The sequence below is a fragment of the Ardenticatenales bacterium genome (genome assembly GCA_020634515.1).
In the GTDB taxonomy this organism is placed as follows: Bacteria; Chloroflexota; Anaerolineae; order Promineifilales; family Promineifilaceae; genus JAGVTM01.
In genome coordinates, this window is sequence record JACKBL010000013.1 from 1 (window position 1) to 57,671 (window position 57,671).

The 57,671-nt window shown below is 60.3% G+C and carries 33 protein-coding genes (1 of these 33 running past the window's edge); 9 read left to right on the forward strand and 24 right to left on the reverse strand.

The genetic code is table 11. The features are described 5' to 3' along the window. Window positions 1-84: 84 nt before the first annotated feature. The 13 genes from H6650_22415 to H6650_22475 form a co-directional block, all read right to left on the reverse strand. The gene (locus H6650_22415; protein MCB8954767.1) at window positions 85-1,086 is read right to left on the reverse strand and encodes a sulfotransferase; all 1,002 of its coding nucleotides are present in this window, start codon (window positions 1,084-1,086) and stop codon (window positions 85-87) included. A gap of 100 nt (window positions 1,087-1,186) precedes the next feature. Beyond that, the gene (locus H6650_22420; protein ID MCB8954768.1) at window positions 1,187-2,329 is read right to left on the reverse strand and encodes a hypothetical protein; all 1,143 of its coding nucleotides are present in this window, start codon (window positions 2,327-2,329) and stop codon (window positions 1,187-1,189) included. A 98-nt stretch (window positions 2,330-2,427) separates the two neighbouring features. Next, a complete protein-coding gene (locus H6650_22425) occupies window positions 2,428-3,723 on the reverse strand; it encodes a glycosyltransferase (protein MCB8954769.1) in 1,296 nt (431 codons plus the stop codon). A gap of 16 nt (window positions 3,724-3,739) precedes the next feature. Next, window positions 3,740-5,836 (reverse strand): hypothetical protein, encoded by a 2,097-nt coding sequence (locus H6650_22430; protein MCB8954770.1) that lies wholly within the window; start codon window positions 5,834-5,836, stop codon window positions 3,740-3,742. A gap of 934 nt (window positions 5,837-6,770) precedes the next feature. Further along, window positions 6,771-8,420, reverse strand: coding sequence for a tryptophan 7-halogenase (locus H6650_22435; GenBank protein MCB8954771.1), 1,650 nt, complete (start codon window positions 8,418-8,420; stop codon window positions 6,771-6,773). A 586-nt stretch (window positions 8,421-9,006) separates the two neighbouring features. After that, entirely contained in the window at window positions 9,007-10,659 is a 1,653-nt protein-coding gene (locus H6650_22440; protein ID MCB8954772.1) for a tryptophan 7-halogenase, read from the reverse strand. Window positions 10,660-10,961: 302 nt separating this feature from the next. Next, the gene (locus tag H6650_22445; GenBank protein MCB8954773.1) at window positions 10,962-11,816 is read right to left on the reverse strand and encodes an SDR family oxidoreductase; all 855 of its coding nucleotides are present in this window, start codon (window positions 11,814-11,816) and stop codon (window positions 10,962-10,964) included. Window positions 11,817-11,909: 93 nt separating this feature from the next. Next, entirely contained in the window at window positions 11,910-12,758 is an 849-nt protein-coding gene (locus H6650_22450) for an alpha/beta hydrolase (GenBank protein MCB8954774.1), read from the reverse strand. A gap of 146 nt (window positions 12,759-12,904) precedes the next feature. Then, window positions 12,905-14,512 carry an alkaline phosphatase family protein gene (locus H6650_22455; GenBank protein ID MCB8954775.1) on the reverse strand — a complete coding sequence of 536 codons (1,608 nt, stop codon included), beginning with the start codon at window positions 14,510-14,512 and terminating at the stop codon, window positions 12,905-12,907. Window positions 14,513-14,526: 14 nt separating this feature from the next. Beyond that, a complete protein-coding gene (locus H6650_22460) occupies window positions 14,527-14,814 on the reverse strand; it encodes a hypothetical protein (GenBank protein MCB8954776.1) in 288 nt (95 codons plus the stop codon). A 240-nt stretch (window positions 14,815-15,054) separates the two neighbouring features. Next, window positions 15,055-20,601: a polyketide synthase dehydratase domain-containing protein gene (locus H6650_22465; protein MCB8954777.1), complete on the reverse strand. Its 5,547-nt coding sequence runs from the start codon at window positions 20,599-20,601 to the stop codon at window positions 15,055-15,057. A gap of 524 nt (window positions 20,602-21,125) precedes the next feature. Next, window positions 21,126-29,009, reverse strand: a complete 7,884-nt coding sequence (locus tag H6650_22470) for an SDR family NAD(P)-dependent oxidoreductase (protein ID MCB8954778.1) — start codon at window positions 29,007-29,009, stop codon at window positions 21,126-21,128. Window positions 29,010-29,292: 283 nt separating this feature from the next. Beyond that, on the reverse strand, window positions 29,293-31,074 hold the full coding sequence (locus H6650_22475) for a S8 family serine peptidase (protein ID MCB8954779.1): 1,782 nt from the start codon (window positions 31,072-31,074) through the stop codon (window positions 29,293-29,295). A gap of 724 nt (window positions 31,075-31,798) precedes the next feature. Between H6650_22475 and H6650_22480 the strand changes: the two genes are divergently transcribed. From H6650_22480 to H6650_22495, 4 genes are all read left to right on the forward strand, one after another. Continuing rightward, on the forward strand, window positions 31,799-32,647 hold the full coding sequence (locus tag H6650_22480; GenBank protein ID MCB8954780.1) for a ribokinase: 849 nt from the start codon (window positions 31,799-31,801) through the stop codon (window positions 32,645-32,647). 199 nt (window positions 32,648-32,846) lie between these two features. Then, entirely contained in the window at window positions 32,847-33,632 is a 786-nt protein-coding gene (locus H6650_22485; protein MCB8954781.1) for a ParA family protein, read from the forward strand. Window positions 33,633-33,655: 23 nt separating this feature from the next. Next, window positions 33,656-34,525 (forward strand): ParB/RepB/Spo0J family partition protein, encoded by an 870-nt coding sequence (locus H6650_22490; GenBank protein ID MCB8954782.1) that lies wholly within the window; start codon window positions 33,656-33,658, stop codon window positions 34,523-34,525. A gap of 311 nt (window positions 34,526-34,836) precedes the next feature. Continuing rightward, window positions 34,837-36,441 carry an amidohydrolase gene (locus H6650_22495; GenBank protein MCB8954783.1) on the forward strand — a complete coding sequence of 535 codons (1,605 nt, stop codon included), beginning with the start codon at window positions 34,837-34,839 and terminating at the stop codon, window positions 36,439-36,441. A gap of 56 nt (window positions 36,442-36,497) precedes the next feature. On the opposite strand, the gene H6650_22500 is transcribed toward H6650_22495, so the two are convergent. Next, window positions 36,498-37,649 (reverse strand): carboxylate-amine ligase, encoded by a 1,152-nt coding sequence (locus H6650_22500; protein MCB8954784.1) that lies wholly within the window; start codon window positions 37,647-37,649, stop codon window positions 36,498-36,500. Window positions 37,650-38,747: 1,098 nt separating this feature from the next. On the opposite strand from H6650_22500, the gene H6650_22505 reads away from it, so the two are divergent. Next, the gene (locus tag H6650_22505) at window positions 38,748-40,703 is read left to right on the forward strand and encodes an alkaline phosphatase family protein (GenBank protein MCB8954785.1); all 1,956 of its coding nucleotides are present in this window, start codon (window positions 38,748-38,750) and stop codon (window positions 40,701-40,703) included. Between the two features lie 118 nt (window positions 40,704-40,821). Next, window positions 40,822-43,509 carry a hypothetical protein gene (locus tag H6650_22510; protein MCB8954786.1) on the forward strand — a complete coding sequence of 896 codons (2,688 nt, stop codon included), beginning with the start codon at window positions 40,822-40,824 and terminating at the stop codon, window positions 43,507-43,509. Between the two features lie 238 nt (window positions 43,510-43,747). Here the strand turns inward: H6650_22510 and H6650_22515 are convergent, their stop codons facing one another. The 8 genes from H6650_22515 to H6650_22550 all read right to left on the reverse strand — a co-directional run bounded on the left by H6650_22515 (window position 43,748) and on the right by H6650_22550 (window position 52,219). Beyond that, window positions 43,748-44,200 (reverse strand): hypothetical protein, encoded by a 453-nt coding sequence (locus H6650_22515; protein ID MCB8954787.1) that lies wholly within the window; start codon window positions 44,198-44,200, stop codon window positions 43,748-43,750. 146 nt (window positions 44,201-44,346) lie between these two features. After that, a complete protein-coding gene (locus tag H6650_22520; protein MCB8954788.1) occupies window positions 44,347-45,846 on the reverse strand; it encodes a leucyl aminopeptidase in 1,500 nt (499 codons plus the stop codon). A gap of 108 nt (window positions 45,847-45,954) precedes the next feature. Beyond that, window positions 45,955-47,286, reverse strand: a complete 1,332-nt coding sequence (locus H6650_22525) for an alpha-amylase (protein ID MCB8954789.1) — start codon at window positions 47,284-47,286, stop codon at window positions 45,955-45,957. A gap of 61 nt (window positions 47,287-47,347) precedes the next feature. Then, entirely contained in the window at window positions 47,348-48,541 is a 1,194-nt protein-coding gene (gene rocD / locus H6650_22530) for an ornithine--oxo-acid transaminase (GenBank protein MCB8954790.1), read from the reverse strand. Between the two features lie 103 nt (window positions 48,542-48,644). Then, window positions 48,645-49,493, reverse strand: a complete 849-nt coding sequence (locus H6650_22535; protein ID MCB8954791.1) for a substrate-binding domain-containing protein — start codon at window positions 49,491-49,493, stop codon at window positions 48,645-48,647. Continuing rightward, complete coding sequence (locus tag H6650_22540; protein ID MCB8954792.1) at window positions 49,481-50,293, reverse strand: undecaprenyl-diphosphate phosphatase; 813 nt, start codon at window positions 50,291-50,293, stop codon at window positions 49,481-49,483. Before H6650_22540 ends, H6650_22535 begins: the two co-directional genes overlap by 13 nt. A 283-nt stretch (window positions 50,294-50,576) precedes the next feature. Continuing rightward, a complete protein-coding gene (gene tgt, locus H6650_22545) occupies window positions 50,577-51,698 on the reverse strand; it encodes a tRNA guanosine(34) transglycosylase Tgt (GenBank protein ID MCB8954793.1) in 1,122 nt (373 codons plus the stop codon). Between the two features lie 8 nt (window positions 51,699-51,706). After that, a complete protein-coding gene (locus tag H6650_22550; GenBank protein ID MCB8954794.1) occupies window positions 51,707-52,219 on the reverse strand; it encodes an SET domain-containing protein-lysine N-methyltransferase in 513 nt (170 codons plus the stop codon). 378 nt (window positions 52,220-52,597) lie between these two features. On the opposite strand from H6650_22550, the gene H6650_22555 reads away from it, so the two are divergent. The 3 genes from H6650_22555 (at window position 52,598) to H6650_22565 (ending at window position 55,433) form a co-directional block, all read left to right on the forward strand. After that, window positions 52,598-53,161, forward strand: coding sequence for a hypothetical protein (locus H6650_22555; protein ID MCB8954795.1), 564 nt, complete (start codon window positions 52,598-52,600; stop codon window positions 53,159-53,161). 159 nt (window positions 53,162-53,320) lie between these two features. Further along, complete coding sequence (locus H6650_22560) at window positions 53,321-54,019, forward strand: response regulator transcription factor (GenBank protein MCB8954796.1); 699 nt, start codon at window positions 53,321-53,323, stop codon at window positions 54,017-54,019. 4 nt (window positions 54,020-54,023) lie between these two features. Further along, a complete protein-coding gene (locus H6650_22565; GenBank protein MCB8954797.1) occupies window positions 54,024-55,433 on the forward strand; it encodes a HAMP domain-containing protein in 1,410 nt (469 codons plus the stop codon). A 29-nt stretch (window positions 55,434-55,462) separates the two neighbouring features. Here the strand turns inward: H6650_22565 and H6650_22570 are convergent, their stop codons facing one another. Beyond that, entirely contained in the window at window positions 55,463-56,074 is a 612-nt protein-coding gene (locus H6650_22570) for a hypothetical protein (protein ID MCB8954798.1), read from the reverse strand. Between the two features lie 173 nt (window positions 56,075-56,247). Next, window positions 56,248-57,671, reverse strand: the final stretch of a protein-coding gene (locus tag H6650_22575; GenBank protein MCB8954799.1) for a DUF11 domain-containing protein. 2,248 nt of this gene lie beyond the right edge of the window; only the last 1,424 of its 3,672 coding nucleotides appear in the window; the start codon falls outside the window, past its right edge; its stop codon occupies window positions 56,248-56,250.

Below are 57,671 nucleotides of genomic sequence, written 5' to 3' on the forward strand. Positions count from 1 at the left end.
GGGGCATTGGGGTAGCCATGAAATCCGTTTGCGGCGCCAGTTTGAAGGAGCGGTAAGGAAACAACTTCGTTGCCTTATTTAATCCTAATAGTCGGCTCCCTCAACCTCGTAACCGAATTTTTCGTAGTACGCGGCGAACTGACGGGCGATCTTGTGCTTTCTCTTTTCGACTTCGGGCAGCAGCGGCGACTGGCGCACGTTGATGAATGTTTCGTAGTCGAGGGCTACTTGTGGCTGTAATTTCAGGAAATCCATGATGCTGCCGATAGTCTGGTTTGGGGTCTGGCACAGGTCTTCGTAGCGGACGCTGATGTAGTCGGAGGGGGGGATTGCCGGCATTTCCCGCAGCAAATACCGAATCGCCCGCCAAACATGCGTCCACGCCAGGCGATACCCCATGTCCAGGTGCGAAGAAAAGACAAAACGGCTCATCGCCAATCGCAGCGGATTGTCCCATGTCGGCGCATACCACTCGGCAATCAGCGCAATATAATCATTCCGCTGCGCGAAAACGGAGCGCATCGCCTTCATCTGCGAATTAATGATGCGAGTAGGGTGGCGGCTAAGAAAAATGAAGCGGGACTGGGGAAAACAGCGTTTGACATAAGCGAAGTTCATGAAGAAATCCCACGGATTCTTCAGGAGCAGGGGCTTGTCGGGATCGGAGATGAACTGCACCTTGCGGCACACTTCCGTAAAAAAGTCCAGGTTGGCCGGCGTAATGTGCGGGCGCTGCCCCGCGCCGTGCAACATAAAACCATATTCTTCCGTCAGATCGGGCGTCACCTGCACGCCGTCGATCTTGCGATCCGTCAGCCCCAGCGTATCAAACCGTTGGCTCAATCGCTGCTTTGCCGCCGCCGTTTGTCCGGCGATGTGGTTCGCCAGCAGCTCATCATACATGATGATGTGATACGTCGTGATGGGGTTGAAGCTCTTGGACAGTTCCAGCAGTTGATACAACAAGGTTGTCCCGGAGCGATGGTCTCCCATGATGAAGATGGGCTGGAAGGCAACGTCATCCAGCCTGTGCAGATAGGCTTGATCGGGTTTGGCGGTTGGGGAAGCGATATTTGTCGTGGTCATATTTGTTGCGCAAAGGTTCAGGGTTTCACGGGTTCAAAACCTTCCTGGAAGCTCAGTTTCAAACCATCTCGCGTCAAGACAGCTTCTGGGAAGGTCGCGTTCAGGGGGCTGTGCCGGGGAAGGTGAGCAGGGCAATGCTGCCGTCGTAGGGGCGGTTGGGTGTGCCCACTTGAATGTAGATGATAGCTTTTGTGCCGTCGGGCGACCAGTCATTGTCTGCGGCCACACTGCGCTGATCGGGGATGTAGTGTGGGTGTCCGGGAAGATTGAAGAACGTGATGCGCGTCTTATTGGCTCCGCTGGCGTTCATCACCCAAAAATCCGTGAACAGGTCGTCGGGTATGTAGGCGTTGCAGTCGCAATCGCGGCTGGACATCCACAGGACGCGCGTGCCATCGGGGGAAAACTGCGCATGTTCGTCCCACTCGTCATAGGAAAGCGTGAGCGGCGCGACCTCACCGGTAGACAGGTTGAGCTTGTAGATGTCCATGAATGATTGTGCCGGATCGTCGGGCATACGGAAGGCGCTGAAGATAAGGTGCTCGTTGTCGGGTGTGAAGCCGTGCGTTTCGTACAGGATTTCGCCCAGCGGCTGGTAGGTGAAGACGGTCCCCAGGATGGTGTTTTCGCCGCCGGGCTGGTGGACGTTCAGATAGAGGACTTTGAGTGCCCAGATGCCGGTGGGGGTGTCGCTGTCGGCGATGCGTTCCGCCCAGGTGAGCATGGCGCCATCGCCGGAAAAATGGGGGTGGAGGACGCCCATGCCTTCGGCGACGTCCGTGAGGCGGGCGAGAATCTGGCCCCAGCGGCTAATGAGGTAAATGTCGTTATTGACCCCCAAACCGGGCGTGGCGTAGTCGGAATTGCCGGCATGTTGCGCTTTTTCCGCCTGCACCGCCAGGAAGTTGCCGTTGGGATACCAGGCGGGATTGCCCACGTGACGACCCGTGAACTGGCTCATGCTACAGGTGAGGCAGACATCGTTGGAGCCGTCGGGATTCATGAAGAAAACGTCGAAATCACCGTCGGCGTCGCGGCGGTCGTAGGCGATGATGTTGAGCGATTTGGACCAATCCACCCGTCCGCCATCCTGGCGCAGCATCGTGATAGTTATGTCGTCGGGGGCGTTCCGCGGAGGCGCGGCCAGTGCCGCCTGGTTGCGGTCCCCGATTGCCACGCCCAACAGTAGCCCGCAGAGCAGGCTAATGGACCAGAATAGCCGTGATGATTTCCGGTGTTCCATATGCAACCCGTTTCCTCCTGTGACAACGGCGAATCGCGTTGAGCGGGTAGTGGTCAGATTGTCGTTTTGGTGCAGGCGACGCGCCACGGGGTCGCCGCTCATTTTCCCGTTTGCGCCAATGCTTCCATAAGCGCCGCCGCCTGTTCGCCGCCACCATAGCGCTGGCAAGCGGCGGCAATACGCTGCGCGTTTTGGCGATAGGTGGGATTGTACAAAACTTCCTCGACGGCCTGCCGCAGTTTCTCCGGCGTCAATTTCCACGGCGACAGGCGAATGCCCGCGCCGGATGCGGCCACGCGCTCCGCGCTCTCCGGTTTATCCCATTCCGTGGGGACCATCACCAGGGGGACGCCCGCTTGCAGCGCGCCCAACGTGGTGCTGGCTCCACCGGCGGCAACCAGCAGGTCTACTTTGGGAATGAACTCGCTATCGGGAACCCAGCTCTTGATGTGGATGTTGGGGGCGACGGGGTGCAGACCGACTTCGGCGGGGTCGCGCCGCCCGCCCGTAGTCATGACGACCTGGATGGGGAGGTCGGCCAGTCCTTTGGCGGCGGCCCGCAAGATGATCGGTTTCTGGTCGCGCAGTGTGCCTTCGGTGATGTAGACGAGGGGTTTGTCCGGGTCGAATTCGTTCATCCAGGCGGACGGGGGGGCGTCGCTGACGCGGTTCCAAACGGTTGGCCCCACGTATTTGACGCTGGCGGGGAGGTCGCCGCGATTGTAGTCGAGTTCGGGAACGGTGGTGGAAATGTAGAGGGGCATTGTGCCGGCATATTCCGCCACCGGCATCGTCAACGGGGGCAACCCATTTTCCACCCGCACCTGGTTCGCGTCACGGCGAATGCCGGCCGTAGACAGCGAGAGAACCCGGGCAATCGCCGACGTTTTTACGCGGTCGAAGAATGTGCGTGGACGGGGGATGCCCAAACCCACCACGGGAACCTCCGGTCCGGGCAGCACCGTGCCCACCGTCCAGGAGTAAATCGCCACGGGGATGTTGTGCTTCTCGTGCGTGATCAGCAATGGTCCCCACATGGTCGTGTCCACCACCAACACGTCAGGCCGCCACTGTTGCACAATGGCCTCCAGGTCGGCTACCTGCCCGCGCAGGGTGCCGATCAGCCAGTGGTGATAGATGAACACCTGCCGCTGGCGGCGCTTGAGCATCGTTGGCTCGCCGAAGAACCCTTCCGCCAGCAGTTTCTCGAAGTAGTTGCCGTCCACTTGTTGGAAGGGGAAGCATTTGAATCCCTGGCTTTCGACGAGGGAGACGGCTTTGCCGCCGGTGTAAAAGGCGACTTCGTGCCCACGCTCGCGCAGGGCGATGGCTGCCGGCATATTTGGGAATACGTGACCATACATAGGCCACACCGCAATTAAAAATCGTGCCATGATCCGCCTGTTTCTCCTATCCCCACAACAAATCGGCGGGAATCTGTTTTTCCTGCGCCAGCAGTGTGCGTCGCACCAGCTTCCGCAGGGCTACCTGCACGTCCCGTATGGCCCAATCCGCTTCCGACTGCGCACGCGCCGCTTCCAATGTCACATACAGGTTCTTCAGCGTGGCGGCTGCCATGGCCAGGTCTCCGCCTTTCGCCGCGGTCTGGGCGTCGTTCAGGGTTTGAAGGGCGCTGTTTTGTTGCGGGAGATGGTGGGCGTGGCGGTTGAGGAGTTGGTGGATGCCGGCATAGGTAGATGCCGGCATAAATGAAGGCGCGGTGACGATATTCGAAGCCGCCGACTTCTGCCCATCCGCATACTCTGCCACCACGTAGTACATGTAATGCCCGCCTGCCGCCGCTTTCCCATCCACGAAATGCGCCTCCGTGGTTGTCCCCACCGCCTCATACCGCTCCGGAACCCAGACTTTATCCGGCAGCGGCGGCAAGTACATCCCGCGATTGGAGCGCAGGAAGTTGCGCACCACTTTCAACAGACTGGACAGCATCTTATTTCGTTCAATGGTGTCGCGCCGGTCGCTGAACGTTGCCCGCCAGACGTGGTACTGCCGCGCTCCCGGAGCCGCCTCCCAGGACAGCAGCACACGATTCCCCGCTGTCTCCCCTTCCAGTTCCTCCGGCGGCGCAACTTCCATTCCTGGTTCGGCGGGTGTGCCGCGCCAGATTTCTAGTCCCGTCCAGTTGTTTGTCGTGCCCACGAACAGGCCATGTGGCGTGTCTACCATCGTGCGCACCCCAAAATTGGAGATGCGACCAAACCCATCGGTGGTGATAGGGGCAAAATGGCAGCCATCTTCCGTCTCGAAGACGTGAACGCCCGAACCGGGTTTGATAATGTCCTCCGCTTGCGGCAACGTGCGCAGCGTCATGCCCATGTTCATTGTCCCCAGATATAGCCGCCCCATGGATTCGCGCATCCACCAGATGTGACCGTTCAGGTAGTTGTTAAAACCGGCGTCATGGCCGCTCAACGGATATTTCCAGCCATCCGGCGTCTGTCGCGGCGTGCCCACAATCAACTCCCAGGAGTCATCCGGGTTAATGCGGATAATCTCCGCCGGGCGGTCCGTGCCTACGTAAAGGCAGTCCTTAAAGACACGCATACTGATGACGTTGGTGCTGGGTTTGGGCAGGTATGCGCCCTTGCTCACCACGGTCGTGTAGCGGTAGGGTGGCTTGCCGCTGGCGTCCGTCTTCACCACGCCGTAGCCACCCTGCTCGTCGCGGATGCCCACGTACAGATACCCGTTGTAGGTGGTCATGTCGAACACTTTCACGTCTTCCGGGAAGGCGTAGGTAAAGCTGTCGTTCCCCGCCTTGGGGTCTTCGGAGACCATGAGGAAGCCGTAGCCCCGCACGGGACCATGCGTGAGGAACAGCTTGTCTTTGTAGACCACCATGGTGCGCAGGGTGTTCTTCGGCAGGTCGCCCATGAACGTGCCCGGGTCCTGTGGCACGCGCGTGAATGTTTCCCCGTCGGTGCTGCGCAGCAGGCCCGGTGGAGGGAAATGATGACCGCCGCGCCCGTAGAGCCAGTACACGAACTTTGGCGTGACGGAGGCCACGTAGAGGGCTTCGCCACCATCCGCTTCCGGAACGGGCAGCATGTAGCGGTAGCCTACTTCGCGGGATACCTGGCGGTTGGGCTTCCCTTTGACGACGGCGTCTTTCTCCGCCTGGAAGACCCGTTCCCACTGGTCTGTTTCCGGCGTCCAACACCAGATTTCCGCCTGAAGTTGTAGGTCCAGGGGGTTAGGGGCGCAATCTACCTCATCGTCGTCGGGTGGATATTTCGCCAGCAGTACCTTGATCACGCCCGGCAGGGCAATGTTCATCGCCGCGCGTTCGCAGCAGAGCCAGGAACGATTTGTTCCCACGTACAATTTGCCCTGCCACCAGACCATTGACCAGGCCCAGGTGTTGTCGCTGTCGCCGAATCCGCGTGGCGCGGCGAGGTTGAAGTTAAGCCGGGGCGCGCGCGTCGGGGTGTAGGACGGCGTGTCCTGGCTAGGAGTCGTATTGGGGGTGAGAGTTTCGCTTAGCATGTTGGGAAATCCATTCTCCTGAGATTCAGTTGTCTCGCATGTCGGTTCGTAGGCCCTTTGCCGGAGGCTGCCTTTCGCTGAACACAGTTCAGAGGAGAGAATACGTGACTATACAGGTCATCCGCCCAGATTGGACCAATTTGCTCTGGCTAAATCCTATTGATGTCTACAAAACTGGTCCAATCTCTCGGAGACGTGAATAGTTACAAGTTGATTATGGTGCTGCCCGCCGCCACGTTGTCGGATGAAAGATGACAAAAGTCTCGACCGGGCGCCTCAACTTCAGAGTTGGCTTAAGACGTCAGCAGCCTGTTTTCGGGACAGTCCGCCAGACTTTTGTGGTCTGGCGGATTCTATCCGTCTGGTTGGCGTGGATGCGTGTCACCGTATCGCGGCGATGTCGGCTGCTAACATGTACCATTTGTAAGACGGCGGAGTAGAGAATGCGCCGGGGCGGTTGATGCACGAGCGACAGCTTGCGCCGCCCCGCTAATTCTATTGCAACATGACTGTGCTGACGAATTATGAAGGATGAATTCCAAAGGACGAATTACGAAGGGCTAATTGCGAGGACGAATCATGAGTACGTCCTTCCTCTTTTTCTGAGATTGGTTTTGCGGGTGGATTGGGCATGGCTGCGCCGACCACTGTCCACTATCTGCTGACCACTGTTTCCGAAGGAGACGGCACGCGCCGCGGCGCGCCACCATGAATGACAGCATCTTCCCGGAAGCTGCCCCCCAGGGCCATCATCCGTGACGAAGCTTCCGGGAAGATTAACTTCGTAGGAGAATGACAGCATCTTCCCGGAAGCTGTTCCCCAGGGCCATCATCCGTGACGAAGCTTCCGGGAAGATTAACTTCGTAGGAGGCAAAAAAAAGAGGTCCACAAACGTGGACCTCTTTTGTGTGTATGGGGGGGCGGGGCGGGTGCTTAGCCAGCCATGGCCAGTTCGGTTTCTTTGTTGTGGCGCGCGCCGCGGACGGCTCCGAGGAGCATTCCTTTCATTTCTGGCGGGGCGGAGGTGAGTGCCCAGACGGTAGATTTGATGATGGAGGAGAAAGTGCCGGCATTTATATACCGCTTAGTAGGATCCGCCAGACCCACCGCCGGCGACGTAAACGACGCATTCTGGATCAAGGACATAATCTGCTTCGTGGCCGCCTTCGTATCCAGCGTGCCCGCTTCCACCTGTTCCATCACCCGCACGCCCTCGTCAAACACCTTCTTAAAGCCCGGATGATTGCTACAGAACAGACCCATGGGCGGTTCCTTCTCCGGCAAGATAGCGTCATCGTGCGTCTTCTCGTAGCGGCGATAGATGCTGGCCAGGCGCAGGTCGCCAATGCCCACGCCCAGTGCCCAGATGCGGAACCACGCATTCCACAACTCATAGTCGCGGAAGGAGACATAGGCCCCCCAAACCAGCAGGTCGTTGTGCTTAATGTTATTCTGTTGCAACTCCTCCAGGTATTGGAACCGCTCGGCGCGGAAGTCATTGTCTTTGACCGCGCCCAGAATCATGGGAATCAGAGCGTTGATCGCCTCCATGGTGTTTGCCAGACCGCGCGAGAAGAGCGCGTCGATGTTGCCCGACGCCTGCGCCAGCAGACACCAGCGGTCGCCAACCGTTTTCTTGGATGTGTACTGGATGCGCCCCGTGGAAATCCAGGGGCGGACGATCTTGGCATCCTTGAACTGCGCGCCCACGCTGGGGAGCTTTTTCATCCACATATCCCACTCTTCTTGCGGGGTCATGTCCGCGGGCTTTGGGTAGAGACGGGAGTCCAATTGCAAGCCAACGCTGACCAGTGGATTGGTGGATTCGGGGTGGTTGTCAAAGGGAATGATCCACATCCAGCCACCATCAAAAATGTGGTGACAGGTGCCGCTATACCATTTTTCCGGTTGACCGTGAATGTTGCCCGATAGTTCGTCAAAATCCTTGACGTCAATCATGTGCGTGAAGATCGCGCGGGAGTGGGTGCGGGCCTGTGGAGGATTGTCGCGCAGATCGAATTTGTCGGAGAGGGGAGAGCGGAAACCCGCCGCATCCACCAGATAGCTGGCGGTAAGCGTCTCACCCTTGTCCGTGGTCAGCGTGACACCGTTACCGTCAATGTCCACGTTGCTGACGCGCGTGTTTTGCATACCCACCGTGCCGTGATGCAGCGCCGCCTGGTAGAGGTAGGCGTCAATGTCCTGGCGGAAGAGGTGCGCCTCATATCCCTCGCGGAAGGGGGGGATGACCAACTGGTTGGCCTCGGCGGGGTTGTGCTGTTGGCCCATGCGATGGTAGATGAAGCCGAAGTTCCGCTTTTCGCCACAGGCGGAGGTGACATACTTGCGGATGTTTTCCCCCGACCCGACGTGTCGCAGTTCTTCGATGTCGTAGTGCTCGGCCATGATTTTCACCAGGCGGAGCGTGTGGCGGACGGTGGATTCGCCTATGACGAAGCGGGGGTGGGTGGCCGCGTCCAGCAGCAGCACGCGCAAACCCTGGTCAGAGAGGACGGTGGCGAGCAAGCTCCCGCCGATACCCGCGCCCATGATAGCCACGTCGAACTGATTGGCTGTGTTCATAGCAGTTTTTTCTCCAATTTGGTAGGTAGGTTAAAGGAAATCGTAACTGCTAACGCTCTCTGGAGATTGGTCCAATCTGGCTTAGCAGTTACATGTGGCTACTGGCGCTGCGTCGCGGCGCAGCACAGTTGTTTCAACTGTCGTGAAGCAGGCATCCCGCTTACTGCGTCTGCCAGCGCGGCGGCTGGTGACGGACGTTTTCGCCACAATGGAATCACAGGGAAAAGTGTGCTGCCCAGACCCGCCAGGTTCGTGCCGCGGTTCGTGATGAGTCGCGGAGTGTGATAAGGCAATAGGAAAATGCCGGCCTGGAAATGATGGTCTGTACGGGCAGCAGCAATACGGCAGCGTGTTTACTACAAATTGATTGTAGCGGCTCCCGTGCCCATCGTCAAGGTATTGTATAAGGAATTGATGGGAATATGATGAATGAACGACTTTTGTATAAAGGTTGGCGGTTCCCCAAAAGAAGAAACGACCAACAACACATGACAATGGTCTTGGCTAGACGGGCGTCAGGCGTTGTTGGTCGTTTTCGGTTGGTGTGGTGGGCGACGTGGGTATGCGTCCACCGGCGAGGGATGAATTAGCTGGACAGGGCGGCGGCGGCGGCTTCTTTGTTGCGGTTGGAGCGGACGACGGCGCCTAGCAGCCAGTCTTTCATTTCTGGCGGAGCGGAGGTGAGTGCCCAGTAAGCGGATTTGACCATGGAGCCGAGCGTGCCGGCATTAATAAACCGCTGCTCCGGATCGCCCAAGCCAATTGCCGGAGACGTGAACGGCGCGCTCTGGATCAATGCCAACACTTCGCGTGTTGCTGTCTTAGTATCCTTGGTGCCGTTTTCCACCTGTTCCATGATGCCCAGACCCTTGTAGAGCAGATTCTGGAAACCGACGTGGTTGCTGTAGAACAGGCCCATCGGCGGCTCTTTTTCCGGCAGCAGGCTGGGATCATGCGTCTTTTCATAGCGGCGCAAGATGCTGGCCATGCGCAGGTCGCCCAGGCCGACGCCCAGCGCCCACATACGGAACCAGGCATTCCACAAATCATAGTCACGCCAGGACACATACGACGCCCACACGAGCAGGTCGCTGTGCTTGACGTTGTTCTCTTGCAACGTATTCAGATATTCAAACCGCTCGGCGCGGTAGTCGCCATCCTTGATGGCCTCCAGCAGCAGCGTTACCAGCGAATTCAGCGCGTCCATCGTGTTCGCCAGGCCACGCGAATAGAGGGCATCGATGAAGCCGGCGGAGTGCGAGAGCAAAGCCCAACGATCCCCCACGGTCGTCTTGGCCGTATACTGGATACGACCCGTCGAGACCCAGGGGCGCACGACCTTCGCATCCGCGAACTGCGCCTTGATGCTGGGGAAGCGGTCCAGCCACATATCCCACTCCTCTTGCGGCGTCATGTTCGTCGGTTTGGGGAAGCGGCGGGAATCGAGCTGCCAGCCGACACTGACCAGCGGATTGGTCGATTCGGGATGGTTGTTGAAGGGAATCACCCACAACCAGCCGCCATCAAAGATGTGGTGGCAGGTGCCGTTGAACCATTTTTCCGGCTGGCCGTGAACGTTGCCGGACACTTCGTCGTAATCCTTGACGTCGATCATGTGCGTGAAGAGACCGCGTGAATGTGTCCTGGCCCGCGGCGGATCATCGCGCAAGTTGAATTTTTGCGCAAGCGGCGAACGGAAGCCGGCGGCATCGACGATGTAGTCCGCCGTGAAGGTGTCACCCTTGTCCGTCTTCACGATGACGCCAGACTCGGTCACGTCTACGTCCGTGACGCGCGTGTTCTGCATACCGACTGTACCGTAGTGCAGCGCGGCCTGATAAAGATAGGCGTCGATGTCCTGGCGGAACAGATGGGCTTCGTACCCTTCGCGGAAGGGGGGAATGACCAACTGATTGGCCTCGCGCGGGTTTTGCGGCTGGTTTTCATGGTGGAAAATGAAACCGAAGTGCCGTTTTTCGCCGCACTGCGAGGTGACGTTCTTGCGAATATCATCGCCCGAACCCACCTTGTGCAATTCTTCGATGCCATATTTTTCAGCCATGATGCGCACCATGCGCAGGGTGTGCCGCACGGTGGATTCGCCGATGACAAAACGGGGATGCGTGGCGGCGTCGATCAAGAGAACGCTGGCCCCTTCATGGGTTAAGATGGTGGCTAACATGCTGCCGGCAATTCCGGCGCCAATAATAGCCACGTTGAACTGATTGGTTTGTTTCATTTCAATCATCTCCTATGTAGAAACTGCCAGTTGCATTCAGATACACGTCTGCCACGTCGTAGTACAGTTGTCTTGACTGCAAGAGCAGGCATCCCGCTTACTACGATGTTGTGCCGGCAGGTGAACCCAACTGCAAGGAATCACGAATGTGAGTTTCAGGACACTTAGTAACCGCCCGAAAACAACTTCACACTTTTTACGGGCGGTTACTGACAAGCTGCCCGCACATTTCCGCTAATTTAATTGCGGGCAGCCACTTAAGTAGATTTTACCGGACCCAGGTAGGGTCCCGTGTTCACGGATCATTCTTGCGTGACTTGTTTGATGGCGCGGCCCAGGATGAGGCGCTCGAACGAGTTGCCCGGCATTAGTTCGCGCAGGCGAACGGCCAGCGTTGCCCGTCTACCAACGATGTAATGCAATTTGGGGTGGGCGGCTGTGAGCGCGTGGTAGGCGGTGAGGGCGACATCAACGTTGGTCGTTGGCGAAGATTCAACCAGTCTGTCGGCCATTTCTTCTTCGCGTTGGAACCAGGTGAAATAAGGACTTTGGGGATCTTGGGCGCGTTTTGCCAGCCCGCGGTGGACGGTCCACCGTTCGTTTTTGACGATGGCGGGGGCGATGGCGCTGACGTGAATGCCCAAAGGCGTGACTTCTTGATAGAGGGATTCCGCGAATCCTTCCAGGGCGAATTTGCTGGAGCAGTAGGCGGTGCGGGCCATGGAGGCGATGCGCCCGCCGATAGAAGTGATGTAAAGGAGGCGACCACGTTTGGCGGCGCGCATGTGCGGCAAGACGGCGCGGGTGACGTTCATGGCCCCGAAGACGTTGATGTCGTAGACGCGGCGGATTTCCTGGTCGTCGCAATCTTCGAAGTAGCCACGGAGGCTGATGCCGGCATTATTGATCGCCCCAAAAATGCCACCAGACTCCGCCAGAATCGTCTCCACCGCCGCCGCGATGCTGTTCGGTTCCGTCACGTCCAGCAGCAAGACGCGCGGCGAAACATGGCGCCGCGCCGCCTGCTCCTCAATGTGCGCCTGCTGTTCCGCAAAAGGGATCGTCGCGTACACGTTGAATCCCTTTTCCGCCAGATACAACGACATTTCCAGGCCCAGACCCGTGCCTGCCCCTGTGACCAAAATGGTATCTTTCATAATTCAATAGCCTATACCTTCCTGGAAGCTCCCAGCTTCCAGGAAGATGGGCTTGTACCTTCCTGGAAGCTCCCAGCTTCCAGGAAGGTGGGCTTAATCTCCAGGTTCCGCCTGCTGCATCACGGTATCTGGCGACTTGAAGAAGGCATCCATCAATTCCACCAGTTTTTCCGGCTCTTCCAGCGGGCCAAAGTGCCCGCCGCCATGCAGGGTGACGGACTGGGCGTGCGGCCACACTTCGCGCAGGTAGTCAAACGTGCCCATAAAGTAAGAGTCGGAGCCGTAGACGAGCAAGGTGGGGTGGCGGAATGAGGAGATGAGGTCGAGCGTCATGCCGGCAATTACCTGATAATCATCTACCAGCGTCGTCTCATTCACCAGCCGCAGCAGCGGCCCGCGCTTGCGTGGCAGCGACTTCGCCGGACCGTAGAACTTCGGTGTATCCAGGCTCAGGTTGAGCAAATACTGGAAGTCGCTGTGCTTCTCTTTGGGCACGTCTACGCCCACTTCCGCCAGACGGCCTACCCAGAAATCCCAGCCCACCCATTCAGACTTCATGCGTTCATGGACGAGCGCCGCCAGTCCCGGCTCAATCAAGACCAGCTTATCCACCCGGTGCGGATACTTGATGGCAAAGTGGAGACAAACATCAGCGCCAAAGCTGTGCCCCACAATGTGCGCCTTTTCAATCCCCAGTTTATCCAGCAAACCTTTCAGGTCTTCCGACAGGTTATTGGTGTCGTAGCCCGTAGGCGTGCGCGTGGTGAAGCCATGACCGCGCATGTCCAGCGTCGTCATTTTGTAGCTGCCGCGCATCAGGGGAACCATGCGCAAATGCCACACGGCCAGGTTTCCCAGCAGGCCGTGTACCATGATCACATCTGGTCCTTCACCAACCTGCCAATAATGTACGTCAATGTCGTTTACCTGTATGTTGGACAAATTAGACCTCCAAAAACATCAGCCGGGCAGCTTTTTGTGGCATTGCTCGTCTGATTGGGTGCTGGCTCTTGCCAGTTTCCCGTGATTGTCTCTTACCGTCACGAACGCGGCTAACAGCCAACGTCGCGTTCAGGCGGTTGAATTGTTCAGTCAATGTAACCAAGTTCCATCAGGCGGGCCAGGATGGCTGCTTCCGCGTCTTCGTCGTACAGTTCGTCGTAGGCATCGTCTTCGGCGGAATCGTCGCGGGCGGCTGTGGGCGCGCCCGTGCGTATGGGGTGGGCTTCCAGGTATTCAGCGGTGTAGATTTCCGCCGGCACGCGCCCTTCCAGGTCACTGGGAACTGCCAGTCCCAGGCTGTACAGCATGATGGGGCTAATGTCCAGGATAGACATTTCCGCGGCGCTATAGCCGGCACGCAAACCCGGACCCTTGCCGATGAAGATGCCGAGGGGGCGATGGGTTCCTTCTGGTTTGGGGCGAGGGCGCAGGGGCGTTTCCGCCGGCAGAATTGACACCAAACCGCCATCTCGCAGCACCAACGTCAGGTCCGGCGCCAGGTCTTGCGCCGTACCGTCGAAAGCCTCATCCTTCGTGTGAATTTCCACGACCACCGGCTCGCCCGTTTTCGGGTCCGTAAATGCCCGCAGTTCCGCCACCAATTTCGCCCGGAATGCTTCGTACTCCGATGCCGGCACGCCCGGCTCGCCCGGATTCTCCGCCTTGACGATGTGGATGCCGTTGCTCGTGGGCGTGGAGGCGTAGGCCAGCGTCTTGCTCCAGTCAAACCAATGAATGTGTCGCGAAAGGTGCCCCATGCCCAGCGTGCCGCCACTGGTGTCAATCGACAGATTATCTACCCAGGTGAGGTAGCCGTGGTCCGAAAGCCACTTGTTGATGTGGAGTACTTCCGTGGTGGCCCCAAAGCCGTGGTCCGAGGCCAGCAGCACGGTCGCTTCCGGCCCTGCCAGGGACACAAGCCGCCCGATGGCCTCATCCAGTTTGCGGAAGTAGTTGAAGCACATATCGCGGATACGGCTCTCTTCTTCCGTGGGGTTTTCCGGCCAATAAGCCGGGTCAATGAATCGCCACAGGAGGTGGCCGATCTTGTCGGGGCCGTCAAAAAGGACGGCGACGAGGTCACTGGGATCGGTCTCCATCAGGTAGCTGGCAACTTTCAACCACTGCTGTTCCCGCCGTGTATGCAGTTCGATCCAGGCGGCGTACTCTTCTTCCGCCGCGCCTTCGGTGGCTTTGGCTTCCAGGGCCATGTCCATGGCCAGCTCACGCACGTTGAAGCCGGGCAGCGCCTTCATCTGGTCATAGAGGTTGCTGGGGTAGCAGCCGAGGCGCAGTTGCCGCCAGGGAATCCAGCCGGCGACGACGTAGCCATTGGTTTCCGGGGCGGGGAACATGAGGGGGAAGTTGAGGACGGTGACGCTCATGTCGTTTTCGTTGACCATGCGCCACACGGTTTTGGTGCGAACGTCTTTGGACGTGGAAAATTCGATCTTCTCGCTGTCGGCGGAGGATTTCTGGAAGAAGTCAAAGATGCCGTGGTGGCCGGGGCGGCGACCCGTCATCAGGGATGTCCAGGCGGGGGGCGTTAATGCCGGCACAATCGTCCGCAATTCCGCCTGTACCCCACCATCGACCAACGCCTTCAGGTTAGGCATCAGCCCCTGAGCCATAAACGGGTCCAGCACCGTAAAAGTCGCCCCGTCCAGCCCAATCAATAAGGTCTTGGAACTCATGCGTTTCTTTACTCCTATGCCGTGCCACTGATGTGTTGGTACGTGAAATCCACCCACTCCGCCACGGACACATCATTGAATTCCCGCTGGCCGATTTCCGCCAGGAAATCCGCATACGGGATGGGATGGTTGTAATGCTCCACAATGGAATTACCAAGGACTACAACGTCTAGCGACTGCAAATTCAAGCCGCGGAATAACAAGGTTTCAGGTGTGACCTCACCCTCGTAATCCCAATCTTCCGCTAGCTGTTCCAAAAGGGTCAATACGTAGGTGAGTACCTCGTCTCGGGAATGAGTCATTATCGTCTACTCTCACTTATCTTGGGTTTGTCGTAACCGCCACGAAGTTCGCCAGACGACGCTGGCAGATCGAAGTAGCCCGGCTTCTCCACGAAGTTGTGATTCCGAGCATTCCAGACAACTTTGGTCGTGTTCTGGCGGTGTTTGCAAAATGATTGGTTGCTTGGAGAAAACGCCTGGACTGGATGGGGCGGCCGGATTTGCCATCCTTATCTCTTAACCAGTTTACACAAGCATACCTCAATTGACGGCGGTGGCAATAATAAAACCTTGGTCCTGGACCGTGACGGTGGTCAGGGTTCGGTCGCGCAATTCCGGGAATTCCTGCCCCATGCGCTCCGAGACGCCCAGTTCAATGATGCCGCTTTGCGCATCCATGCGGCGAGCAATGAAGCTGAGTGGTCCATGAGCCATGCCTTGTCCGATTGCCTTGCCCGCGGCTTCTTTGGCGCACCACAGCCGCAGGTCCCAACGCGCCGCGTCGGGCTGTCCCAGCTCTGCCAGGAGGGCCTGTTCCGCCGGCGCGAAGGCCGCATTGGCGAATTCCGCCACCGACCGCGTCTCCGGTTCCATGTCAATACCCACCCCGCCGCGCTGGCTGGCCGCCGCGGCGGCTACGCCGTTGCTGTGCGTGATGGAAATCTCGATGGGCGCGTCAATCTGGCTGCGCCAGTCGCCCAGCGCCAGCGGGCGACGATTTTCGTCCTGCCCAATTTCGATGTCCGCCGGGCAGAGGATGATGCCGTACTTTTGCTTCAACAGGTGTCGCACGGCGTCCTTCGCGGCGGTTCGTCCCAACAGCCACTCAATCCGCCGTTTTGCCGGCACATTCATGCCCCGCCACACCTCTCTCTCCCGCCGATTCAAGGAAAGGTTCGCCAGAACCTTCCCCCACAGCCCAAAAGAGGCATCAAAGAATCCCTCCGGAAACTCAGGCACACGCACCGCCACACCGTTTTCACCCAGCCCCGCCTGCGCCGTTTCCCAGGGCAAACTGAGCATGGCCGCCGGCGGATTCAGCTCAAAGCGGTAAAAATGCCAGGTGAGACCATAGAAACGCTTGTCTTCCCAACTGAGAAGCTGCATCCACATTTGACCCTGTGGGTCCACTATGTCGATGTCGGAATAGGTGCGCCCGTCGTTGGTCAGGTTGACCCGCGCGCGGAAGGAGGCCTGCTCCGGGTGGCGAATGGGCGGGCGATAGAAGCGAATCTCGCCCAGGCGGTACGGGAAGATGATGAAGCCCTCTTCCAGATTCTCCATTGTCCACAGCCCAACCACTTGCCCCGCCGCGTCCAGAATGGCCGGATCGGTAATGAAGTTGGGGTCGCGGTCCTGGAAATGATGGTCGCGGGGCAGCGCCTGCAAGGTTGCTTCCAGGCCATCATCTCCCGTGCGCGTCACGCCGGCAATGGCGCGAAAATCAGCCCCATGAAACAATCCTTCGGCGTAGATGTTGCCCGGATGCCAGCGGGAGGGGTGTTCATTCGTCAGCGTCAAGGATTGCGGCGTGGGCGCGGGCGGATACGCTGTGCCAAACACCATCGTGCCTTCAATCAGAGGCATTTTGATGTTCGAGCCGGGCTCGCCGTCCGCCAGATGCAGCCGCACGTCCACTTCATTGGTCGTTCCCTTCTTTCTTTTTGCCACCAGCCGCAGCGTCAGCGTCTCGTTTTCCACAATTACCCAGCGGTAGCCGCGCACTTCCTTCATGCCCACCAGAAGTTGGTCCGGCATGAGGGTGGCCGCCGTCTCCGCCAGGATTTCCATGCTCACCGTGAAGGGAACTACGGGCAGGCCGATCAGCGACTTGTCCGTGACGGAGACGTCCCGCCCCAGGGTGTGGTGATGCAAGAAGGTGTCCTTTTGCAGGTCGAGTTTGCAGATTGCCACCAGTTCCTGGCCGGGCGTGATGCTTTCGATTTCGCGCACAAATGGGTAGTCGGGCAGCGTTTGTGACGTGAGTACGGGCGCGGCGCCGCTCGGGGCGTTTTCGGCCATCACGTTGACCATCTCTTGCAAGGTGCGCAGCGCGGAAACGCGGTCCATCAAGTCTGGCTTGATCAGGCCCGTTTCCTCGTTGAAGGCGTTCAGGATTTCCACGCGCTTGATGGAATCAATGCCCAGGTCTGCTTCCAGGTCGGCGGTGAGATTGAGCAGTTCCGGCGGGTAGCCGGTGCGTTCGCTCACCAGATGCAGCAATGAGCCGGTAATCTTCTCCGCGCTCCACGACGTTGGTTCAGGAGGGGTAACGAGCGCGGCGGCAGGTGTCTGCGGCGGTGCGGGCACGGTGGGTTGCGCCTGCGGCAAGGCCGCGGGGGCAGCCACGGTTGGTGGCGCGGGGGGCATCATTGCGGAGACGCCGGGCGCGGCAATGCGCGGCAGTGGCGGGGTGATGGTTGCCGGCATGGGCACGGTCGGCGGCATGGGCAGGGGGGGCGGCGCGTAGGTGGGCGGCGCGGGGGCCGCCGCGGGTGGCGCGCTCGCACCTTGCGCGCGGGCGATGACCTGCTGCATCACGGCTTCTTGCGCTTGCAAGAACTGTTGCATCAGTCCCAAATGCGCCTGCATAACCTGTGCGCGCGGATCCACCATGTTTGGCGGCGCGGCGGGCGTGTAGGTGGGCGGCGGGGCAGGCACGGGGGGCGCGGCCATGGGCGGCGGCGCAGCCACGACCGGGGCGACCGCGGGGGGCGCGATGATGGGTGGCGCGGGTGCTGGGCCGGCTTTTGCCGGCACGGGCGCGGACGCAGCCAGTTTCGGGAGGGCTTCCGGCGGGGTAGCGGCGCGGGCGTGTCCGTTGCTGGGGCCGGCGGCGGGGGATTTTTCGGCTGATGCCGGCACAGCCGCCACCCGCCGTACTTTCGCGGCCACTTCCGGGTGCAGTTCCATCATCGCCCAGCTCGTTTGTAGTTTCATTGTGCCGGCACTCACCTGCGTCACATCCTCCCCTTTGGCCAACGTCAACAACCGGGGGCGGCGGCGCTGGTAGAGATAACGCAGGTCCATGGGCACGCCATGCGCCGCCAACTGCGCCAACAAGTGGTTGAGCTGCTTGATGCCCGACCGCTGCTGCAAATTCACGGGAATCGCGTACTGCGTCTGCCCACGCAAAATGTCGTTGATGAAGGCGTTCAGGTTGCCCCGTCCCCCCACTTCAACAAACAGGCGCACACCGTCATCATGCATCTGCTGTACCAGTTCGCGGAAGCGCACGGTTGCTACCCAATGTTCCACCGCCGTATCCCGAATCTCGTTCAGATCATCGCTGAAGAGCCGCGCCGTCGTCCCGGAGTAGGTGGGCGTTTGCGCGGGGGCCATGGGGAGACGCTGGAAGAAGTCGCGCAACGTCTCCTCGAAGGCCGCAAACAGGGGCGTGTGGTAGGCGCGGTCAAAGGGCAGCAGTTCGTAGATCATCCCTTTTTCGCGCATCAGGATGATCGCTTTGTCGATGTCGGCGCGACTGCCGGCAATAACGGTCTGGTGCGGGCAATTGTCCATGCCAATGTGCAGGTCGCCGTCTACGGCATCCAAAATGTCCTGCACTTTTTCCCGCCCCGTGCCGACGGCGGCCAAGGCGTAGGAGGGTACCTGTTTTTCCGTGGCGACGTGGTCGTAGCGGCGGCTGACGTCCAGCAGGGAGCGGAAAAAGGCCTCGTCGTCCATCTGGATCATGCCGGCAGCCCGCATAGCCGAATACTCCCCCGTGCTGTGTCCGGCAATTACGTCTGGTTTGATTCCCAACTGATTCAGCAGCGTAAACAGCGCCTGGTTGCCCGTCAACACCGCCTCAATCGCTTCATCAATATCCCACAGCTTCTCCCCCAGTTCGCCGCGACCCAGCGGCCGCGGAAAAATCACGTCGCTGGGGACGTAGCCGCGTGGGTGGTCGTTGTACATGCGGTCTATGCGGTCATAACAGGCGCGCACTTCCGGGAAATGCTCGCACAGGTCCGCCAGCATGTTTGGATACTGCGATCCCTCGCCGGGGAAGAGGAAGGCCAGCTTTCCTTGCGGATAGGCGCGCTCCTCAAAGTAGTAGAGTCCACCGTTGGTGTCCCGAATGCGCTTTCGGTTGGGTTTTAGCAACTGCTCCTGCGCCCGCGCCAGCTTTTCCTGTAAGTCTGTCAGCGAGTCGGCCACAATAGCCAGCCGCGCCGGTTTGTCGCTGAGGCGGCTGTTGATTGTGTATCCCAGGTCGGCCAGCGGCACGTTCACGTCACTGGCGAGATACGCTTGCAGTTCCGCCGCGGCTTCTATCAGCCCGGTGCGATCCTCCGCCTCCAGAATGACGAGTTCGCTGTCCCAGTGGCGCATGAAGCCTTCTTCGGGTGCGTATTCGGGCACGGGATACTCTTCCATGACGACGTGGGCGTTGATGCCGCCGAAGCCGAAAGCATTGACGCCCGCCCGTCGCGGCGTGCTACCTCGCTGTACCCAGGGGCGCGTTTCTGTGTTGATGTAGAGACCCGTTTGCGCCAGTGGCAGCTTGGGATTGGGTTCTTCGACGTTCAGGGTGGGGGGCAGCACCTTGTGGTACAGGGCCAGCGCGGTCTTGATGACGCCGGCCACACCCGCGGAGGCCATGGTGTGCCCGATCATGGATTTGACGGAGCCGATGGCGCAGTAGGGGGGACGGCCTTCTATGGCCGGCAGCAGCGGCTGCAGGGCGGTGATTTCCGAGGCGTCGCCGGCGGTGGTGGCCGTGCCATGCGCTTCGATCAGACCTACGGTGGTGGAATCAATGCCGGCCTTTTCGTAGGCGCGGGTGACGGCCAGGCGCGCGCCTTCGGGTCGCGGGGCCAGCACGCCTTTGGCGCGTCCGTCGCTGGACGTCCCCACTCCTTTGATGACGGCGTAGATGCGGTCGCCATCCCGCTGCGCGTCCGTCAGTCGTTTGAGAACGACGATGCCGATGCCTTCGCCCAAAATGGTCCCGTCCGCGTTGGCGTCAAATGGGCGGATGATTTCCGCGCGGGAGAGGGCGTTCAGGTGGCTGAACAGGGAGAGGATGGGTACGGGGGTGGTGACGTGGGAGCCGCCCGCCAGGGCCAGGTCGGCCTGCCCGGTGGCCAGTTCGGTCACGGCAATGTCTACGGCGATAAGTGAGGAGGCGCAGGCGGCGTCCACCGTGTAGGTTGGCCCCATCAGGTCGAGGCGGTTGGCAATGCGGCTGGCGATGATGTTGGGAACCAGGCCGGGCGCGGATTCGGAATCAAATGCCGGCAATTGTGTCTTCAGGTGTTCGCGGATGGTTTGCAGGTCGTCAACTGTGTATTCGGGGTGCAGCGTATGCAGGATGCGCAGTGTCTGGTCCACAACCATGCTGTGCTGCAGCATGTTCATGTTGCCCCGGTTGAGGTAAGTGCCTTTGCCCAGGATGACGGCGGTGCGGTGGCGTTCTACTTCGTTTTCTTGCAGGCTTTGCAGATAGCCGGCGTCTTCCAGGGCGGTCATCGCTACTTTCAGGGTGAGCCATTGGTCCGGATCACCGCCTTCAATGCCGCGGGGCATGATGCCGTAGTCGAATGGGTTGAAGTGTGTCCAGGGACCGAGAAAGCCCCCTTTTTTGCAGTAGAGGCGCTCTTTATCTTCCGGGTCGTAGTAGAGGTCTGGGTCCCATGCTTCCGGTGGCGGGTCGGTGATGGCGTCAACTTTGTGGATAATGTTGTTCCAGTAGGTTTCTACGTCGGGCGCGCCGGGAAACAAGCAGGCCATGCCGATGATGGCGATGTCGGTTCCTTTGTTTGCCGGCAGTGTGCCGTGGAGACGTTCTATTGGTTCCATACTGATTCTCTCGTCGTAGTAGGGGGCGCGCCGGGCGTGAGCGTTTTTGGTGACCACCATGAATTTGCCCTGACGCGGCGCGTCATTCTATCATACCCCCGGGGAACTGCCAATTGCCGGCTACAAATCGCAACCGTATTCTGGCATCAACAGGCGTGATACGCACTTTTTATGAAGTGGGTATCACGCCTGTGGTCACGGTTGTCGTGATGGATGGGGCTGCTAATTGGAAGGAGCGTGGTAACTATCTGGCCTCAGGGGAACGTGTACCAAGAGACGTTTCCGGAAGTTTGGTTTCAGGCTAAAGGCGTTTCGTCATTCACGTCATTTAGGGCGCATCCGTTAATAAAGGCTTCGCTCGGGAATTGACGGATGTGCCGGAAGGGTTCTTGCTTGATGGATAGTCCAAAGTTGATTTTGGGCGAACCTTTAGGATCGAAGCAACTTCCGAAAAGATGGTTGTGTTTTAAGATGCGAGGTAGCTGCTAAGCCAGATTGGTCCAATCTCCAGAGTGCGTCAGCAGCTACGATGCGAGGGCTTCTCCATCCCCTTCGCCGCAGATGACGATTTCGACTTCGCCTTTGCGTCCGAAGTTGACTTCTTCTACCAGACGTTGTTGGCCGGTGGGGATGGGGATGAGGCTGACGCCACGGCGTTTGAACTGGCGGCGCACTTCGTCGGAAACCATGCCGGCATCCCACGGACCCCAATTCATTGAAACCACATGCGTCGGCCATTTATGATCCAGATATACCGCCAACTTATTCAGCACCTCGTTCGCGGCGGCATAGTCCCCCTGCCCGCGATTCCCGAAACGCCCACTCACGGAGGAGAAGAAGACGAGGAACTTGAGTGATTCTGGGCGCAGCTTACGGCTGAGGATAAACCCGCTGTCTGCCTTTGTGCCCAGTACGCGCGCGAATGATTCGGGCGATTTGTCCTTGATCAGCTTGTCTTCAATGATGCCCGCCCCGTGGATGACGCCATCAATGCGGCCAAATTTCTCATATAGTTCGTCCAACAGCGGACCAAAACTGGCTTCATTGCGCACGTCGGCGGAGAAGTAGTGGATGCGCGCGCCGGTTTTGATCATACCGTTGATGTTGTCACGCATGTCGCGGTCGCGCAGCACGTTGCGGAATTCTCGTTCGATTTCACCCAGGTTGAGCGGTTCGCCTCGCTGTTGCCGGTCCTTGATCAGCGCGGCCTTGATTTCCTTGTCTTCCAGGCCGGCGGTGACGGGGGATTCTTGCGCGGGAGGCATGGGGGAGCGCCCGACGAGGATGAGGGTGGGTTGGTAACGCTGGGCCAGTTCGCGGGCGACGTCGGCGGTGATGCCGCGCGCGCCGCCGGTGATCAGGATGATGGAGTCGTGGGTGATGGTTCCGCCGCTTTTACCGCTGCTGCTGTCGGGGAGCAATGCCGGCACAAGCGTCAACCGCTTCCGTGATTCCCCATCATACCCAATCTCCACCAACCCATCTAGCGACATCATTTCCTGCAGCAAAATCTGCGCCGCCACCGCCGTATCCTGACGCCGATCCAGGTCCACCGCCTTGGCGCGCACCCCGCTCAACTCGTGCGCCACCGTCTTCAACAATCCGACAATGCCCCCCCGATTTGGCGACAACATGTCAGGATTCGTGTTGCCATTATTGCCAAACGAGCCACCCAGGTCGGTGGCCGCCAGCAGACTGGCCCCACCCGCGGCTGCCGCGGCCTCCAGATCATCGTAGACCGCCTGCACCAGGTAGAAAAAGCTACCGGTTTCCAGATTGAGCAATTGTCGCCAATCCGTCAGGTTAATGGAGGCAAAATCACGCCGTAAACCCAAGGGAGCCAGGTGCAGCAAGCTGCCAATGGGGCCGAGCTGCCGCCGAATGGTGTCAACCAGGTTGTTGACCGCTGTCGGATCGGTCATGTTTGCGGTAAAGCGTCCCGTTTCTTCTTGACCGCCTTCGCTGCCGTGCGCTACCAGGGCGACAACATGTCCACGCTCTTGCAATGCACCGACCAATTCCTGCGCCACGCCGCGGCCATCATCCGTGATTAAGATGACGCGACCCGGCGCCAGCGTGCCAAAATTGCCGTTGATGGGGGCGTTGGCCGTCGCCAGCTTGAAGCGCAAGATCGGCGATGCTTCCTCCATTGGCGCGGTCCCATTGAGGCGTGGCGCGGCTGCGGCTATGGGTTGCGGCGCAGACGCTGTTGTGAGCAGGCCGATCATGCCCTTGAGCGTGCGCTGCGACTGCAACTGCTCCATGCGGTCGCCGGCAAAGGCGGTCTCCATTTGCGGATGTTCGTCCCGGAACGCGCTCAGGATTTCCACGCGCTTGATGCTGTCGATGCCCAGGTCGGCTTCCAGGTCCGCTTCCAGGTTCAACAGTTCTGGCGGATACCCGGTGCGTTCGCTGACCAGGGCGACCAGGTTTTTTGTCAGCGCCGCTTCATTCATCGCCACGGGCGCGGCAGCGGCGGGTTGTGGGGTTGACGTGCCGTTGATGGACGGCGCGCCGGCGGGGGCGGGTGCGGGCTGGCTCTTTGGTGCTTGCGCTGCCGGCAAACCGGCCGTGATTAACGCGATCATGCCTTGCAGCGTGCGCTGTGATTGCAACTGCTCCATGCGGTCGCCGGCAAAGGCGGCTTCCAGCTCTTTGTACTCGTCTCGGAACGCGCCCAGAATTTCCACGCGCTTGATACTGTCGATGCCCAGGTCGGCTTCCAGGTCCGCCTGTATATTGAGCAGTTCCGGCGGGTAGCCGGTGCGCTCGCTCACCAGCGTGACCAGATTGCGCTCCACGACGGTGGCATCCACGGCAGGAGCGGACGGCGTAGAAGGTGTCGCGGGCGCGTCCGTCGCCGTGGCTCCCTCGCTCAACAATTCGATCATGCCGTGCAGTGTGCGCTGCGATTGCAACTGCTCCATGCGGTCGCCGGCAAAGGCGTCGTTCAACTGCGGATACTGCTCGCGGAAGGCGCTGAGGATTTCCACGCGCTTGATGCTGTCGATGCCCAAATCGGCTTCCAGATCGGCTTCCAGGTTCAGCAGTTCCGGCGGATAGCCTGTGCGTTCGCTCACGAGCGTTTGCAGATTGGACGTGATTGTTTCCCGGCTCATGCCGGCAGGCGCGGGGCTGGCCGGTTGCGCCACGGGCAAGGGCGTGGGCGCGGCGGGCTGTGCCTGTGGCGGCGGCGCGGCCTGGGGCAACGGCATGGGCGGCTGTGGCATCGCTTGCGGCGGCATCCAGGCGGGCGCAGGCGCGGCGGCCATCGGCGGCGGAGCCTGGATCGGCGGCGGCGCGGCCTGGGGCGTGTGCCACGTTTGCGCGGGGGTGGGCATGGCGGGCTGCTGCGCCGCCGGAGCCGCGCCCAAATAGGCCATCATAATGCTTTGCTGCGTCTGCAGAAATTGGGCCATCAGTTGCTGGTATTGCAGCAGCACGTCGGTTGCCGCTGTTGCCGGCTGCGGCGCGGCGGCGGGTGGCGAATAACTGGCAGCGGGTTGCATAGGAGGCATAACGTTTACTCTGGGTGACGCGGCTGGGGAGACAGTCGCTGGCTGTGGAATGGGTGTGTGCGCGGGCAGCGACGCCGTGGGTGGGGGAGGCGCTGAGTTGGCCGTCGGCGCGGGCTGCACTGATGTGGTTTCCTCAAGTTTGATCTTGATCGGTTGTGGATATTCTTCTGGTTTTTGCTGCGCTTCACGCCAGGCGCGGGCGCGACCGCCGTTGATGAGCCAGGTGGTGGCGGTGTAGCGGGCGCGCTCCGGGTTTGTGTACGGTTGGTCGAAGGAGCGTTGTGTGACGCTGCGCCCTTCAAAGAGCGTTTCCAGCGCCAGCGGCACGCCGTCGGCGGCCAGGCGCGCCAGGGCGATGGCGAAGGTTTCCAGGCCGGGCTTCTTCTGCCTGTTCACGGCTACGGCCATGTGCGGTTTGTCGCCCAGAATTTGCCCTACCAGTCCGGTGAGAACGGCTTTGGGGCCACACTCGACGAAAATGCGCGCGCCTGCTTCGTACATTGCTTCGATTTCTTGCTGGAATTTAACGGGCTTTGCCAGTTGGCCGGAGAGGATCGCCCGAATTTCCGCGGGGTCGTGGGGATAGACCGTTCCGGTGGTGTTGGCGTATACGTCGCGGTGTGGGGTGTGGAACTGGACTTGTTCGGCCATGAAGGCGGCCAGTTGGTCGCGGGCGGGGGCGACCAGGGGGGAGTGGAAGGCGCAGGCGACGGGCAGGGGGCGTCCGCTGATGTTGCGCGCGCTGAGGCGGGCCAGGGCTGTGTCTATGGCTTCTTGCGTGCCGGAGATGACGGTCTGTTGGGGGGCGTTGAGGTTGGCGAGGGTGAGGTCGGGAATGCCGGCAACGGCGGCTTCTACCTCTTGACGTCCGGTGCGGATGGCGGCCATTGTGCCGGCATTCGGCCCCGCCGCCTCCGCCATGAATTTACCCCGCGCCGCCGAAACCGCCATCATGTCCGCCTCGTCAAACACGCCGGCTTCATACAGCGCCACGATTTCCCCGTAGCTGTGGCCGGCGACGAATGCCGGCATCACGCCCAACCGTTGCAGCAGATCATTGACCGCCAGATTAGCCGCGCCCAATGCCGGCTGAGCCACATTCGTGGCGGTGAGGGCCAGTTGGTCTGCTTGTTGCGCATCCTTGTCGTGCTTGGGGATGGGGAAAATGTACTCGCTGAGCGACTGCGGCAGTTTGCCTTGCATTGCCTCGTTGGCGCGTTCAAAAGCGGCGCGCACAGTGGGAAACTGGATGGCCATGTCGCGCAGCATGTCGGTGTACTGCGAACCCTGACCGGGATAGAGGAAGGCGATCTGGCCTTCGCGGGCGAGCGGGTTCTGGTTGAAATAAATGCCGCGCGGGTCGTTGATGGTTTCCTTGCCGGCGGCCAACTGCTTGTCCGCTTCGGTCAGCTTCATTAGCAGGTCGTCGTGGGCGTTGGCGACCAGGGCCAGCGCCAGGAGCGGGTGTCCCTCGCTGAGGATGCGTTCTTGTGCGTAGTGGCGGTAGAGGGTGTAGGAGATGTCGCGCAGGGGCGGCGGATCGCTTTTGCCCAACCAGGCGGTGAGGTTGCTGATTTGGGCGCGGAGTTCGGTGATGTTCGTGCCGGCAAATAGCATCAACTCCAGCGGCCAGTTCTCGCGTACCGCATGTGCCGGCAGAAAATCTTGATACTCCTGCAAAACGGCATGGAAGTTTGTGCCGCCAAAGCCAAACGCGCTCACGCCCGCGCGGCGCACCTCTCGCGGCCGGTGGCGAATCCAGGGGCGCAGTTCGCTGTTCACGTAGAGGGCGCTGCTTTCATTATAAAGTCTTGGATTGGGCGTGTTGATCAACGTGGGCGGCAGCACCTTGTGGTACAGCGAGAGGGCCACCTTGATCATGCCCGCCAATCCCGCCGTACTCTTGGTGTGCCCAATCATGCTTTTCACGGAGCCGATGGCCGCGCTCTTGGCTTCCGCGTGCGCTTCCCGCAGCACCGTGTCCAACGTTTCCGCCTCGGCCACGTCGCCGACTTTGGTTCCCGTGCCGTGCGCCTCAAACAGACCGACGGTGGCCGGATCGACGCCGGCTTTGGCGTAAGCGCGACGGACGGCGCGCATCTGCCCGGCCGGGCGTGGCGCGGTAAGGCTGCGGTCCTTGCCATCGCTGGAGGCGGCTACCGCGTCAATGACGGCATAAATGCGGTCGCCGTCTCGCTCCGCGTCTTCCACCCGCTTCAGGATGAGGACGGCCAGGCCCTCACTGATGGCGATGCCATCGGCGCCGGCGTCAAAGGGGCGACAGCGGCCCGTGGGGGAGAGCGCCTGCGTTTTGCTGAAGGCGAGGAATCCAAATGGGCTTTGCACCGTTTCTCCCGCGCCCACAATGGCCATGTCCACTTCGCGGTTTTCCAGCGTCTTTACGCCCGCGTCCAGGGCCGCCAGTGAGGAGCCGCAGGCGGCGTCTATGACGAAATTGGGGCCGCCGAGGTCGAAGCGGTTGGCGACGCGCCCCGCCAGTACGTTGAGCAGAATGCCGGGGAAGCTGTCTTCCGTCCATTCTGGCAGTTTGCGCGAGATACGCTCAAGCACGTCATCTGATTCGCCTTCCAGGAAGTGGGGAACGTAGGAGCGGAAGCCGTATTGCGTGCCCAGGTCACCGAGGCCGCCGCCAACGGCAATGACGCAGGCGGTTTTCTCGCGGGGGAAGGGGCGCTCTTCGTAGCCGGCATCGCGCAGGGCGGATTTGACCACATCCAGCATGAGAAGTTGCACCGGCTCAATGGATTTGACGGAGTTGGGCGGCATCCCGTAGTCAAGGGGATTGAAGGGGATGTCGTCGATGAATCCGCCCCAGCGGGAGTAGATCTTGTCCCGCGTTTTCTTGTCTTCGTCAAAATAGCGCCGCCAATCCCACCGTTCCGGGGGGACTTCGGTGACGGCGTCCACGCTGTTGAGGATGTTTTCCCAGTAGGTTTTCAGGTTGCCGGCACCGGGCAACAGGCAGGCCATGCCGATGATGGCCACTTGAGAAGGCTTTGTCCGCGGCAGGAAGGGTGGCTTTTCCCATCTGGCGTCAATGGTCTGCAGCCGCTGCATGCCCATTGTTGTGACCTCTTCGTGCAGGTCAGCAAGGGTACAGGTGCTGTCGCGCAAGGCAGCGGTCTGTCCCAGGTTGAACGTGTCTTTGTCCATGCCGGCATCTTCCGCCGCAAGGGTGTTGTCGGCGGTGATGGCTTCCGCCTGCATGGCGGGCGAGATGGCTTGCGCGGTGACGGCCTCTTCAGTGAAGAGGTAGGCGGTTCCCATGAGGAAACCGACGCGCACGCCTAATTCTATCACAGGTGCGGCGAGCGCGGCGATCATGGCGGAAGATAGGTCGTTGATGACGCCGCCGGCGCAGAGGATGTGGATGTCGGGCGTGTACAGGTCGCGGTGGCCGGTAATGTAGTCGAGGAGTGCCTTGACAAGGGTGTTCCAGAGGACGAAGCTGGTCTGGTGGGATGGGTGCTGGCTGCTTTCGCTGCCGGCAAAAATGAAGCGAGTGTATCCTTGATCGAGAAGGGCGTGGAGGGATTGAGGGGTGGCGATGTATTGGTAGGGAGGAATGCCGGCATTCTTCAAGCCCAGCGCTGTTTCCGCTTCGTCGCCCGCCACCATCGCATAATTCGGTTTGATGTCCCGCAGTGCGTTCAACTGCTCCTGGCGCAGCGCCGGTGGCAGCCCGGCGGAAAGGCACGCGCCCCAGGGCTTGTCGCCGACGAAGCGTCGCGTCTCTTCCAGCAGGGCGCGAACGGCCTCTTGCTTCTTTTGCCCCAACGCCACGAAGGGCAGTGCGCCCGCATGGGCCACGGCGCGGGCAAACTCGGCGCTTTCGCCGAACGGCCGCGTTGGTCCCTGGGCGATGGGGTAGGTTGTGCCATGAGACTGCGCCAGGGAGGAATCTTTATCCAGCGAGCGCTGCGTGCGGGCAATGCGTACCTGGTTCTCAATGGCCTCACGCATGGCGATAATCACGCCGCTGACGTTGAGGTGATCGTCCGCCAGGCGGGCGGCAAAGATGGCGTCTTCGCCCATTGGGAACAGATAGTCGCTGGTGCTGGTCCAGTTCACGCGGGCGGCAATGGCCGCGCGCCAGGCGGCGGACTTCTCCGCCGGGGTTGAGTCGGCGGCAGCCAGTTCCACCAGAACTTCCCGCAGCGCCGTCACGGCTTCCGCGTCCGGCGGGGCGTAGAAACGGTGAAGTTCGCCCAATTCGGCGCCCAGGCACACCGTTTCGCGACTGTCCATGCCGCGGATTTTTTCTTTGATGGCGGAGGGCAGCCGCGACTCGCGCAGCAGCGTCAACTGGCTGTCCAGCATCACGCCGGCGGCTCCCGCGGCGCAGCAGGCGGCGGCGGTGTGTTCGCCGATGCCGCCGTGGGCGTAGACCGGCAGGGAGATGTGCTTGAGCAGTTTTTGGAGCAGGATAAACGTGGTTTCGGCGCCGACCCGACCGCCTGACTCGCTTCCTTTGGCGATGATGCCGGCGACGCCCAACCGAACGCCCATCTTTGCTTGCTCCAGGCTTGTGGCTTGCAGCAGCACCCGCATCTGGTGTTCGCCCGCGAGGGCGATTTGCGTGCGCAGGTGGGCTTCGTCGCCGCCGCTGAGGATGAGGGTGTGCGCGGCGGGCGCGATCTGGGTCAGAAGCCGTGTCAGGAGTTCGTGCTGGTCGTCGCGCATGTTGTACCCGTAGCCATTGCGGGCAAAGTCCGCCAGTTTGCGCGCGGCTTCCCAGGCCGTGGCGAAGTCATCGGTATAGGTAAGATCCAGCACCCCCAATTCTTCGGCGCGGCTGGCGGCAATCGCCAGCGATGGTTCCGGAAAGCCGGGAAGGGTGGATACAATAAACTGAAACTGGTTGGTCATTACGTTCACCTACATTCCTCAAACGCAAGCACAGCAAAACATCCCTTCAGGCCGCGACGTATCCCACGCTGATTGCGGGTGGTCAATGCGAACTTGTAAATGATGGGGTACCAGTGTGCCGACGTGAGTGCTGGTTGAATTCTGGTACGCTGAAATGTGCGTCATTGGATGACAAGGAATCATACGCTTGCTGATAGACGATAACAACTTTCCATTTCCTACGAAACCGGATTGCCTGGCAACCGGGTTTGAGGGACACGGAAACGAGGTTATGGGTAGGTTCCTAGGGTAGTTGGTTTACAGCGAACCGCAGATCGTGGGCTGATTTGCCGGCAAAAGACCGTAAATCCAGATCGTCCCACGTTTGCAACAGCGCCTGGCGCAGTTCCGGGTTGGCGCGTTGTGCCAGAGCATGGACAAAAGTGTCAACTTTCACAATAAAATCATCGGAGAGTTTAGCCTGTCCGCTGCTATTTAGCAAAGACGTTATCAAGGGTTGGCCGGTCCGCAGCAGGTCAAAAAGTTGCCCGGCCAGGCGCGGGTCGCGGAACATCAATCCGGCAACCTGAGCGGAGTGTCGGTAGTAGAGGTGTGTCAGGCGCTGGCCGTAGGGGCTGCTTTGCAGGATTTCGTCGCGGAAGCGGCGCAGGGTGTTTAACAGCCCGTCGTTGGCGGGTGTGCCGCCCAGAATTTGCGTGAGGACGCAGCCGCAAGTGGCGGTGGGGGGATTGTAAACGTCGCCGGGCGGGTTGGTGGCTTGCAGCACGGCTTCGGCGCTGTTTAATAGACCGTAGCCGGTCAGATCATCAAACCCTGGGTCTTCGATGTCTACGGCTGTATTGCGTAGAATCTGGCGAATTTGGGCATTGGTGAGGCTGGGGTTGCGCACAAGCATGAGGGCGGCCGTGCCGGCAACACGCGGGGTTGCGTAGGAAGTGCCGCTGCCTGTATCGTAGCCGCCGCCGCGAGCGACGCTGCGGATATTGATGCCCGGAGCCGCGAGATCGACTTCCGGACCAAAGGAAGAGAAGCTGTCGAACAGCCCTGTTTCATTCGTGGCGGAAACGGCAATGACGCGTTCGTATTTGGCCGGGTAGACGACAAAGGGAACGATGTTGCCGGCAGCGGCGACCAGCGTAGACCCGGAATCATAGGCAAAATTCACGGCGTCCGTCCAGACACTGGCGCATTGTCCGCCCAGGCTCATGGTGATCACGTGGGCGTTTAAGGTAGCCGCGTACTGGATGCCTTGGGCGACTTCCAGGGAGCCAAAGTGGATGACGGGAGGGATGCCGGGGATGATGCTGTCCGCGCCGACGCGGATGGGGATCAGTTGGCAGTTCCAGCATGTGCCGGCCATGCCGATGGCGTTGTTGGTGACGGCGGCGGCGACACTGGCCGTGCCCGTGCCGTGTCCGTCGCCGTCGTTGGCGTCGTTGTCCATGTCCACAAAATCGTAGTCCAGGTCCGTGTTGACGTTGGCGGCCATGTCCGGGTGGGTGTAGTCCACGCCGGTGTCCAGGTGGGCGATGCGCAGGTTGGGGCTGCCGGTGACCAGGTCCCACGCTTGCGGCAGGTGGACTTGCTGTATGGCATAGTCACCGGGATAGAGGGGGTCGTTCGGATCGAGATCGGGGGAGAGGTTCATGGCTTGCGCCAGGTAGACGGGTTCGGCGTATTCGACGAAGGGGCTTTCGTTGAAGTCGGCGGCCATGCGCCAGACGTCGGTGGTGGTGGATACGTGCAGGGTGAAGATGCGGTCGAGGCCGTACTGTTGGGCCAGGGGGGAGTTGGTGAGGTGGGAAAATGCCGGCACGATAGCCGTAACCGCATATTGGCGGAGGAGTAGCCCCAGATCACTCGTTGCCGCATTCTCTAGCCAGGCCTCCGCCGCGTCCGGGTTGACCTTCACCACGATTTCTCCCGGCATGACGAGGGACGAGGCATTGAGGGGCAGGGGAGCAGAGGGCCTGGCGGGGGAAGTGGCTCCCGTCAAGGTGACGGTGAAGAAAGCAAGGGACAACGTGAGAAGAGTCGCCAACAGCAATGAACGCGCGCGCATCATGACACCTCCTGGTTTAAAGTTGGGAACGGCGTAAATGGTAATTTGTCAGGAATACTCAAAGAATTAATGAGATGGGTTGGGAAATTGTGCCCGATTCTCTCATGGAGGTAAGGCGGAAACGCGAGTTGCGCGCAAGCCATTGTGCCGCGCTCATCCAGGCATGAATCACCGGGAAATGCCCGTCCGCATTGATTGCTGCTGAGCGAACGCGCAATCCTCATAGGAAACAATGCCTGATATGGTAGCACTGTGCGGCAGGTCTGACAACCGTAATCTATGACCATATTCACGGGCTTCTATTTGTCAGATCAGTACAACGATGGTGGCGATGCCTGTTGACCAACGGTTGGGTATGGCAGCACCGTTTGATGGTGCGTCGCGCCTTTGTTGGTGACGAGGATCGCAAGAGAGAGAGAAGAGCAACCACAAGCCTGCGGGCACGGTGCAAGGACGTGAGGGTTGCGGGAGTAGATGAAGCAGCGTTAAAGCTACTTTTTAACAGAGGGGTGAGGGCTGGAAATGATACAGGCAAAAGGGACGAATTCCGCCGACGGGGGTCTTGTCGCTAATGCGGGTGGGGTATGTTAGAATTCAGGTGACTACGAACGCTCTTTGGAGATTGGACCCATTTCACACGCTCAATGACCATTTTCACCAGAGAAAATTGGTCCAATCTAGCTTAACGGTTACGAATTCAGCGGAATATTTATGATTGGATGCGTGGATGCCGGCAGAATTTGATTATCTTGTTCTGGGGCACATTGCCCGTGACATAACGCCCACCGGATTTGCCGTTGGCGGGACGGTGGCGTATGCTGGATTGACGGCTGTTGCCCTCGGACATCGGGCCGCCGCGGTCACCAGCAGCGGCCCAGACCTGGATACGTCCCTGGCGCTGCCGGGCATGTGCGTGTACGATGTGCCTGCCGACAAGAGCACGGTTTTTGAGAATGTGTACACGCCGCAAGGACGGGTACAGCGGATTCATAGTGTGGCGGGGCGTATTGGGCGGGCATCTGTGCCGGCATCCTGGCGGGATACGCCCATTGTACACCTGGGACCGCTGGCACATGAACTGGACCCGGACCTGGCACGTTTTTTTTCCGACAGCCTCGTGGTCATGACGGTGCAGGGGTGGTTGCGGTCCTGGGATAATGCCGGCAATGTCTTTCCCGACACCTGGGAGGAAGCGCAAGCTATTCTCCCCCTGGCGGACGTCGTCATTCTCAGTGAAGAAGACCTGCTCCAGCCCGCGATGCTGGCTCACTATCGGGCATGGTCCTCCATGCTCGTCCTGACGCGCGGCGAACGAGGCTGCACCGTCTTCTGGCAAGACGAGATGCGCGATTTTCCCGCTCCCGCCGTCGAGGTAGACTCTCTAACGGGCGCGGGCGACGTTTTTGCCGCTGCCTTCTCTCTGCGTCTGTGGCAGGCCCGCCGCGAAACCCCGGAGACCGCACCCTGGGCGGCAGCCCGTTACGCGGTGCAGGTGGCTTCTTGCTCCGTCACGCAGCCTGACCTGGATGCCAAGACGCGCCTGATTGCCACGATGGCGGCGACCTTTGCCTGCTGAGGACTGGCGCTCACATCAGGGTGATCGGAGTCGAGACTTTGGCCGGATCAGACCCCATATGTGGGCCGACTGAAGCCTCCACGCCAAAAACGCCAGTGTCCTGTTTGTAACTACTAACCCGCTCGTGGGCTGCGTTTGTCAACGTTCATGTTGCTGCCGACAGGCTCAGACAACGGGTGCGGTTGCCCGAATTTAGCCTATGACCAAGATTTATGCATTTGCGAACCAAAAAGGGGGCGTGGGGAAGACGACCAGCGTTATCAATCTGGGCGCCTACCTGGCCGCCAGCGGGCGCAAGGTTCTGGTAGTGGACCTGGACCCGCAATCGAACGCGACCTCGGGCCTGGGTTTTCGCAAGGACGAGGTGAAGATCAGTACCTATGATTTGCTGCTGGAGCAGGTGACGGCGACGATGGCCATGGTGGCGTATGAGGCGTGGGGGTTGATGTTGCTGCCGGCAAATCCGGGCCTCGCCGGCGCGGAAGTCGAACTGGTCAACGTTATCGCCCGCGAGTACCGGCTCAAAGCGGCGCTGGAATCTGTCGCCCACGATTTTGACTACGTACTGATTGATTGCCCCCCCAGCCTGGGTTTGCTCACCCTGAATGCCCTCACTGCCGCGCGCGATGGCGTCCTCATCCCCGTGCAGTGCGAATACCTGGCTTTGGAGGGGCTTTCGCAACTGACGCAGACCATCCGCCTGGTAGCGCGCCACCTCAACGCCGCGCTGCGCGTGCGCGGCGTTATCCTCACCATGTACGACGCCCGCACCAATCTTAGCCGCCAGGTCGTGGAGGAAGTGCGCGCCCATTTTCCGGGACAGGTGTTTCGCGCTATTATCCCGCGCAACGTGCGCCTGAGCGAGGCGCCCAGCTTTGGCCAGCCAATTAACCAGTACGCACCCAGCTCACCCGGCGCGCTGGCCTACCAACTGCTGGCGGCGGAGTTGCTTAAGCATGATTATGCCAGAACAAATGGGCGCTGATTGATCGGGGAACAGAACGCATTATGGCAAAAAGAAAGGCTCTTGGACGGGGATTGGGTGCGCTGATTCCCACGGAGAATGAGGAGGTAAATGCCGGCACGGGCGTGATTTCCGTCTCCATTGCCGCCATCCAGCCCAATCCACACCAGCCACGCACCGCTTTCTCGGTGGATGCGCTGCAAGAACTGGCCGATTCCATCCGTGAACATGGCCTGATTCAACCGCTGATTGTCACGCAGGAAGGACCGCACCAGTTTACGTTGATTGCGGGCGAGCGTCGTTGGCGCGCCTGCCGTTTGGCCGGGCTGGAAAGCGTGCCCGTCGTGGTCAAGGATGTGTCGCCGCAGGCGCGGCTAGAGTTGGCCCTGGTGGAGAATATCCAGCGGGCGGACCTGAATCCGATTGAAGAGGCGATGGCGTATAATCAACTGTTGCGGGATTTCGCGCTGACGCAAGTGGAGGCGGCGCGGCGGGTAGGCAAGAGCCGCGCGGAGGTGGCGAACAAGGTGGGGTTGCTGAAGCTGCCCCCGGAAGTGCAGGCCGCCGTCACGAACGGACAAATCAGTTATGGCCATGCGCGCACGCTGATCACGCTGCCCACGCCGGAAGCGCAGATCAGCCTGATGCGACAGATTATCAAGCACGATTATAGCGTGCGGCAGGCGGAAGCGGTTGCCCGCAAAATAAGAGAGGGGGAGAAGCCCGCGCCGCGACTGGCTCCGGCACAGCCGCCGGAACTGCGGGCGCTGGAGGAAGCGCTCCGTGATTCGCTGGGCACGCGGGTGCGTGTACAGAAGAATAGGAAGGGCCGCGGTACGGTTGTTATCCATTTTTACTCGGATGAAGAGCTGCAATCTATTTATGAAGCGATTGTGAAGGATGGCTCTGGTTGAACCTTTTCAGACGGAGCAGCTTCATCTGCTGTAACGGCTAAGTGGCCGGTCGCAATTAAGTTAGTGGAATTGTGCGAACAGCTTGTCAGTAACCGTCCGATGAAAACGTGAAGTTATTTTCGGACGGTTACTGAGGACTGACGATGAAATGAAGTACGGAGTGGCATCGTCAGTTTGAAGGAACGGTAAGGAGCCAACTTCGTTGTCTTCTTTAATCTCCGTGCCTACGGGTTCGCTTTGCTTTATCTTTCTGGAAGCTGTATTACCAGACGATCCTGGTTTATTGAGCTTCCAGGAAGGTTGGGGAAGAAATGCCGGCACATCTTGTACTCACCAACGGACACATTCACACACTAGACCCGCAACGCCCCATCGTTTCCGCCGTGGCCATAACCGATGGGCGCATCCTGGCCGTCGGCGGCGACGCGGAAATGAAAGCGTTGTTGGCCCCCGGCGGCGAGTGGATCGACCTGCAAGGGCGCGGCGTGACTCCCGGACTGGTAGACGCGCACGTCCATTTCCAATGGTACAGCCTCAGTCTGCGCCAGATTGACTTGTTCGAGGTCCCCAGCCTGGCGGAGGCGCTGCGGCGCATTGGCGCAGCGGCGGCCACGGGGGACGGCTGGCTGCGCGGTCGCGGCTGGACGCAAGAGCTATGGGCGGAGCGCCGCTTTCCCACGGCGGCTGATCTAGACGCGATCACGGGGGACAAACCGGCCATCTTCAATCATAAGAGCGGGCATGCCGCCTGGGTGAATTCGCGCGCCTTGCAACTTGCCCATATCCACGCCCAAACCCCCGATCCTCCAGGCGGGCACATCCAGCGCGACGCCGCCGGGCTACCCACGGGCATTCTGTTTGAGGATGCCATTGATCTCGTCTCGCGCCATGTGCCCCCGCCCACGCCCGCGGAAGTGGCGGAAGCCATGCGCCAGGCGCAGCAAAACTGCTGGCAGGCAGGGCTGGTCGGGCTGCACGACTTCGATGGCAGCACCAGCTTCCAGGCGTTGCAGATGTTGCATCAAAATGGGGAGTTAGGGCTGCGCGTGGTGAAGAACATTCCGGCGCGCTATGTCGAACAGACTGCCGCGGTGGGTTTGCGGTCGGGTTTTGGCGATCCCTGGCTGCGCATCGGCGGCATCAAGATATTCGCGGATGGCGCGCTGGGGCCGCGCACGGCGCTGATGGTGGCTCCCTACGAAGGAGAGCCGGAAAATCGCGGTATCGTGGTCACGGACAAGGAAGAGATGCAGCAGATTGCCAGCCTGGCCAGCGCCAGCGGCCTTAGCGTGACGGTCCATGCCATTGGCGACCGCGCTAACCATGACGTGCTGGATGTTTACGAAGCGGTGCGCCGGGAGGAGGCGGAGCGACTGCCTCCGGCCCGCTTCCCGCTGCGGCATCGCATTGAGCATGTGCAGCTCTTGCATCCGGCGGATGAGCGGCGGCTGGCGCAGTTGGGCGTCATCGCCTCCATGCAGCCGACGCACGCCACGTCGGATATGGAGATGGCGGACCGTTATTGGGGGGAGCGGGCACAGTACAGCTATGCGTGGCGCACGGTGCTAAACACAGGGGCAACGCTGGTATTTGGCTCTGACTGCCCCATTGAGCCGATTGAGCCATTGCGGGGCATTTATGCGGCGGTGACGCGGCGACGGCCCGATGGCAGTCATGCGCCGCGCGGCTGGTTCCCGACGCAAAAGCTGACGATGGCGGAGACGATTCGCGCGTTTACCTGGGCGGCGGCGTACACGAGTGGGCAGGACACCGAGACGGGAACGATTGCGCCGGGCAAGCAGGCGGACCTGACGATTTATGATCGGGATTTGTTCGCGGTGACGGATGAGGCGTTGTTGGATGTGCGAGTTGAGGGGACGGTGATTGCCGGCATTTTCCGCCACCGCGCCTTCTGATGCTTCCCGCTCCTTCAAACTGGCGCTGCAATTCGAGTTTTATTTCAGCGCCAGTCCTAATCCAGCCCCAACCCCTGCTTTGTCTCCCGTACCAGATTATCCACCACCGCCTTCAACGCCTCTTCCCGATTGTCATCGCCGCCATTCTGGCGATAGACGCGCACCTGGCGATCCGCGCTCGTGCCATTCTTCAGGATCGTGTGGAGATAGTTCACCTCATCGCGGCTGCCCAACTCGTCCACCACATCTTCCAGAATATCCAGCAACTCTTCCATTAAGAAATGGAAGGGGCGCTCCTCCTGCATCCCAAAATCAATCATCTGCCCCTTGATACCATACCGCATGGCCCGCCACTTGTTTTCCGTAATGTACATCTGCCGATAATGCCGCCAGGAAAGGTTCTGCCGCCGTAGCTTTACCAACTTGGCGACAATGGCCTGGAACAAGGCCGCAATGCACACCGCCTCATCAATCGTCGTGCAAATATCCGAAATGCGGAACTCAAGCGTATCAAAACGAGGATGGGGCCGAATATCCCACCAAATTTTCGCTACCGGATCCTTCCGGCCAAAAGCGCCCACCTTCATCAGGATCGACTCATACTCTTTATACTCGCTCCACGAGGAGAAGGAGTGGGGGATGCCCGTGCGCGGCAGCATCTCGAAGACCACGCTACGGTAAGATTTTAGCCCCGTGTAGTTGCCCTGCCAGAACGGAGAACTTGTAGACAGCGCCAACAAATGCGGAATAAAATAACGCGCCTCGTTCATGACCTCAATCATCAGGTTTTTGTCTTCCGGGGTGGAGCCAAAACCGACGTGGACGTGCATGCCAAAAATGAGCAGGCGCTGGGCGACGCCCTGCATGTCGTCCAGGAGTTCCTTGTAGCGAATGCCTTCCGTAATCTGCTGCTTATCCCACCGGGCAAAAGGATGTGTGGAGGCCGCGGCAATCTGCACCCCGTTTTCCGCCGCCAGCGAACAGACGGCGCGGCGCAAGCGCACCAGTTCCGCGCGCACTTCCTTGACGTTGCGGCAGATATGGCTGCCGACTTCGACCTGCGATTGCATCAACTCCGGCATTAAATTTAGCCGCGTTTCGCGCTGTCTGTCCTGCGACAAAAGTTCCGTGATATAGGAGTGGAGGTCTCGACTTTCGGGATCAATAATCTGGTACTCTTCTTCGACGCCGAGCGTCAGCGGGGGCATGGGCACGGACATAGGGGTTCTCCTCCTTGCAGACGGTGGTCAGTGAGTGGTGGATAGTGGCCTGATAATTGTCAGTTGATGGTAGTCAGTCGGATGCCGTAACGGCGAAAAGTAGTCATAGGAGTCTACTGTCTCTTGGTTGTTGGCCTATCCGAGGAAGACATGGCAGAGTGGTAAGATAGTACCCCCTGATTATAGCACGCACCTGAGGCAGAGGTAAACAATGATGAGGGTTCCGGGGTTCCCGTCTGGCGACATCTCCCGCGTTGCTCCCGCAGGTAAAACCTCGTGACGGGTCTTTTCGTTTCCAGGATCATTAGAAAATTATTCAATTATTGACCCCAAGAGGGGATTTTGCTAGTATCTTGAGTGGTTTGTAACTACTTAGCCTTCATGAGGTGCAACGGGCAGCCAAAACAGCCGCCCGTTTCACGAGATGCTGGGCAAGGGCCGCCGATGGAATGAACCGTGCAGTTGCATTGGCGGCTTGCGGAAGTGGTACGGGGCTGTGCGCCTAAGCACCCCGCTTCGTTGATTTTCCCACTCCCATGTGCGTTGCACCTAAGGGTTCGCCCCAAACTAATTTTGGGTTTTTCAACAAGAAAGAACCCTTCCAGCGCATCCGTCATTTCCAATTCGTAACTCCTAACGCTCTCTGGGGATTGGACCAATCTGCTTAGCGGTTACTGCAATTCTTAAATGCGGATGCATTCCAAAGCTTTTGCGGAAATTGGTGTGGTAGCGGAATTGCGAACTTCGCGCCACATCCGGGAAATCCGTAAAGTTGCCACAGCATTGACTTATCCAGAGTTTGATGATTGGCTCAAGTTCCCATGAAGCGGCGCACGAGCAAGCGGTTTTTTGCATCAGATGCCGGTTAAGTGCATCGCAATTGAGCCATTATCCCTGGCGAAGGTACACAAACTACGAGCCATACTGGGTAACTTTCTCCACGTTATTGCCAGGCCATTATTCTTTAGTATTGAGGGGAATATCATGAGGAAACGCATTGCAGTTTTTGCATTGGTTGCTGTGTCTGTCTGTCTGCTTTTGTATGTTGTTTCGCCTGATTCAATTTCGTTTCCGGCGAGGGCCAATATGGTCTCTTGTCCGGCGGGGTCGTTGACGCAGGTTACGGTCGATGCCAGTCGGCCACATCGTGTGATCAACGGCACGAAGACGTCCTATGTGGTGGAGATGACGAATCCTGGACCGGGGATTGCCGCGGGGTCAATTTCCGTGACAGCGGATTCTCCAGATTGGAGTGCCCTGGTAGCGAACGTGGATAGCGGGTTCTCGCCGCTGGGCACGTCCGTTCCCACGCTTCTTTTCTCCGGTTTGGATGTGGGGCAGAGTCGCAAGTTCGTGATCACGGTCAGTCCGCAGACGACCTTGACGGAAGGGACGCCGGCAACCTTCCAGGTTAATGCCAGTTTGAACAATGGGGTGTCCGGCTGTGTGGAGTTGGGTGCGGTGATTCACGACAAGCCCAAGGTTGTGATGCTGGGCATTGATGGATTTAGCCCCAAGTATTTGTTCGTTGGGCGTGATGGTAACCTCAACCCGCCGCCACAAAACCAATTGACGCCGAACTTGAATTTTTTCAAGAGCCAATCCGCCTGGTTCCCGGAAGGGCGTTCTTCGTTGCCGGCAGGAACGGACATGAACGTGTTCGCCGCTTTGTCAGGAAGTTGGCCGGGTACTGCCGGCATTCCCTACGTCGGCGTCTACTTCCGGGGGTGGGATGACAATGGCTACCCCGTTTCTGGCGACATCACCGCCGATGACCTGCGCTACGGTCCTAATGGCGATCGCGCCCTCTCCATTTTCGACGTTGCCAAAGACCCCACCTACGGCGGCGACCCGCAAAACTTCACCGCCTTCATTTCCGGCAAATTCCAGTTGGACAACCTCCTGCGCACGGGCGACGAGACCGTGCTGGACATGCTCACGGACGGCGAGCGCCGCGTCTACTACATGTCCGAGCCGCAGCCCTACCTGCTGGGCGATCCGCCATCCGACCCCAACAAGGATACGGACCGCGATGGCATCAACATCAATCCGCCGGAAGAGTATCGTATGCACTCTTACGGCGTGGGGAACGCGGGCGACAATCCTACCAACAATCCCGAAGACCGCTGGGTTACTATCAACGGGTTGCGCATTATCAATGCCGAAGACCCAGATGTGATGGTGATTCATCTGGCCAGTGTGGATAAAATCCAGCATGGCGCGGGTGCAGCCAATTTCCCATCAGAATGGTCCAACAATGGTACGCCCGACGTGATGTGGGATGATCTGAATGTTTATAACCAAAACGCGAATCGCGAACCCACTCTGGATGTTGTTTACGAAGCGGACGCGATGAGTGGGCTGGTGTTCAAACGGTTGGTGCAGCGCGGATTGACCAACAAGGCGCTGGTGGTTGTTTACTCGGACCACAGCGGGGTGACCTATCTAAACAATGACCTGCCCCTGGCGACGATAGTTGCTCAGGCAGGGTTGAGTTCAATGGTGCGTCGTTATGGTGGCGCCGCGGAGTTGGGTAATATCTTTCTTTGGAATCATGAAGACGCGGACACCGTGGCCCAGGTGCTGGAAAACTACACGGTGGTTCATCCGATTACGGGCGAAACGGTGCATCCCTTTGTTGTGCTCACGCGGCAAGAGATGAACAGCGGCGTGGATAACGTGATCGGCGTGTTTGCCCGCGATGGGGGCGCCGAGCGCGGTGAGTCGTACAGTGAGTGGTTGATTGAGCATCCGGTGGACGATAATAGCAGGGTGGTGTGGCCGGACCTGTTCATTTTCGCGCAGGAACGCTTCGAGATAGTGGTTCCCAACGTGGAATACCCGGTTCTGGGCGGCCATTCGGGGCCGATGACATCGTCAACGTTGTTGATGATGCGCGGTCCGGGCATTGCCAATGGCGTCTATAGTGCGCAGGATACGACGTTGGTGGACATTATGCCTACGTTGTACCATCTGTTGGGTTGGGATGCGCCGAAGAATGTGGATGGGCGCATTCTTACCGAGACTTTGTCGGAACCGTAGTCAGTGCGCTGACGCGCTTGATGTGATTTGATGGGTGGTTGGTTCGTGCCGGCATTGTTGCGCAACAATGCCGGCACATCCATGTTCCCACCTCTCCCCCGTACCAGGAGTAAGCTGTATGTTAAACCTCTCCAGACTTCGTCTGAGAACGTCAGTCTCGATTTCGTTCATCCTCATCACCCTGCTGGGCATCCTTTGCTGGCCCACCCGCCCCGCCTACGCGCATCAGCCACACGACGATACCGTCAACGTCGCCATCAGCCCCAATTTCGCCCAAGACCAGACCGTTTTCGCCACCACCGACCTCCTCTCCGTCACCCTCGGCGTGCGCATTATGCTGCGCTCCCACGATGGCGGCCTCACCTGGGAAGTCGTTCCCAACTTCCCCAACGTCAAAGTCAACAACCTCCGCTTTTCTCCCAGTTATGCCACGGACAGCACTCTTTTTGCCTCCACCGACAACGGCCTTTATCGCTCCACCAACGGGGGTGACACCTGGACCGACCTCGCTCCGGCAATGGGCGCGGCCAGCGTGGCGGTTGCGCTTTCTCCCTACTTCGACCTGGACCAGACGCTTTTTGCCCTCAGCCCGGTTGGCGACCTGTATCGCTCAACGGATGCGGGCGACTCGTGGACGTTGATCCCCATTGGCAATGATGGCAAGCACCTGGGGCACGCCGGCCATGATCACGGGGAGATGGCCGCGGAAGTCGCGTATACGCCTACGAACAACGTGCGCTGGCAGTTGCTTCCCGAATTCAACGGTCCGATCACGCCGCTTTTTGCCGGCATTCCCAGCGCCAACGCCGACTATGAACTGGGACACAGCCACGCCGAAGGCCCGCTTGTCCTCGACGTCGTGCCGCGCAACACCATTGCCTTCTCCCCCAATTTCCCGCTAGACCAGACCATCTTCGTCGGTTTGGCCGGGCAAGGACTGTTCAAATCGACCAATGGCGGCACAACCTGGGTCCCGATTGGCGGCGAAATGGCCGGCTACGACATCACCACGCTGGTTGTCTCGCCCGGCTACCTGGTGACGCAGACGGTTTACGCCAGCACCTACGGCGGCGGCATCTTTGTCTCCACAAACGGCGGAACCACCTGGACCGCGCGCAACAGCGGCATCAACGACCTGGAAACCATCAGCATTGTCCTCTCGCCCACGTTCCTGACCGACAGAACGGCTTTTGTTTCCACTGCCGTGGGTGAACTGTATACCTCCACGGACCGTGGCCTCACCTGGAGCGCCCTCTCTGGTCCCCCCCGCGAGTTGAGCGAGCAAACCAACGTGCATTACCGTCGTCTGGGCATCTCTCCCAACTTCAAGAATGATCACATCCTCTTCCTACCCACATTTGAAGGCATGTGGAAATCGAACACGGCGGGCACGACCTGGCGCTACTCGGAGATTTTGCCCACGTCTCTGGTGCGCTCCCTGTCCGTTTCTCCCGCTTATGGGCAGGACACGACCGTTTTCGCGTCCACTTATGGCGGCGGCATGGTGCGTACGCAGGATGCCGCGCAAACGTGGGTTCCGTTGACCACCGGTATGTTGAACGGATACCCCGATCCCACGGCTATCTCCGCCAGCTATGCCACCAGTCCCGTTGTCTTTGTGGGTACGGTGTGGGGGCCGCAGCGAACGCTGAACGGGGGCGCGTCCTGGACCTTCAATCCCGTCTTGAACACGCCTGTCTTTGCTCGCGCCGTAGCCCTCTCGCCCGAATTCAGCGGCGACTATACGCTGGCGGTGGGCGTGGACAATCTGGAAACGGGACATCCGCCCTATGTCGTCTGGAATGGGCACGTGGTCAGTACAAATGGCGTGTTTATATCGCGCAGTGCCGGCAATAGTTGGGTTCCCACACAGCTCAATGGCGTCGGCGTCCAATCGGTCGCCTTCTCCCCCAACTTCGGCGCGGATCAGGTCATATACGCTTCCAGCCTCTACTATGGTCTCTATCGGTCCGTGAACGGCGGCGTTAACTGGACGCGCCTGGGGACCTTCCCCACCGAGTGCTGTGTCTCCCGCGTCGTCCTCTCCCCCAGCTACGCCGGCGACCAGACGGTGTTCATCAGCCGTCCGACCGGTGAACCGGTGGCCCGTGGCTTGTACAAATCGGTGAACAACGGCAGTTCGTGGCAGCGGGCGCTCGGCTCGGAGGACGTGACGCTGCTGGACTTCGTTCTCTCGCCCGATTTCGCCAATGATGGCGTGCTGTACGTGGCGACGTTGGAGAAGGGCGTGCTGAAGTCAACGGATGGCGGCGCGACGCTGTTTCAGACGAACCTGACGGATGCCTACGTGACGGCGCTGGATATTTCCGCCAATTATGCCAATGACGAGACGGTCTACGCGGCTACGTACACGGGCATCTACCGGTCTGAGGATGGCGGGAGTTCCTGGACGCAGACGATTTACCGCACCCGCGTGGAGGAGGACCGGGCCAGCATTACGCCGATGGGGAGTTGGAGCGTGATCTCGGTTGCCAATTCTAGCGCCGGGTTTGTGTTGTATTCGGAAGTGCCGGGGGATAGTTTGCGTTTCGATTATGCCGGCACAAACGTCGCCCTCATCGGTGGCAAAGGCAGCAACTTCGGCATAATCGACGTCTACCTCGATGGCGTCTTCATGCAAACCGTAGACCTTTATTCGCCCACCTCATTGCAGCAGCAAATCCTCTTCCAGAGCAACGGCGTCCCCTTCGGCGAACACACCCTCTCCCTCGTCATCTCCGCCGACAAAAACCCCGCCTCCACCGGCCACCGCACCACCATCGACGCCTTCGACGTCTGGCGCTGACGCAAAAAAAAGTGGCCGTCCGCACCATTCCCCTGGTTGCGGACAGCCACTTATCCAAGATTGGTTCATTCTCCAAGAATGAACCAATCTGAACTGCCCAGGAACCGTGACTCTACTGAAAAAAGGCCAAAAACCGGGTTTTGACCCATGAACCACTCTGGTAATTTCAGCCGGACCATCGAAAAACCCGGTTTTTTCAGTGAACTCAACCGTATTGGGAAAGGATTTTCCAGTTCAATCAACGCTGCTGAATCGCATAATGAGAAATCATCCCCTGCAAAAACTGGATTAGCTGCACGGACTCGTTTTCGGAGATACCCAGATAGACCATGGGGTGACGTTTGCCTCGCGCCCAGAGGGTGATACGCTTCTTGCGCGGTTCTATCTTGATGGATTCGATTTCCTTCCAGGCGAAGTCCAGCTTGCGCGAATCTTCCCGGTAATGGAAGCCCTCGTCGGACAGCTCGAACTGGATGCTGCCCATGTAGCGCAAATAGAGCGTGAGCGCGGCAATACCCAACACCGTCATGATCAGGCCAAACCCCATTTCTCCCCTTTCCTGGCCCAACCAGCCGGCCAGCAAGTACAGGATGCCGGCCATTGTGCCCAGGCCCATGCCGAACAGGTTGAGCCGATGCGCGAATTCGCGCGTGGCGTTGGCAAAACTGGCTTTGGCGGATACGCTTGACATCGTTTTTCCCTGTCTTGAATTTGTAGTCTTGCATCCCACGGGCGGCTGTCCTGAAAACAGACTACAAAGGTCTCAAATATCTACCCCATTTCGCTCACGCGAACGATTCCTGACTGAGTGCAGCCCGTTTCAAAATGGCGCGGCAATCAGGCTGTCCACTGGCGCAGGAACTCCACCAGCAGGCGCACGCCGAAGCCTGTGCCGCCACGGGGGATGTAGCCGTTATCTTTGCCGGTCAAGGCCATGCCGGCAATATCCAGATGCGCCCACGGGTAATCCGTAAACGATTGCAGGAATACGGCACTGGTGGCCACGCCGCCCATGCGCCCGCCGCTGTTCTTCATATCCGCCACGTCCGACTTGATCGCCTCGCGGTAATCTTCCCAGAGGGGCAGGGGCCAGAGCCGCTCATGCGTGGCGTCGGCAGCGGTCAGGAGTTTCTGTTGTAGATCAGGGTGCGCGCAGAAAATGCCGGCAGCCATCCCCAACCCCAACGCCACCACACACGCCCCCGTCAGCGTCGCCAGGTCCACCACCGCCCGTGGCCGGTAGCGACTGGCATACACCAGCGCATCCGCCAGCACCATGCGCCCTTCCGCGTCCGTGCTGATAATCTCAATCGTCTTCCCATTACTCGCCGTGATCACGTCCGCCGGGCGATAAGCGTCCGCGTCCGGCTTGTTCTCCGTGCAAGGCGTGATGCCGATCACGCGCAGCGGCAAGTCCAGCAGCCCCACCGTCTTCATCGCGCCCAGCACTGCCGCCGCGCCGGCCATGTCCGACTTCATGTTTCCCATATCGGCGGATGGCTTGATGGAAATCCCGCCTGTGTCAAAGGTGATTCCCTTGCCTACCAGCACAATCGTATCCAGATCGTCGCGCGCGCCATTATGCTCCAGCACAATAAACCGCGGCGGGTCTCCCGCGCCTTTGGCCACGGCCAGGAACGCACCCATGTTGTGCGCCGCCGCCCACTCGCGGTCGCCCACGGTGATTCCCATGCCGTGCGCGGCGGCGATCTCCTCCGCGGCCTGCGCCATGCGCGTCGGCGTGGCGTAGTTCGGGGGCATATTCACCAGGTCCCGCGCCAGCGTCGCGCCCGCGACCATTGCTTCCGCCAGGCGGGCACCGGTGTTGATGGCTTCGAGTTTGCCGGCATCAAACTCCACCACCATTAACCGCTCAATCCCACCCGGCTCCTCCGCCTGCTGTTTCGGCGCGTCAAAACGGTAATCCGCCAGCAGACTCCCTTCGATGGTCGCCTGCGCCGCCGCCGTCACGTCCAGCTTTGCCACGCCCGCGCCATGCACAATCGTCGCCACTTGTTTGCCGTTGAGGGCGCGCGCCCGTTTGATGCCCGCCGCCGCCGCCCGCCGCACCCCTTCCAGGTTGAACTTGTCCCGCTGCCCCAGGCCCACGACGAGGACGCGCCGCGCCGGAATGGCCCCACGTGGGTAGAGGACGCCGACTTCGCCGGCCTTGCCCGTGAGGTCGCCGGAAGCGATCAACTCGCTAATGGCCCCCCCGAGTGCCCGATCCACCGCGCCTGTCGCGCCTGCCGGCGTCGTCACGCCCGCAAACAGGTTAACGATCAAGGTGTCCGCTGTTGCCTCTTGAATGCTGCCGTTGACGATTTGTATGTTCATGTGTTGCCTCAATGTTTCCCTTCCTGGAAGCTCCCAGCCTCCGGGAACTGGCTGTAACCGTCCGCGAAAAATGTGAAGCTATTTTCGGACGGTTACTGAGATGTTAGCCTAGCCGCGATAATCCAGCAGCGGCGTGTAAACGAGTGGTGCGTCAATGGGGGTGTGATAGCGCAGGATGGCGGCGGCGGTGGGCATGGCCGCGCGCCCGTCGCTGACGGTGATGCTGCTGTCGCTGAGTGCATCCGCATACACGCCATCGGGCAGCGGCAGCGAAACCGCTCCGCCGCCGCCGTGGATGTTGAAGATGCCCATCAGCCCGCCGGCGGGAGCTTGCCAGCAGGCGATGAGGGCGGGTTCGTCTGCCAGCAGGGTGAACTGTCCCTCGGTGACGATGGGGTCTTTTTTCAGCCGCGCCAGCCGCGTGAGGAAGGGCTGCAGCGGGTAGTCGCCCCAGATGACTTTTTCCACGTCGAACAGGGTGGGTGTATGGCGGTTTTCCGATTCCTGCCCGCCGTAGATGAGGAATGCCCCTTTGTTGAAGGCGGCGAAGGCGGTCCAGGCCTGGTTGCGGGCGCGGTCGGGGACACGGGCGGCGATGCGGGGCTGGTCGTGGTTTTCGACGCAGCGCATTTTGATGAAGTTGGCGGGGTAGATGGCGTCTTGCAGGCGCAGGGCTTGCAGGTAGTCGCGGGGGGGAAGAATGCCGGCAACAACCCCCTCCCACGCCGACCAAATATCATAATCATACGTCAAATCAAACGCGGCATAAATCTCCGCGTCCGCGTAGCCGCTCAGCCCGGCGCGCCGCCGCTCTTCCAGGAAACTGAGATGCACCGACTCCGCCAGCCAGATCACGCCCGGCTTCATTGCCGCGATCTCCTGCCGCGCCTGCCGCCAGAATGACAGCGGAACCAGCGAGGCCACATCGCAGCGAAAGCCATCCACGCCCAACGCCACCCAGCCCTTGAGCGCGTCAACCAGGTACGTATTCAGCGCCGGATCGCCATATTTGAGGTCAATCACGTCGCTCCATGCCGGCACGGTCGTCACCGGCTCGCCCCGATCATCCTGGTGGAACCAGTGGGGATGGTCTCGCACCAGCACCGAATCGGCAGCGGTGTGATTGTAGACCACATCAATCATCACTTTTAGCCCCAGGTCGTGCGCGGCTGCTACCAGGCGAGCAAAATCCGCCTTGCTGCCGTATTCTGGATTGGTTTGCGTGTAGTCAGCAACCGCATAAGGGCAGCCCAGCACCCCTTTGCGTTTGACGCGGCCAATCGGGTGGATGGGCATAAACCAGACGACGTCTACGCCCATGCGCTTGATGCGCGGCAGGTCCGCCTGCACGTCGGCGAACGTGCCATTTGCCCCATGATTGCGCACATACACTTCATAAATAACGAGTTGGCGGAAAGCCGCCCGCGTGTCGTCAGCCATACTCCTCTCTCTGCACGACCTTCCCGGAAGCTATTGAGCTTCCGGGAAGGTGTCTACCATGTTACGCCGCCATCAAAACGGGTTCTATCTGGCTCAAGGCCCAATCAATCTCTTCTTTTTGAATGATCAAGGGTGGGGCGAAGCGGATCACGTTTTCGTGCGTCTCTTTGCAGAGGATGCCACGCTCTTGCAGCGCCTCGCAGAAGCGGCGGGCTTTGGTGTTCAGCACGACGCCAATGAACAGGCCGCGCCCGCGAACTTCGGCGATGTGTGGGCTTTCGATGCGCATGAGCCGCCCTTTGAAGTAGTCGCCTAATTCCTGCGAGCGTTGCGGCATTTGCTCCTTGACCAGAACGCGAAGCGCGGCGCGGGCAATGGCTGCGCCCAGGGGGTTACCGCCGAAAGTGCTGCCGTGGTCGCCGGGGCGGAAGAGTCCCAGAACGTCTTTGTCGCTGAGGACGGCGGAGACGGGGTAGAAGCCGCCGCTGAGGGCTTTGCCGATGATGGTGACGTCGGGGCGCACGTTTTCGTGCTGGCAGGCGAAGAGGCGACCGGTGCGACCCAGGCCTGTCTGGATTTCGTCGGCCATGAAGAGGATGTTGTTGTGCCGGCATATTTCCGCTGCGCGCGCCAGGTAGCCATCAGGAGGAACAACCACGCCCCCTTCGCCCTGAATCGGTTCCACCAGGAAGGCCACCGTATTCGGCGTCATCGCCGCCGCCAGCGCATCGGCGTCGCCATAGGGAATAATCTTGAAGCCCGGCGTGAACGGACCAAAATCCTGCTTGTACTGTGGTTCGCTGGAAAAACTGATGACGGTTACGGTACGACCGGCGAAATTGCCTTCGCAAACGATAATCTCCGCCTCATTTTGCGGCACACCCTTCACCTGGTAGCCCCACTTGCGCGCCGCCTTGATAGCCGTTTCCACCGCTTCCGCGCCCGTGTTCATGGGCAGCGCCATCTCGTACCCCGCGATCTCGCACAATTCCCGCAGAAACGGCCCCATCTGGTCGTTGCGGAAGGCGCGCGAAGTCAGCGTGACGCGCTCAAGCTGGGCCACGGCGGCGGCTTTGATTTCCGGGTGGCAGTGGCCCTGGTTGACGGCGGAATAGGCGCTGAGGCAGTCCAGATATTTGTGTCCGTCAACGTCATATACCCACACACCCTCTGCTCGCTCAATTACGACATCAAGCGGATGATAGTTATGGGCGCTGTAGGTCTCGTCAAGTTCGATGAAATGTTGGCTGTTCACAGTGTTCTCCTGGGAAGGGGGGATTGAGGTATGATGTATGAGGTATGAGGTATGAGGAGGCGTTCATCCCCATACCTCATACCTCGTACCTCATACCTTTATTTTACCGTATACGCCCGTAATTTTCACTGAGGAAGGCCTGCCCGGCGTCGCTTTGCAGCCAGGCGAGGAAGGCGCGGAGTTCGCCTTGCGGCTCGGCGGGGCTGACGAAGTAGAGGGGGACGGTGAGGGGGTAGGTCTGGTCGGCGGTGGTGCTGGGGGTGGGGGGGATGCCGTTGATGGTCAACGGGCGCACTGCCTCGTTCCCCATTGCCTGCCCCATCATGCTGTAGCCAATGCCACCGGGCGCGGCGGCGACGGCCTCTTGCATGGCGGCGTCGTCCGGGGCAATGATGGCCGTGATCGCCACGCGCTGTTCGGCCATGATGCGGTCGCGGAACAGGTTGCGCGTGCCGGCATTTTCCTCGCGGCTGAATAGTTGGATAGGCAAATCCGCGCCGCCCACGCCGCCCACGCCGCCCCACGTCAACGTCCGCCCGCTGAAGATGTCCTGAACCTGGTTTAGCGTCAGGTCGCGCGCGGGGTTGGTCGGATGGACCAACAAGACCAACCCATCGACGGCGATGGGATTGAACCAATCGTGACGTGCGGCGGGGATGGTGTGAACGAGGACGGCGTCCAATGTGCCGGCATCGAGGTCGGCGTAGAGGGCGGCTTCATTTCCGGTGACAAATGCCGGCACGGCGCGGTCCGTCTCGTCGGCGTACGTGTCCCCCGTCAGGTCAATCAGGCGGGCGGCGCTGGTGGCAACACCCACGCGCAAAACGGCGGGCAGCGGGGTCGCGGTGGGGAGGGGAACAGGTGCAGGCATGTTCTGCCGGCATCCCGCCAACAAAAGCGCCGCCAACCAGAGCCAGAGCAACGCCCGGCGGCGTCTGGTCAGCGCAGCCATGCCACCAGCAGGTAAACGAGGCTGAAGGCGGCGCAGTAGGCGGCGAAGCCGTACAGACTGCGCTGCCGCAGCCAGCGCAGCAGCAGGTGAATGCAGGCGTAACCGACGATGGCGGCGGTGGCGAACGTGAGCAGGAGGAGGGGAATCTGGTTGCCGAGGTCGGGCGCGTGTCGCAGGTCTAGCAGCGCCAGCAGCCCGGCCCCGGCGATCGCAGGCGTGCCCAACAGGAAGCTGTAGCGCGCCGCCGTGGCCCGATCCAGCCCCCGCGCCAGACCGGCGGTGATGGTGCTGCCGCTGCGTGAGATGCCGGGCAAAATGGCGAACATCTGCGCCAGACCGATGATGATGGCGTCCAACCAGCCCATTTCCGCCAAACCTTTGCGCCCGGAGAATGCGCGTTCGCCGAGCACGAGCAGGACCGCCGTCACCATAAGGAAGACGGCGGCGTAGGTGGGCTGGCCGAAGATGGCGTCGAAAAAGCTTTCCAGGGTGATGCCGGCAATCGCCGCGGGCAGCGAGCCGACGAGGATGAACCAGCCCAGCCGCGCTTCCAGCGTTCCCATGGGCCGGCGCTGCCACAGGGCGCGCAAAAAGCCGAGGATGATGTGCCAGATGTCCTGGCGGAAGTAGATGAGGACGGCCAGGAGCGTGCCGGCATGAGCGATGGAAATGAGCGTCAGATTCGGCTCCGGCAGGCGGAAAAGCGCGGGAACCAGCAGCAAATGTCCCGAACTGGACACCGGCAAAAACTCCGTCGCGCCCTGTACAAACCCCAACAAAATTGCTTCTAACCAGTTCATAGGAATCCTGTCCTGAAAACAGACGACAACCCACGTAACCACAAACCTTCCCGGAAGCTAAACGTTACGCATTGAAACAGCTTCCGGGAAGATAGGGTGATTACCAACCCACAGTTATTTCCCGGACTCTGGCGTTTTTGGCGTGGAGGCTTCAGCCGGTCCACATATGGGGGTTGACCCGGCTAAAGCCTCGACTCCGATCACCATATGTGGAATTCGCCAAACGCCAGTTATTTCGTGAAATTCGTGGCAAAAAACGTGCAATCAGTTCGCCGATAACGCCTTAAGAAACCGGGTCTTGCGGTGTTGGATACGCGGAGAGGAAATCGGCGGCAAAGCGCGCGGATTCTCCCGCCATGATGGCCTGCCGCAAGTCGCGCATCAGGTTGAGCAGGAAGTGGACGTTGTGCGTGGTGAGCAGGATGTGGCCCAGGATTTCGTTCGCCTGCACAAGATGGCGCAGATAAGCGCGGCTAAAGTGGGCGCAGGCGTAGCAGCCGCAGCCTTCCAGCAGCGGCGCGGGGTCCTGGCGGTACTGCGCGTTGCGCAGGTTGATGCGCCCGCCAGGGACGAACGCGGCTCCGTTGCGGGCGATGCGCGTGGGCAGCACGCAGTCGAAGATGTCCACGCCGCGAATGACGCCGTTGACCAGGTCTTCCGGCGCGCCCACACCCATGAGGTAGCGCGGTTTGTCGGTGGGCAGCAGCGGGTGTAGTCCGTCCAGCACCCGGTACATTTCCGCTTTTGTCTCGCCTACGGCCAGCCCGCCGATGGCGTAGCCGGGCAAGTCTAGCGCGGTGATGGCGGCGGCGCTGGCGGCGCGCAAATCGGCGAAGATGCCGCCCTGGACGATGCCGAAAAGTGCCTGGTCGTCCCGTTTTTTGGCGGCCCGGCAGCGTTCGGCCCAGGCGTGGGTGCGACGGAGGGCGGCTTCCACGGCGGCGCGGTCGGTGGGCGGGGGGCATTCGTCGAAGGCCATGATGATGTCCGCGCCCAGGTTTTCCTGGATGGCGATGCTTTTTTCGGGGGTGAAGCGGTGGCGGGAGCCGTCCAGGTGGGATTTGAAGGTGACGCCGTCGTCGTCAATGGTGCGGGTGTCGCTGAGGCTGAAGACCTGGAAGCCGCCGCTGTCGGTGAGGATGGGGCCGTCCCAGTTCATGAAGCGGTGTAGGCCGCCCATGCCGGCAATTAGCTCGTCGCCAGGACGCAGATAGAGGTGGTAGGTGTTGCTGAGAATGAGGGTGGCACCGAGTTCGCGCAGGTCGCGGGGACGCAGGGCTTTGACGGTGGCCTGTGTGCCCACGGGGGCGAAGACGGGGGTGGGGATGGGGCCGTGGGGGGTGTGGAAAATGCCGGCACGTGCGTTTGTGCCGGCATCTTTCGCCAGAATCTCAAATTCAAACATAAGCCGGTCTAATTTTCCTTGAGCGCCGCAATGCGCCGCTGCAAATAGGGCGAAAAATAGCCCGCGTAACGCGCCTGCAACTCTGGCCGTTGCCAATCCGTGCCCCGCACCACGCCGCGGCAACCCGCCTGCCCGCAGGCGCACACAAACTCATCATACGGGCTGCCATCGCTCATCGCATAGTCGAAACAAATCTCTTCATTCGCCTCAATGTTCCGCATCGCCACCACCGCGATTTGCCCCCGCAGCCCCGCGTTTGGCTCGCAGCTATGGTTGATGTAGTCCCCTGCGTCTGGCTCGTCATTGGCGAATCCGACCAGATACAAATCTTCCTCAACCTGGACGCTGTGCGCCTGCTGCCGTGGCGACAACGTGCGCAATTCCTCCACGCCTACCACACGCCCGCCCCAAACCAGCAGCAGTTCGCCCGCCGCCACATGCTCCCGCGCAAACAGGCCGAAAACCCCCTTTTCCGGGTTAGGGCGCGCTTCCAGCTTCGCCGATATGAAGTTCGTTGTCATTCGCCGTATCCTCTGTTGACTTAGCCTGCGTCGCAAGCCGTTGCTCACATCTGCCCGCAATCGCGGCGCAGGCGGCATAGTCTATCTCAGGTGCGGCATACTTTCAAAGCACCCGCGCCGCGCCGCAACTACATTCCCTTTCCACATCTGCTTCACAACCTCTTCATATCTCTCCGTTATTCTATAAGCATCATAACCACCAAGCCTCAGAGGTCCATGTACCGGCAAACCTTCCCCGAAGCTGGATTCCTGACCCAAAGCGTCTCATAACAGTTTCCAGGAAGTTGTGGACAGATACGAGGCATCAAACAAAAACAACAGCGCGCTCCACCCAAAGCAAGCGCGCTACCAACTCCCGACCACACAAGGAGAAATCTCATGAAGAAGTTCCTCTTAACCGCAATCATCGTCTTTTCCGTGGCTCTCACGGCGACCTCCCTGACTATGGCGGATGATACGCCTACGGCCCAGGGCACGTTCCAGAATGGCTTCGTGGATGCAAATGGCGATGGTGTCTGCGATATGACGGGTGTTTCTCGCGGCCTGAAGGCCAGACTCGCCTACCAGGAAGCGGGAACCTTCGGCCCGAATTTTGTGGATGAAGATGGCGATGGCGTCTGCGACAATTGCGATGGCACGCCCAATCTGTACCGTTACCAAAATCAAAATAGCATGATGGCTGGCCCTGGCCCGAATTTTGTGGATGAAGATGGCGACGGCATCTGCGACAATTGCGATGGCACGCCCAATCTGTACCGTTATCAGAATCAAAACAGCACGATGACGGGACCTGGCCCCAACTTCGTGGATGAAGATGGCGACGGCATCTGCGACAACTGCGCCCTGCACCAGTATGACCACGATTTTGAGTATCAGTCTCCTGGCCCGCACGGTGGGCGGATGAACGGGAATGGGCAGGGAGGAAATGCCGGCAATCGGTAATCCCCACCTCCTCTCTCCCCAATAATTCCCCTGAAGAGGGAGCGGTTACAACCCGCTCCCTTTTCATGCCTATGTGGTTTCATCCATTAGCTTCTTCACCCCAACCCACCTATAATCGCCGGCAACCAACCACCAACTATCAACCACCAACCTCCCCTCATGACCAAACTCATTCTTGTCGTTGACGACGAACCAAAACTGACCAACCTCGTGCGCGGCTACCTGGAACAAGAAGGGTACCAGGTGATTACGGCGCACGATGGTCGCGCCGCCCTCTTTGCCGCCCGCGACCACCAACCCGACCTGATTGTGCTCGACTTGATGATGCCGGAGATGGATGGCTGGTCCTTTTTGCGGCAGCACCGCCAGGAACGCAACACGCCCATCATCATGCTCACCGCGCGCGTGGACGACGTGGACAAAATCATGGGGCTGGAAATGGGCGCGGACGATTACCTGACCAAGCCGTTTAGCCCGCGCGAGTTGGTTGCCCGGGTGCGCGCCGTGCTGCGACGCGCCCAACCGGCGGCAGAGCCGGAGTCGCCCCTACTGCGCGCCGGCGATCTGCTGCTGGACCCCACCGCCTACGAAGTGACGCTGGCGGGCGAACCCGTGACGCTCACACGCATGGAGTTCGACCTGCTGCACGCCCTCATGAGCCACCCCGGACGCGCCTTCAGCCGCCTGGAGTTGCTGGAACGGACGCAGGGCTTCGCCTACGATGGCTACGAGCGCACTATTGACGTGCACATCAAGAACCTGCGCAAGAAAATTGAGCCAGAATCCGGCAGCCCGCGCTACATCCTCACCGTTTTTGGCGTCGGCTACCGTTTCGCGCGGGACGAAGCAGGAGCATAACGCCGTGTTCAATCGCCTGTGGATCAAGTTGACGGCGGCCATCTTGCTGGTCGTGATCGTTGGCGTTTCCGTGGTGGCCCTGCTCTCCAATCGCGTCACCACGACCGGGTTCCAGCAGTTTGTAAACGAGTCCCAGTTTGACGATCTGGCGCAGCGCCTCGCCGGCTACTATCGTCAACAGGGAAACTGGTCCGGCGTGGAATTCTTGTTGGTGGCGGAGCGTAGTGGTGGGGGCGTCGCCTATCGCTTGTTGGATGCGTCCGGGCAGGTGGTGGCTTCCGCCGGAGCCGGGCGCGGACGGGCGATGAGCGGCATGACGCAGGTGGCTATGCTGCCCATCGGGGTGGATGGTCGGGTTGTGGGGACGCTGTTTGTGCTGGATGCCGGCAATGCCGGCACAGGCCAAAGCAACATGAACCAACTAAACCTGCACGCCACCGCCTTTCTGCAATCCGTGAACCGGGCGTTGCTGTGGGGCGGGCTGGCGGCGGTCGGATTGGCGCTGCTGTTGGGCGTCTGGCTGTCGCAGCGATTGACGCGCCCCCTACGGCAGTTGACGCAGGCCACGCACCGCCTGGCCGCGGGCGACCTGAGCCAATCGGTGGGCGTGGACAGTGCGGACGAGATCGGGGAACTGGCATCCAGCTTCAACCGGATGGCCCAATCGCTGGCGGCGGCGGACCGGCAGCGGCAGCAGATGTTGGCGGACGTGGCCCACGAACTGCGCACGCCGCTGAGCGTGATGCGCGGCCACCTGGAGGGGATGCTGGACGGCGTTTTCGCGCCCACCCCGGAGAATCTGACTCTGGTACACGAGGAGACGATCCGGCTGGGGCGGCTGGTGGACGAATTGCGCACGCTCTCGCTGGCGGAGGCGGGGCAACTTCCCCTGGAGAAGACGCCGCTGGACGTGGCGCTGTTGCTGCAACAGGCGTATGCCGCCTTCGTGCCGCTGGCGGAGGCGGAAGGCGTGCAATTGTCGCTGGACCTGCCGGCCGCGAGCGTGCCGCCCGTGCTGGCGGACCGGGCGCGGATGCAGCAGGTGTTGGGCAATCTGCTGGCAAATGCGCTGCGCTTTGCGCCGCGAGGCAGCAGCGGCGCGCCGCAGGTGACGCTGGGGGCAATGGTGGGCGCGGAAGGCGCGCGCGTGTTTGTGCGCGACAATGGGCCGGGTCTGACGGAAGAGGCGCAGGCGCGCGTCTTTGACCGCTTCTGGCGCGCCGATTCCGCCCGCAGCCGCGCGATGGGGGGCAACGGCGGCAATGGGGCCGGCTCCGGCCTCGGCCTCAGCATCTGCCGCGGCATCATCCACGCGCACGGGGGGCGCATCTGGGTGGCGAGCCAGCCCGGCGCGGGCACGACCTTCTGGTTTATGCTGCCACTTGTCGCGGCAAATGGGGAACCGGTGTCTTAAGCAGGCGGGTGGGACGATTGACGGTCCTGTCAACCGTCTTTTGTCGTCTGCAGGACGTAGCGAAGCTGGCGCAACTGCCAGACGATGCCGACGCCTGAGCCGAGGGTGGCAACGGCGGCGGTGATGAGGATGGTGAGGTTGCTGCTGCCGAGGTATTCACCGATGCCTTTGCCGAGGGCCATGCCGATGGCCCAGGCGATGGCGTTGATGATGATCCAGCGGCTCGCTTTTTCCACTTGCTGGTAGAGGACGAACCATTGCCCGCCGCCGAGGAAGAGGCCAAATATGGCTCCGTGCAGCAGTCCTTCGCGGAATTTGCCGGCAATTCCGCTCCCCACCGCGAATATCCCCGCCATGTTTGGTGCCCAGAAAAACGTCCACACCAGAAACGTGGCCACAATCCACCCCGTCGTCGCCGACAGGTAGCGCCCCAGCAGCCGCGCCTGCGCCAGCCCGGAGAAAAACCCCAAAATTCCCCCAAAGATTGCACCAAAAATCAGCGCGGGCGCGCGGTTCATCAGCGTCCCCACTCCCAGAAACATGAGGCCCATCCCCGCGCCCAATCCCACGAGCGTGTAAACGACCCACAGCAAGCCAAACCACCATTGAACCCGTTCACGCCGGGCGCCGATTTGAATCATCTTGTCTTGATACCTCGTATGGCGAGTTTCTAACTCGCCTCCTTACGTAGTCCGATTTTGCAGATCGGATGCCGCTATCCCGGGGTCCCATTTGGAAAATGGGACAACCCTCCGTCAACCTGGGGTCCCATTTGGAAAATGGGACAACCTTTTTAAGTAAACCCATCTCTGCGTCAAGGCCAGGTGGGTGGGGCGTCGGCATTGGTGGTGATCAGGTAGGGGTAGCCCAGACGCAGGGTGAAGTTATTGTTCAGGGAGTCGTTTATGGTGCGGGTGTACCAGCTTTGCGTTGCGGCGTACCAGGTCGCTACCCGCGTCACACCGCCGATGTTCGCCGCCAGATCGTCCGCCGTGAGCGTGAACGCGCCCACCTGGTCCAGGGGGATCGTGATCATTTGCCGGCGATTGGGCAGGAGCGTGTAGGCGATGTCGCCCGACTGTGGCAGCGCGCCGACCCAGGTGACGATGGTGGGGGCGTTGCTATCGGCCCCGATGAGGAGGGCGTCGCCGGGATTGACGGCGAAGTTGGGCACGCCCGTAGGCGAGCCGACGACGCGGATGCGCCACGCCTGGCTGACGGGGTTCCATTTGCCCACTTCGCGGATGCTTTGGTTGAGTGGGTCGATGGCGGCGGCCAGGTCGTCGGCGGTGGCGGGGAGGTTGTCGCCGGTGAGGGGGAGGCCGATGGTGGTGTAGGCGAGGGTGTCGCCGCTGCCGGCACGCAGGGCGTAATCAAATTCTCCCACCGTGACGGATGGCGCGCCGGGAATGCCGGCACAATTCACCCCCCGCACAAGAAAAGTGTAATTGACTTGGGGGTCGCCGATGCCCGTGCCATTGGGAATGGGGAAGTATGGGTCCGTGGTCGTGCCCAGGAGGGTTGTGCCGGCATTTTCCGCGGCAAAGTACGGCGTGTTCGGGGCGCTGCGCCACACCTCATAGCTCTGTGCCAGCGGCGTGGTCGCCCACGTCAGCAGCAGCGCATCGCCAAAACGCAGCGGCGTTACCGATGGCGCCATCGTGAGCGCGGTGGTGCAAAAAGGAGCCGTGGCCGTCTCGTCGCCGGGGTTGATTTCCAGACCGGGGCTGGCAGCGGTTGCCGCGTTCGCCAACGGTTCGGTGTTGGTGGCGGTAAGCTGCGCCGTCAGGGTGATGGCCAGGGATTGGCCACGCGCCAGGCCATTAACCGGGTGGAAGGCGAGTTCGCCGCCGGCCTGGTTGAGGTTGACGGGGGCGGAGGATTGGTAGGCGAGGAGGGTGAGTTGTGCCGGCATCACATCCGTGATCACAGCCGGCGCCGGATACAGTCCCTCGTTGTGTAGCGACAGCAAAAACGTCACCGCTTCCCCCACGTCCACCGCCGCTGTCAGCGTACTCTTCTCCAGGCTGAGATCAGGCCGCATCAACGGCATCGCCGGGTCGCCTTGCAGCGTAAACGTATACAACTCCGACTCATCATAATCCCCGGCGGCGAACAGCGTCTTGGAATATAGAATCGCATCCCCAATCGCCGTCTCCCCGTGTGCGAACAACCCCTCATACAAGCCCTCATGCAAAGCCGTGTGTTCATAGCTGAAGCCCAGCCCCGTGGAGGACC

Bases quoted from the DNA above. Each gene is read 5' to 3' on its own strand.
- H6650_22570 (MCB8954798.1), bottom strand. From the start codon at position 56,074: ATGATTCAAATCGGCGCCCGGCGTGAACGGGTTCAATGGTGGTTTGGC.
- H6650_22435 (MCB8954771.1), bottom strand. From the start codon at position 8,420: ATGAACACAGCCAATCAGTTCGACGTGGCTATCATGGGCGCGGGTATC.
- H6650_22505 (MCB8954785.1), top strand. From the start codon at position 38,748: ATGGTCTCTTGTCCGGCGGGGTCGTTGACGCAGGTTACGGTCGATGCC.
- H6650_22480 (MCB8954780.1), top strand. From the start codon at position 31,799: ATGCCGGCAGAATTTGATTATCTTGTTCTGGGGCACATTGCCCGTGAC.
- H6650_22560 (MCB8954796.1), top strand. From the start codon at position 53,321: ATGACCAAACTCATTCTTGTCGTTGACGACGAACCAAAACTGACCAAC.
- H6650_22495 (MCB8954783.1), top strand. From the start codon at position 34,837: ATGCCGGCACATCTTGTACTCACCAACGGACACATTCACACACTAGAC.
- H6650_22425 (MCB8954769.1), bottom strand. From the start codon at position 3,723: ATGGCACGATTTTTAATTGCGGTGTGGCCTATGTATGGTCACGTATTC.
- H6650_22420 (MCB8954768.1), bottom strand. From the start codon at position 2,329: ATGGAACACCGGAAATCATCACGGCTATTCTGGTCCATTAGCCTGCTC.
- H6650_22540 (MCB8954792.1), bottom strand. From the start codon at position 50,293: ATGAACTGGTTAGAAGCAATTTTGTTGGGGTTTGTACAGGGCGCGACG.
- H6650_22455 (MCB8954775.1), bottom strand. From the start codon at position 14,512: ATGAGTTCCAAGACCTTATTGATTGGGCTGGACGGGGCGACTTTTACG.
- H6650_22475 (MCB8954779.1), bottom strand. From the start codon at position 31,074: ATGATGCGCGCGCGTTCATTGCTGTTGGCGACTCTTCTCACGTTGTCC.
- H6650_22550 (MCB8954794.1), bottom strand. From the start codon at position 52,219: ATGACAACGAACTTCATATCGGCGAAGCTGGAAGCGCGCCCTAACCCG.
- H6650_22445 (MCB8954773.1), bottom strand. From the start codon at position 11,816: ATGAAAGATACCATTTTGGTCACAGGGGCAGGCACGGGTCTGGGCCTG.
- H6650_22470 (MCB8954778.1), bottom strand. From the start codon at position 29,009: ATGACCAACCAGTTTCAGTTTATTGTATCCACCCTTCCCGGCTTTCCG.
- H6650_22485 (MCB8954781.1), top strand. From the start codon at position 32,847: ATGACCAAGATTTATGCATTTGCGAACCAAAAAGGGGGCGTGGGGAAG.
- H6650_22490 (MCB8954782.1), top strand. From the start codon at position 33,656: ATGGCAAAAAGAAAGGCTCTTGGACGGGGATTGGGTGCGCTGATTCCC.
- H6650_22555 (MCB8954795.1), top strand. From the start codon at position 52,598: ATGAAGAAGTTCCTCTTAACCGCAATCATCGTCTTTTCCGTGGCTCTC.
- H6650_22525 (MCB8954789.1), bottom strand. From the start codon at position 47,286: ATGGCTGACGACACGCGGGCGGCTTTCCGCCAACTCGTTATTTATGAA.
- H6650_22415 (MCB8954767.1), bottom strand. From the start codon at position 1,086: ATGACCACGACAAATATCGCTTCCCCAACCGCCAAACCCGATCAAGCC.
- H6650_22430 (MCB8954770.1), bottom strand. From the start codon at position 5,836: ATGCTAAGCGAAACTCTCACCCCCAATACGACTCCTAGCCAGGACACG.
- H6650_22440 (MCB8954772.1), bottom strand. From the start codon at position 10,659: ATGAAACAAACCAATCAGTTCAACGTGGCTATTATTGGCGCCGGAATT.
- H6650_22510 (MCB8954786.1), top strand. From the start codon at position 40,822: ATGTTAAACCTCTCCAGACTTCGTCTGAGAACGTCAGTCTCGATTTCG.
- H6650_22460 (MCB8954776.1), bottom strand. From the start codon at position 14,814: ATGACTCATTCCCGAGACGAGGTACTCACCTACGTATTGACCCTTTTG.
- H6650_22515 (MCB8954787.1), bottom strand. From the start codon at position 44,200: ATGTCAAGCGTATCCGCCAAAGCCAGTTTTGCCAACGCCACGCGCGAA.
- H6650_22535 (MCB8954791.1), bottom strand. From the start codon at position 49,493: ATGGCTGCGCTGACCAGACGCCGCCGGGCGTTGCTCTGGCTCTGGTTG.
- tgt (MCB8954793.1), bottom strand. From the start codon at position 51,698: ATGTTTGAATTTGAGATTCTGGCGAAAGATGCCGGCACAAACGCACGT.
- H6650_22465 (MCB8954777.1), bottom strand. From the start codon at position 20,601: ATGGAACCAATAGAACGTCTCCACGGCACACTGCCGGCAAACAAAGGA.
- H6650_22520 (MCB8954788.1), bottom strand. From the start codon at position 45,846: ATGAACATACAAATCGTCAACGGCAGCATTCAAGAGGCAACAGCGGAC.
- H6650_22500 (MCB8954784.1), bottom strand. From the start codon at position 37,649: ATGCCCCCGCTGACGCTCGGCGTCGAAGAAGAGTACCAGATTATTGAT.